The organism is Actinomadura kijaniata NBRC 14229 (assembly GCF_001552175.1).
GTDB classification, from domain to species: Bacteria; Actinomycetota; Actinomycetes; order Streptosporangiales; family Streptosporangiaceae; genus Spirillospora; species Spirillospora kijaniata.
Genome location: NZ_BCQR01000066.1, coordinates 1 through 55745 on the forward strand (window position 1 = coordinate 1; position 55745 = coordinate 55745).

The following is a 55745-nucleotide window of genomic DNA, read 5'->3' on the forward strand; positions in this document are numbered from 1 at the left end:
CGGCGCTGCCGCACCCCTCCCCGCCGCCGGGCTCGCGCGCGGTGACGCTGCGCGACGGCACGCGCGTGCTGGTGCGGCCGGTCGCGCGCGGCGACGCCGAGGCGGTGCGGGCGATGCACGAGCGCTGCTCGCTGGACAGCCGGCGGATGCGGTACTTCAGCCCCAAGCCGTCCCTGTCGCGGCGGTCGTTCGAGCTGTTCTGCGACCCGGCGCACGGGCTGACGCTCGTCGCCGAGGGCCCCGACGGGTCGGTGCTGGCGCTGGCGCACCTGATCCACGTGCTGGACCCGGGCGTGGCGGAGCTGGCGTTCCTGGTGGAGGACGCCTGGCAGGGCCGCGGGCTCGGCCGGGCGCTGGCCGGGCTGCTGCTGGGGCTCGGCCGGGAACGCGGCCTGGTCGAGCTGCGGGCGACCGCGCTCGGCGAGAACGTCCGGATGCGGCGGCTGCTGGCCTCGCTGGGCGGCCGGACCCGCCGCACCGGGGAGCCCGGCGTGGTGGAGGTGCGGATGCGGCTGGACGGCCGCTTCGCCGCGCCGGGCGCCGTGGACCCCGGCCCCGGGGGCGCGCTGGCAGGATAGGGGCCCGTGAGCGGCATCTACGACGATCCCTGGGCCTACGAACTGGCGTGCGCGTTCCGCGACGTGACCACCGAGGTGGACGTGCTGCTGGACTGGTGCGGGCGGCACCGGCCGGGCGGCGCGCCGCCCCGCACCGTGCTGGAGCTGGCGGCCGGGCCCGCCGAGCACGCCCGCGAGTTCGCCCGGCGCGGGCTGCGGGCGACCGCGCTCGACCTGCACCCGGCCATGTGCGCGCACGCCGACCGGGTCGCGCGGACGGCGGGGCTGGAGATCGAGGTCGTGCAGGAGGACATGACGGCGTTCGCGCTGGGCCGCCGGTTCGACCTGGTGGTGACCATGCTGGACTCCACCTCGCACCTGATGACGCTGGAGGCGTTCACCGCGCACCTGGACCGCGTCGCCGAGCACCTGGCCGACGACGGCCTGTACGTGCTGGAGATGTCGCACCCCCGCGACCGGCTCGGCGACGACCCGAGCGTGTCCACCGCCTGGACGGTGGAGCGCGACGGCGTCCGCGCCACGGTCCGCTGGGGCGAGCCGGCCGACCGGCTGGACCCGGTCACCCAGATCGCCGACGACCACGTGACCATGGTGATCGAGGAGGCCGGGACGACCCGGGTGATCCGCGACATGGTGCCCTACCGGTTCTGGTCGGCGACCGAGCTGGAGGCGGCGGTCCGGCTGTCGGGCGCGCTGGAGCCGGTGGCGCGCCACGGCGACTTCGCCGACGTGGACCTGCGCGACCCGAAGGCGTGGCGGATGATCACCGTGTTCCGGCGCGCGGGCCGGTGACGGGCCGGTGACCGCGCCCCGTTCCGGCCCGCGCCGTTGACATCAATTCCGAAATTCCGTAATTTCGGAGGCATGAGGATTCCGCGTGCCCTGTCCCGGTTCGGAACGCCGTCGGTGCTGGTCGGCATCGCGGTGACGCTCACCCAGCCGCTGCACGGCGTCGGGGGGCTCGGCGCGGCCGGGTTCGCGCTCATCCTGGCCGGCCTGGTGCTGGCCTTCCTGCCGACCCGGCCCGCCGGGCGCGCCCCGGTCCCGCTGCGCTCCCCCGTCGAGGGGCGGTGGGTCCCGGTCAACAGCCCGGCCGACAAGGTCCCCAGCCACGGCACCCACGAGCTCGGCCAGACCTACGCGATCGACCTGGTGCACGCGCCCGACCCGGACGCGGAGTGGAGGCCGGTGCGGTCCGGCGTGGTCGGGGCGCGGGCGGAGGCGTTCCCGGCGTTCGGGCGGCCCGTCCACGCGCCCGCCGACGGCGTGGTGGTCGCGGTCTCGGGGTGGCAGCGCGACCACCGGGCCCGCAACACCTGGCCCGGACTGCTCTACCTGCTGGTCGAGGGCATGGTCTTCCGGTCGCCGCTGTCGCTGGCGACGCTGTCGGCGGGCCGGTTCGTGATCGGCAACCACGTCACCCTCGACCTGGGCGACGGCGTGCACGCGGTCCTCGCGCACCTGCGGCGCGGCTCGGTCCGGGTCCGCAGGGGGCAGCGGGTGGCGGCGGGCGAGGTGCTGGGCGAGGTCGGCAACTCCGGCAACTCCTCCGAGCCGCACCTGCACTTCCACCTGATGGACCGGGCCCGGCCGATGCTCGCGCAGGGGCTGCCGTTCGCCTTCGAGTACCTCGACGACGACGGCGCGCGCCACACGGGCGTGCCGGGCGGGCGCAGGCCGTTCACCGCGCCCGCCGCGGACACCGCCCGGCGGGACGCGGCTCAGGAGGCCGGGGCCCAGCCCGGCATCGGGTAGGCGGCCAGCAGGTCGCGGACCTCGCCCGCGACGCGCGCGAGCACGGTCTCGTCCCGCTTGGCGGCGGCCCGCACGACCTCGTCGATCCACGCCGCCACGCGCGGCATGTGCTCCTCGGTCAGCCCCCGCGTGGTGATCGCGGCGGTGCCCAGCCGCAGACCCGAGGGGTCGAAGGGCTTGCGCGGGTCGAACGGGACGGTGTTGTAGTTCAGCTCGATCCCGGCCCGGTCCAGGGCCTGCGCGGCGGGCTTGCCCGGCACGTCCCGGCCGGTCAGGTCGATGAGGATCAGGTGGTTGTCGGTGCCGCCGGAGACCAGGTCGAAGCCCCGCTCCACCAGCGCCTCCGCCAGCGCCCGGGCGTTGGCCACGATCTGCGCGGCGTAGGCGCGGAAGTCGGGCCGCGCGGCCTCCTTCAGCGCCACCGCGATCGCGGCGGTGGTGTGGTCGTGGGGGCCGCCCTGCAGGCCGGGGAAGACGGCCTTGTCGATCCGGGCGGCGTGCTCGGCCGTCGACATGAGCATCGCGCCGCGCGGGCCGCGCAGCGTCTTGTGCGTGGTCGTGGAGATCACCTCGGCGTGGCCGACCGGCGACGGGTGCGCGCCGCCGGCGACCAGCCCCGCGATGTGGGCGATGTCGGCGGCCAGCACCGCCCCGGCCTCCCGGGCGATCTCGGCGAACGCCGGGAAGTCGATCGTGCGCGGGATCGCGGTGCCGCCGCACCAGATCAGCTTGGGCCGCTCCCTCAGCGCCAGGTCGCGGACCTCGTCCATGTCGACGCGGCCGGTGTCGGCCCGCACCCCGTACCGCACCGGCGTGAACCACTTCCCGGTCGCCGACACCGACCAGCCGTGCGTCAGGTGGCCGCCCATCGGCAGCGACAGGCCCATGACCTTGTCGCCGGGCTCCAGGAACGCCATGTAGACCGCGAGGTTGGCGGGCGAGCCGGAGTAGGGCTGGACGTTGGCGTGCTCGACGCCGAACACGGACCTGGCGCGCTCGATCGCCAGCAGCTCGATCGGGTCGACGTTCTGCTGGCCCTCGTAGTAGCGGCGGCCCGCGTAGCCCTCGGAGTACTTGTTGGTCAGGACGGAGCCGGTGGCCTCCAGCACCGCCGGGGACACGTAGTTCTCCGACGCGATCAGCCTGATCTTGTCGTGCTGGCGCTGCGCCTCGGCCTCGATCAGCCCCGCCAGGTCGGGGTCCTCGGCCAGCAGGTGGGGAAGGGACGGCTGGTGCATGACTGCCTCCGCGCTGGGTCACGCCGGAGGCGCGTGGCGGGCACCCCCGGCTGAGGGGCCCGTACACCCAGGCGCGCGGTGTCCGGACATGGTTCGCTCCCCGGTGGTGTCTCCACCTTGACCGCGCCAGTCGCGTCCGGCAAGCATAGCGGGCCCCCGCGGCGCGGGGACGCCGACGGCCCGGTTCCCTCCCCCGTGCGGGGGCGGGACCGGGCCGTCGTGGGGCCGGGCGGGCTCAGCGACCCGCGGCCTCCATGGCGCGCTTGACGGCGGCGCGCTTCTCGCGGAGCTTGGCGAGCGCCTCCTCCAGGATCGCCTCGCCGTCGGCGTCGCTGCGGCGCTCCTTGACGTACGCCAGGTGCGTCTTGTAGGGCTCGGTCTTCGGCGGGGCCGGGGGGTTGTCCTTGTCCTGCCCGGCCGGGAACCCGCATCGCGGGCAGTCCCACGTGTCGGGGACCGCGACGTCGGTCGCGAAGCTCGGACGGGTCTCGTGCCGGTTGGCACAGTAGAAGGTCACCCAGACCCGGGGGGCCGCGTCGCCGCGCTCGGCCTCTCCCATCGGGCCGGCCCCGACACGGCTGCCCCGAATCGCGTTGCCACTACCCACGGACTACTCCTCGCATCTGTATGCCGCCCGTCCGTCCGCGCCTCCCGAGGGAGAGGCGCGGACGGGCGCGGCGATCGTACGTGTTCTTCGGCCGCTCGGCCGACGTCCTGGCCCGCCCCGTCAGCTCTTGAACAGCAGTCCGAGCGTGATGATCGAGGCGAACCAGATCACGCCGGTTCCCACCGTCAGCCGGTCGAGGTTGCGCTCGACCACCGACGATCCGCCCAGGGAGGACGAGATGCCGCCGCCGAACATGTCGGACAGCCCGCCGCCCTTGCCCTTGTGCATCAGGACGAGGACCACCATCAGCAGGCTCGTGATGATGAGCACGATGGACGTTGCGATGATCACAGTTCAGCGCCTTTTCTGGCCACCCCCGCTGGCGCGGGGTTTCTCATATGCAAGGACGGAGGATCGAGCCGGACGGTTTACCCGTCAGCTACGAAGGGTACGACGAACTCTTCGCTGGTTCGGCAGGAACCCCCGGGACACGCCCGAATTGATCAGATCTGATCAGACCGGGAGGTCCCGGTACCGGCAGATCTTGACGAATTCACCCGCGTCGAGGCTGGCACCACCGACCAACGCGCCGTCCACGTCGGCCTGGGCCATGATCCCGGCGACGTTGCTCCCCTTGACCGACCCGCCGTACAGGATACGCACATGGTCGGCGGTCTCGGCGTCGTAGAGCTCGCCGACACGGCCGCGGATCGCGGCGCAGACCTCCTGGGCGTCCTGCGGGGTGGCGACCTCGCCGGTGCCGATCGCCCACACCGGCTCGTAGGCGATCACGAGGGTGCGGACCCGGTCGGCGGGGATCTTCTCCAGCGCGCCATCGACCTGCTTGAGGCAGTACCCGACGTGCTCGCCCGCCTGCCGGACCTCCAGGCCCTCGCCGACGCAGACGATCGGGGTGATCTCGTTGGCGATGGCGGCCCGGGCCTTGGCGTTGACCAGGGCGTCGTCCTCGTGGTGGTACTGGCGGCGCTCGGAGTGGCCGACGGTGACGTAGGCGCAGCCGAGCTTGGCCAGCATGGCGCCGGAGATCTCGCCGGTGTAGGCGCCCGAGGCGTGCGGGGAGACGTCCTGCGCGCCGTACCGGATGCGCAGCTTGTCGGCGTCCACCAGGGTCTGCACCGAGCGGATGTCGGTGAACGGCGGCAGCACCGCGATGTCGACGGCGTCGTGGTCGGTGTCCTTCAGGGCGAACGCCAGCTTCTGCACCAGCGCGATCGCCTCGAAGTGGTTGTTGTTCATCTTCCAGTTGCCGGCCATCAGCGGCTTACGGGAAGGGGTCTTGGGTGCCATGGGGGTCAGTCCTCCAGAGCCTGCAGGCCGGGCAGCGTCTTGCCCTCGAGGTACTCGAGGCTGGCGCCGCCGCCGGTGGAGATGTGGGAGAAGGCGTCCTCGTCGAAGCCGAGCTGGCGGACGGCCGCGGCCGAGTCGCCGCCGCCGACCACGGTGAACGCGCCGGAGTCGATCAGGCCCTGCGCGACCGCGCGGGTGCCGTGCGCGTAGGGCTCCATCTCGAACACGCCCATCGGGCCGTTCCAGAAGACCGTCCGGGCGTCGGCGAGGCGGGAGGCGAACAGCTTGCCCGACTCGGGGCCGATGTCCAGGCCGAGGCGGTCGGCGGGGATGGCGTCGGCGGGCACCGCCTCGTGGTCGGCGTCGGCGGCGAACGCGGTGGCGGCGACGACGTCGACCGGGAGCACGAACTCCACACCGCGGTCCTCGGCGCGGCGCAGGTACTCGCGGACGGTGTCGAGCTGGTCCTCCTCCAGGAGGCTCCTGCCGACCTCGTGGCCCTGGGCCTTGAGGAAGGTGAAGACCATGCCGCCGCCGACCAGGATGCGGTCGGCCTTGCCGAGCAGGTTGTCGATCACGCCGAGCTTGTCGGAGACCTTGGAGCCGCCCAGCACGACGGCGTAGGGGCGCTCGACGTCCTCGGTGAGCCTGCGCAGCACCGCGAGCTCGGCGGCGATCAGGTCGCCGGCGGCGTGCGGGAGGCGCCGCGGGACGTCGTAGACGCTGGCGTGCTTGCGGTGCACCGCGCCGAACCCGTCGCCGACGTACAGCTCGGCGAGGGCGGCGAGCCGGTCGGCGAACGCGCCGCGCTCGGCGTCGTCCTTGCTGGTCTCGCCCGCCTCGAAGCGCAGGTTCTCCAGCAGGGCGACCTGGCCGTCGGCCAGCCCCTCGGCGGCGGCCCTCGCGGAGTCGCCGACCACGTCGGAGGCGAAGGCGACGTCGGCGCCCAGCAGCTCGCCCAGGCGCGCGGCGACCGGGGCCAGCGAGAGCTCCGGTCTCACCTCGCCCTTGGGGCGGCCGAGGTGGGCGCAGACGATGACGCGGGCGCCCCGGTCCAGCAGCTTCTTGATCGTGGGGACGCTGGCCCGGATCCGGCCGTCGTCGGTGATCCGGCCGTCCTGCAGCGGAACGTTCAGGTCGGTGCGGACGAGCACCCGCTTGCCGCTGACGTCCAGGTCGTCGATGGTGCGCATCGAACGCGAGGTCCTTCCGTGAAAAGACGGGTGGAGACACGACCGCCGTGCCCGCGGCGTCCACGGGCACGGCGGGTCAGCGGCTCAGAGGCCGGCGCCGACGAGCTTGACCAGGTCGGCCAGGCGGTTGGAGTAGCCCCACTCGTTGTCGTACCAGCCGACGACCTTGACCTGGTTGCCGATGACCTTGGTCAGGCCGGAGTCGAAGATGCAGGAGGCCGGGTCGGTGACGATGTCGGAGGACACGATCGGGTCCTCGGTGTAGGTCAGGATGCCCTTCAGCTCGCCCTCGGCGGCGGCCTTCATGGCGGCGTTGACCTCCTCGACGGTGGTCTCGCGGCCGACCTCGACGGTCAGGTCGGTGGCCGAGCCGGTCGGGATCGGCACGCGCAGCGCGTAGCCGTCGAGCTTGCCCTTCAGCTCCGGGATGACCAGGCCGATGGCCTTGGCGGCGCCGGTGGAGGTCGGGACGATGTTCAGGGCGGCGGCGCGGGCGCGGCGCAGGTCCTTGTGCGGCGCGTCCTGGAGGTTCTGGTCCTGGGTGTAGGCGTGGATCGTGGTCATCAGGCCCTTCTCGATGCCGAAGGTGTCCCGCAGGACCTTCGCCATCGGGGCCAGGCAGTTGGTGGTGCAGGAGGCGTTGGAGATCACCGTGTGCGCGGCGGCGTCGTACTCGTCGTGGTTGACGCCCATGACGACGGTGACGTCCTCGTTCTTGGCGGGCGCCGAGATGATGACCTTCTTGGCGCCGTTGTCGGCGTGCACCTTGGCCTTGGTCGCGTCGGTGAAGAAGCCGGTGGACTCCACGACGACGTCGACGCCCAGGTCGCCCCACCTGAGGTTGGCCGGGTCGCGCTCGGCGAACGCCTTGATCGCGGTGCCGCCGACGATGATCTCGTCTTCGGTGGCCTTCACCTCTTCGGGGAAGCGGCCCAGGATGGAGTCGTACTTGAGCAGGTGCGCGAGGGTGGCGTTGTCGGTCAGGTCGTTGACCGCCACCACCTCGATGTCGGCTCCGCTCGCCTTGACCGCGCGGAAGAAGTTACGGCCGATCCGGCCGAACCCGTTGATGCCTACTCGGATGGTCACGGAACGGCTCTCCTCGTACGTCGTCTCGCCCGGTGCGCACCGGGCCCGCTAACTACCGTGGATCAGGGGTCTCCCCCGCCTCCGACCCTATCGAATGCGCAGGCCGCGTCCCCACACCGGTGGCCGTGACGCGGCGGGTGAGTCGCCCTCCCCCGGCCGGGGGACCCCACCTGCGCCGATGGGGGTCTAGACCACGTCGTCTAGACCATTGGCCCGCCGTCCCTGAAAACGCGGGTCGCACCATCCTGCTTTTCCAACAAACCACCCTTTCCGCAACACAACGGCCTGGTCGGCGGAACGTTCGGCGGACTTCCGGAAAACTTTTCGTCACACCGCCCGACACCGGCCGTTTCCGGCTGCCGTGGCAACCTCCGGGGGCGTCCGGGGGTCTCCTGCCACGGGTACGAACGATCTTGGTATGCCCTCCGGTGCGGCGCTCTCGCCGCCGCCCTGGCCGTCGTCGGCGCGACGACGCTGATCGTCCCGGAAGGCGCCGTCTTCCCGGCGCTGCCGGTGGCCGCGTCCCCGCACGCGCGCGTCGCGCCGGTCGTCCCCGGGTGCCTGGGCTACAACGGCCTGGACCGCCACAATCCGCCCGCCCAGGTCCGCGCGGGCCGGTTCGCCGTCCCGGCGCCGCGCCGGTCACCGTGGCGCGCGGCGGCCGCGCCGACCGGGGGGTGGACTGGGCGCCGGCCCCCGGCGGCGGGCAAGGCGCGGGTCGACTTCGTGCGGGTGCCGCTGCCCGGCGACGGCGCCGAGACGTCGCCCGCGCAGGTGGTGACGGGCTCGCGGACGCCGTCGCGGGGATGGGTCGCCACCGCCCACCGCACCGCCCGCCCCGCGCCGGTGGTCCGGCTGGGCGGGCGGGGCGAACGCGTGCGGATGCTCACGGTGATCGCGCCGTCCCGGGAGCCGAAGGCCGCGCGGGTGCGGACCCGGCCGTCGCCGAACGGCGGCCTGCGCATCGAGACCACCGTCGCCGGGCGGCCCCTGACCGTCGAGGCGTCCCCGGACGGAACGCCGCGCCGCCTCTCCTGAGGCCGCCTCTCCTGAGGCCGCCTCTCCTGAGGCCGCGTCCCGGCGGCCGTCAGGGGGCGAGCATGTCGGCGGTGAGGTTGGCCTCGGTGCCGGGGATGCCCTGGTCCTGGGCGCGCTTGTCGGCCATGGCCAGCAGACGCCTTATACGGCCCGCGATGGCGTCCTTGGTCAGCGGCGGGTCGGCGAGCTGGCCGAGCTCCTCCAGCGACGCCTGCTTGTGCTCCAGCCGCAGCCGGCCGGCGCTGACCAGGTGCTCGGGGGCCTCGTCGCCGAGGATCTCCAGGGCGCGGGCCACGCGGGCCCCGGCGGCGACGGCCGCGCGCGCCGAGCGGCGCAGGTTGGCGTCGTCGAAGTTGGCCAGCCGGTTGGCGGTGGCGCGGACCTCGCGGCGCATCCGCCGCTCCTCCCACGCCAGCACGCTGTCGTGCGCGCCGAGGCGGGTCAGCAGGGCGCTGATGGCGTCGCCGTCGCGGACCACGACCCGGTCCACGCCGCGCACCTCCCGCGCCTTGGCGTGGATCTTCAGGCGGCGGGCCGCGCCGACCAGGGCCAGGGCCGCCTCCGGTCCGGGGCAGGTGACCTCCAGCGACATGGAGCGGCCCGGCTCGGTCAGCGAGCCGTGCGCCAGGAACGCCCCGCGCCAGGCCGACTCGGCGTCGCAGGCCGCCCCCGCGACCACGTGCCGGGGCAGGCCGCGCACCGGGCGCCCGTTGTTGTCGATCAGCCCGGTCTGCCGGGCCAGCGACTCGCCGTCGCGGTAGACGCGCACGACGTAGCGGTTGCCCTTGCGGAGTCCGCTGGGCGCGAGCACGACCACCTCGGAGGTGTGCCCGAACACCTCGGCGATGTCCTTGCGCAGCCGCCGCGCCGCCACCCCGGTGTCGATCTCCGCCTCGATCACGATCCGGCCGCTGATCAGGTGCAGACCGCCCGCGAACCGCAGCAGCGTGGAGACCTCGGCCTTGCGGCAGCACGGCTTCATCACCGTGAGCCTGCTCAGCTCGTCCTTCACCACACCGGTCATCGCCATATACGAACCCTCCCCCTATCGAACTCCCAGCAGTCTGGCCGATCCCGGCCGCGCTGGGCGTCAGTCAGCGAATATCTGTACGAAGGCTTGGGCCAGCAGGGCGGGATCATGACGCGGCGAGCCGTCCGGGGCGGCCACGTCGGCCAGCACCAGCCGGCCGCCCAGCATCTGCGCCGCCTTGTCGAGCGCGACCGGGTCGTCCACCACGCCGCGGTCGGCGACGACCACGTCGACGCGCAGGTCGGGGGCGTGAGCCTGGAGCACCTCCAGATGGGTCTGCGGGGAGAAGTCGTCGGTCTCCCCCGGCTGCGGCACCAGGTTCAGCGCCACGATCCGCCGGGCCTTCGTGGCGGTCAGCGCGCGGGCGAGCGCGGGGACCTTCAGGTGCGGCAGCACGCTGGTGAACCACGACCCGGGCCCGAACACCACCCAGTCGGCGTCCTCGACGGCGGCCAGGGCCTCGGGGCAGGCGGGAGGGTCGGCGGGCACCAGCGAGATCCCCAGCACGCTGCCGGGCGTCTTGGCGCACGCCACCTGCCCCTTCACCTGGGTGACCGCGTCGGGCCGGGACGGGTCGGCGCCGCGCACCTGCGCGACGATGTCCAGCGGCACCGCCGCCATCGGCAGCACCCGGCCGTGCGCGCCCAGCAGCCGCCCGACCCAGTCGAGCCCGGCCACGGTGGAGCCGGGGGCCTGCCCGTCCAGCAGCTCCCACAGCGCAACGATCAGCAGGTTGCCGACGGCGTGGTCGTGCAGCTCGCCCTGGCTGCGGAAGCGGTGCTGGACCACGTCGCGCCAGGTCTGGCCCCACTCGTCGTCGCCGCACAGGGCGGCCAGCGCCATCCGCAGGTCGCCAGGCGGCAGCACGCCCAGCTCGCGGCGGAGCCGGCCGCTGGAGCCGCCGTCGTCGGCGACGGTGACCACGGCGGTCAGCCGGTCGGTGACGTGGCGCAGCGCCGACAGCGAGGCGTACAGGCCGTGGCCCCCGCCGAGCGCGACGACCTTCGGTCCGGGGGGGTTCACCGGGGTACCGCTCTCCTCGTAGGTGTGTCCGGGTCGTGGGTGGGCCCGGGACGGGCGTGTCCGGGCGACGCGCTCACTCGCGGCCGAGGTCGCGGTGGGCGACCTGGACCTCGATGCCCTCGTCCCGCAGGCGGGCGCCGAACTGCTCCGCCATGGCCACACTACGGTGTTTGCCGCCGGTACATCCCACGGCGAGCGTCACGTAGTGCTTGCCCTCGCGCTCGTAGCCGTCGGCGAGCAGACGCAGCACCTCGGTGTAGGCGTCCAGGAACTCCTTGGCGCCGCGCTGGCCCAGCACGTAGTCGCGCACGTCGGTGTCGCGGCCGGTCTTGGGCCGCAGCTCGGGCACCCAGTGCGGGTTGGGCAGGAACCGGCAGTCCACGACCAGGTCGGCGTCCACCGGCAGGCCGTACTTGTAGCCGAACGACACCACGGTGGCGCGCAGGCTGGACTCGCCGGTGTCGTGGCCGAAGAACCCGATGATCTTGGCGCGGAGCTCGTGCACGTTGAGCCCGCTGGTGTCGAGCACCAGGTCGGCCTCGGCGCGGACCTCGCGGACCAGCTCGCGTTCCCGGGCGATGCCGTCGACCAGGCGGCCGTCGCCCTGCAGCGGGTGCGGGCGGCGCACGCTCTCGAAGCGGCGCACCAGGTCGGCGTCGCCGGCCTCCAGGAACACCACGCGCGGGTGGACGCCGCGGGCCTCCAGCTCGCCGATGGAGGTGTGCAGGTCCTCGGTGAACGCGCGGCTGCGCACGTCCACCACGACCGCGATGCGCGGCACCGCGTCCTTGACCCGGCCGCCCAGGTCGGCCATGGTCGCCAGCAGGCCCGGCGGGAGGTTGTCGACCACGAACCAGTCGAGGTCCTCCAGGGCCTTGGCGGCCGTGCTGCGGCCCGCCCCGGACATGCCGGTGACGATCACGATGTCCGGGATCTTCGTCTCGGTGGTCACTGCTTCTTCTCTCCCCCGTGCGGCGTGCTGTCCCCGGAGCGGGTCGCCCCGGGCCCGGTCTCCCCGTGCAGGGCCCTGACGATCTCCTCGGCGCTACGCGGGCCGATGCCCGGCACCTCGGCGATCTGTTGCGCTGTCGCCTCTTTCAAGCGCTTGACCGACCCGAAATGTTTCAGCAGGGCGGTGCGGCGCGCGGGCCCCAGCCCCGGGATCTCGTCGAGCTCACTGACGATCATGGCCTTGGAGCGGCGCTGCCGGTGGAAGGCGATGGCGAACCGGTGCGCCTCGTCGCGGACCCGCTGCACCAGGTACATGCCCTCGGAGTTGCGCGGCAGGATCACCGGGTCGTCGTCGCCGGGCAGCCACAGCTCCTCCAGCCGCTTGGCGATGCCGCACACGGCGATGTCGTCGATGCCGAGCTCGTCCAGGGCCCGCTGGGCGGCGGCGACCTGCGGCGGGCCGCCGTCCACGATCACCAGGTTCGGCGGGTAGGCGAACTTGCGGGGCTTGCCGGTCTCGGGGTCGAGGGGCTGGTGCCCGCCGGGCGCGCCGTCCTCCTCCGCGTCGCCGAGGGCCAGCTCGCCGAGCTTCTCGCTCTCGGCCAGGTACCGCCGGAACCGCCGGGTGATCACCTCGTGGATGGAGCGGACGTCGTCCTGCCCCTCCACCGCCTTGATCGAGAAGCGGCGGTACTCGCTCTTGCGGACCAGCCCGTCCTCGAACACGACCATCGACGCCACCACGTTGGTGCCCTGGAGGTTCGACACGTCGTAGCACTCGATGCGCAGCGGGGCCTCGTCCAGCTCCAGCGCCTCCTGGATCTCGCGCAGGGCCTGGCTGCGGGTGGTCAGGTCGCCGGCGCGGCGGGTCTTGTGCTGCCGCAGCGTCTCCCGGGCGTTGCGCTCGACGGTCTCCAGCAGGGCCTTCTTGTCGCCGCGCTGCGGGACGCGCAGGCGCACGGGGCCGCCGCGCTGCTCGGTGAGCAGGTCCGTCATCGCCTCCACGTCCGGTGGCAGGGCCGGGACCAGCACCTCGCGGGGGACCGCGTCGCTCTCGCCGTAGATCTGGAGCAGGAACTGCTCGACCAGGTCGGCGGTGTCGACGTTCTCGACCTTGTCCACGACCCAGCCGCGCTGGCCCCGGATGCGCCCGCCGCGCACGTAGAACACCTGGACGGCGGCCTCCAGCTCGTCCTCCGCGAACGCGATCATGTCGCAGTCGGTGTTGTCGCCGAGCACGACGGCCTGCTTCTCCAGGGCGGACTGGAGGGCGCGGACGTCGTCGCGCAGGCGCGCGGCCCGCTCGTACTCCTGGGCGGCGGCGGCCTCGCGCATGTCGGCTTCGAGGCGCTTGATGAACCGGCCGGTGGTGCCGGCCATGAAGTCGCAGAAGTCCTCGGCCAGCAGCCGGTGCTCGTCGGGCGTGACCCGGCCCACGCACGGCGCCGAGCACTTGTCGATGTAGCCCAGCAGGCAGGGCCGGTCCAGCTGGCGCTGGTGCCGGAACACCCCGGCGCTGCAGGTGCGGACCGGGAACACGCGCAGCAGCAGGTCCACCGTCTCCCTGATCGCCCAGGCGTGGGAGTAGGGGCCGAAGTAGCGGACACCCTTCCGCTTGGCGCCGCGCATGACCTGCACCCTCGGGAACTCCTCGTTCAGGGTGACGGCCAGGTAGGGGTAGGACTTGTCGTCGCGGTACTTGACGTTGAACCGGGGGTCGAACTCCTTGATCCAGGAGTACTCCAGCTGGAGCGCCTCGACCTCGGTGCCGACGACGGTCCAGTCGACGCGGGCGGCCGTCCGCACCATCGTCTGGGTGCGCGGGTGCAGCCCGGCGAAGTCGGCGAAGTAGGAGTTCAGCCGGGAGCGCAGGTTCTTGGCCTTGCCCACGTAGACGACCCGGCCGTGCTCGTCGCGGAAGCGGTACACGCCCGGGGACTCGGGGATGGATCCCGGTGCGGGTCGATAGGTCGCCGGATCTGCCACAACGGCAAGCGTAGTGGGCGCCGCCGACAACGCGGGATGGTCCCGCCGCGCCGCACGGGACGGAAGTGACATGAATCTCGTTCAGCGACAGATCATCAGGAAACGGTCATCGGGATAGCACGTCATCCCGAGGAGGTCGTCACCATCGTGTCCGCGTTCTGGTCCTGGACCGTCTTCGCGGCCGTCGTCGCCGCGTCCGTGACCTTCGTGGAGGGGGCCAGACGCCTGCTGGCGGGCCCGCTGTCGGCGCGCTGGCCGCAGATCGGCGGGGTGGCCCGCCGCTGCACCGCGCCGGCGTTCACGTTCGCGGCCGTGGTCAGCGTGAGCGGGGCGCTGCCCTACCGGTTCCTCACCGACTCCTTCGACGGGCCGGTCCGGCACGTGCTGCGGATCGCCGCGATCGGGGCCACCACCTGGCTGGTGCTGCGGATCTCCTACGCCCTCACCGACCCGGCGCTGAACCGGCTGACCCGCGTGGAGGGCGAACGCAACCGGCGCGCCCGCCGGGCCCGCACCCAGATGCTGCTGCTGCGCCGGATCACCGCCGCCGTGATCGTGATCGTGGCGGTGGGCGCGGCGCTGTTCACCTTCCCGGCGGTGCGGGCGCTGGGCGCCGGGATGCTGGCCTCGGCCGGGGTCGCCGGGCTGGTCGTCGGCATCGCCGCCCGCCCGGCGCTGGGCAACCTGTTCGCCGGGCTGCAGATCGCCTTCAGCGACGCGCTGCGGCTGGACGACGTGGTGGTCGTCGAGGGCCAGTGGGGCCGCATCGAGGAGCTGACGCTGTCGTACGTGGTGGTGCAGCTGTGGGACGAGCGGCGGCTGATCCTGCCCGTGTCGTACTTCACCGAGCGGCCGTTCGAGAACTGGACCCGGCACAGCAGCCGCGTGATCGGCGCGGTGGAGGTGTACGTGGACTGGTCGGTGCCGGTCGAGGAGCTGCGCGCCGAGCTGCACGCGTTCCTGCGGGACAACCCGCTGTGGGACCGGCGCGACTGGGTGCTCCAGGTGACCGAGGTGACGCCGAACGGCCTGGTGGGGCTGCGGGCGCTGATGAGCGCGGCGGACTCGGCCAGCGCGTGGGACCTGCGCTGCGACGTCCGCGAGCACCTGGTCGCCCACATCCGCGAGCACTACCCCCACGCGCTGCCCCGGTTCCGCGCCGAGATGTCCGGGTCGGAGGTGTCCGGATCGGAGGTGTCCGGGTCCGAGCGGTCCGCCCCGTTCCACCCGGCCCCGGACCCGGTCCCGAACGGCCGCCGGGGGTAGGCCCGGCGGGGAGGCCGGCGGCGCCGGTCAGCCCAGCCTGATCCGGTCGCCCTCGACGGAGATCTGCTTCTCCTCCAGGGGCTTGTCGGCGGGCCCCTGTGCCACCGAACCGTCAGTGATCTTGAACTTGCTGCCGTGGCACGGGCAGTTGATCGTGCCGCCGGACACGTCCCCGACCGGGCAGCCCCGGTGGGTGCAGGTGGCGCTGAACGCCTTGAACTGCCCCTGGGCGGGCTGGGTCACCACGATCTTCTTGTCCTTGAAGACCTTGCCGCCGCCGACCGGGATGGCGGACGCGGCGCCCAGCCCCTCGCCGCCGCCGCTGCCGTCACCGGCCCCGGAACCGGTCTGGTCGCCGGCCTTGCCGCTGGTCTGGCCCCCGTTCTGGCCGCCCTGGCCGACGTCGTCCCCGGACCCGCCGCACGCCGCCGCCAGGGTCGCGGCGCCGACGATCCCGGCGCCGAGCAGGACCCCGCGCCGGGTCGCGTCCCGCGCCGCCCCCTCCCCCCGGGGTGTCGCGCCGTCCGGTTCCACTGCGGGATCCTGAGCCATGGGTCGTCCTCCACGTGTCGCGTTCCGTTCTCAACGGTTGACACGTACGCCGAACCCGAAAGGTTCAAACTTGAAGGTTCGATTCCGGGGGGTATCGGAGCCGTGACGGTCAGACGACGACGATGCCGTCGCCCCTGACCTGCACGGGGTACTCCAGCAGGCCGCTGCTGGCGGGGCCCTGCGCCACCGAGCCGTCGGTGACCTTGAAGTGGCTGCCGTGGCAGGGGCACTCGATGACGCCGTTGTTCACGCGGTTGCACAGGCAGCCCGAGTGGGTGCAGGTGGCGCTGAACGCCTTGAACTGCCCCTGGGCGGGCTGGGTCACCACCAGTTTGGTGTCGGCGTACACCTTGCCGCCGCCGACCGGGATGTCGGCGGTCTTGGCGATCTCCTTGCCCCTCAGGTCGGCGGCGGGCCGGGCCTTGCGCGGCTGGGACGCGCAGCCCGCCGTCACCGCGGCCGCCCCCAGCGCCCCGGCCCCGCACAGCACGGCGCGGCGGCCGATCCCCCCGGTGGTCACATCGTCGTTCATGGTCCTTCATGATCCTGTATGCCCCCGCGGACCCCGAACCGGGGCGGCCGTTCAGGACGCGGCCTCGGCGGGAGCGGGCGCCTCGACCCGGAGCGCCCGGAGAACCCGCTGGTGGAAGCGGTCCATCGCCATGTCCACGCTGCGGACGAAGCCGGACTCCTCCGTTCCCCGCTTCGCGCCCCTGGGGTCGGCAGGGTCAGCCGGAACGTGACGATCTCCGCCCCCGCCTCCGGGACCGGCGGCCCGGGCTCGGACACCAGGTCGGCCAGCAGCTCGCACGGCCCCGTCCGCTCCCCAGGGCCCAGCGCCTCGACGCGCGGCTCGGGAGGGGCGTCGGTGAGCTGCCACTGCACGCGGGTGAGGGCGCGGGCCCGCGCGGCGGCGGGGACCTCGACGGTGGTCTCGATCTGCCCGGCGCGCAGGTCGGTCTCCACGAGAACGGGACCGGCGGCGCCGGGCAGACGGAATTCCGCGCTCATCCGCCCCTTCTCCGCGAGGGAGGCCACGGTCTGGAGCCGCCGGACCGCCGCGTCGCCGTCCCGGCGCCTGCGCAGCACCGGCGCGATCGTCATGCAGGTCCCCCGCTCAGCCGCAGGGTGCCCGCAGTGGCGGCGTTGCGGACCGGCCCCAAGGCGGGCCCCATGTCCTGGAAGCCCTGGCAGCTCGTTGAGCAGCCACGCATGGGCGGGATCGGCGACGCCGTGGTGGTGGCACAGCATGTGGGCCTCGTGCGCGACCTCGGCCCCGCTCCGTCCCGCTGACCTGCGCGGGTTTCAGGAATCCGACCACGCGCGAGCGGGGCGGCGAGGGCGAGGGGACTGGCCGGGTGCGGCGGTGCGGTGGCGGTGCCGCTCCCCTGATCGCCGCCGTGCCGCCGCGGCCCGGCCAGTCCCGTGCCCCCGCGTCCGCCGGCGGGCGCGCCCGGTCCCCTCCCTCGTCCCCGGTTCCGGCCGGTGCCCCTGGTGGGGGTGAACCGTTCGGACATCCCGGCGGCCCTCCCGCGGACGCGGAGCACGGCGATGCGCGTCATCGCCGTACTCCGGACACGGACGGGGGGCGCCGCCGGTTCAGCCGGTCAGCCGAGGATCTTGGCGAGGAACTGGCCGGTGTGGCTGGCCTCGACCTTCGCCACGTCCTCGGGGGTGCCCTGGGCGACGACGGTGCCGCCGCGCGAGCCGCCCTCGGGGCCCATGTCGACGATCCAGTCGGCGGTCTTGATGACGTCGAGGTTGTGCTCGATGACCAGGACCGTGTTGCCCTTGTCGACCAGGCCGTTCAGCACGCCGAGCAGCCGCCGGATGTCCTCGAAGTGCAGGCCGGTGGTCGGCTCGTCCAGCACGTAGATGGTGCGGCCGGTGGAGCGCTTCTGCAGCTCGGCGGCGAGCTTCACGCGCTGGGCCTCGCCGCCCGACAGGGTCGGGGCGGGCTGGCCGAGGCGGACGTAGCCGAGGCCGACGTCGTTGAGGGTCTTCAGGTGCCGGTGGATCGCGGTGACCGGCTCGAAGAACACGGTGGCCTCCTCGATCGGCATGTCGAGGACCTCGGCGATCGTCTTGCCCTTGTAGTGGACCTCCAGGGTCTCCCGGTTGTAGCGGGCGCCGTGGCACACCTCGCACGGGACGTAGACGTCCGGCAGGAAGTTCATCTCGATCTTGATGGTGCCGTCGCCCGAGCAGTTCTCGCAGCGGCCGCCCTTGATGTTGAACGAGAACCGGCCCGGCTGGTAGCCGCGCACCTTCGCCTCGGTGGTCTGGGCGAACAGCTTGCGGATGTGGTCGAACACGCCGGTGTAGGTCGCCGGGTTGGACCGCGGGGTGCGGCCGATCGGCGACTGGTCGACGTGCACGACCTTGTCGAGCTGGTCGACGCCGGTGACGCGGCGGTGCTTGCCGGGCACGGTGCGGGCACCGTTGAGCTGCTTGGCGAGGGAGTTGTAGAGGATGTCGTTGACCAGGGTGGACTTGCCGGACCCGGACACCCCGGTCACCGCCGTGAACACGCCCAGGGGGAACGCCACGTCGACGTTCCGGAGGTTGTTCTGCTGGGCGCCCTTGACGGCGATCTCGCGGCCCTTCTGGCGCGGGCGGCGCACCTCCGGGACGGGGATCTCGCGGCGGCCCGACAGGTACGCGCCGGTCAGCGAGCGCTCCGACCCCATCAGCTCGTCCACGGTGCCGGACACGACGATCTCGCCGCCGTGCTCGCCGGCGCGGGGGCCGATGTCCACCACCCAGTCGGCGGCGGCGATGGTGTCCTCGTCGTGCTCGACGACGATCAGGGTGTTGCCCATGTCGCGCAGCCGCAGCAGCGTCTCCAGCAGCCGGTGGTTGTCGCGCTGGTGCAGGCCGATCGACGGCTCGTCCAGCACGTACAGCACGCCGACCAGGCCGGAGCCGATCTGGGTGGCCAGGCGGATGCGCTGGGCCTCGCCGCCGGCCAGGGTCGCCGAGGCGCGGTCCAGGGTGAGGTAGTCCAGGCCGACGTCCAGCAGGAAGCCGAGCCGGGCGTTGACCTCCTTGAGGACGCGTTCGGCGATGTGCTTCTCGCGCTCGTCCAGCTCCATCGACAGCAGGAACTTGGCGGCCTCGCCGATCGGCATGGCCGAGACCTCGGCGATCGACCTGCCGCCCATGGTGACGGCGAGGACGTAGGGCTTGAGCCGCGCGCCCTCGCAGGAGGGGCACGGGATCTCCCGCATGTAGCCCTCGAACTTCTCGCGCGTGGAGTCGCTCTCGGACTCGGAGTGCCGCCGCTGGATGAACGGGATCACGCCCTCGAAGGACGTGTAGTAGGAGCGGGTGCGGCCGTAGCGGTTCTTGTAACGGACGTGGACCTGGGTCTCGTGGCCGTTGAGGATCGCCTTGCGGGCCTTGGCGGGCAGCTTCTCCCAGGGGGTGTTCAGGTCGAAGCCCAGGGCGTCGCCGAGCGCCGACAGCAGCCGCAGGAAGTAGTCGCTGACGTGGCCGTTGGACCACGGCTGGATCGCGCCCTCGGCGAGGGTCAGCTCGGGGTCGGGGATGACCAGCTCGGGGTCGACCTCCATGCGGGTGCCGAGGCCGGTGCAGTCGGGGCAGGCGCCGTAGGGCGAGTTGAACGAGAACGAGCGCGGCTCCAGCTCGTCGAACGACAGGTCGTCGTACGGGCAGTAGAGGTGCTCGGAGTACATGCGGGTGCGGTTGGGGTCGTCCTCGGGCAGGTCGACGAAGTCGAGGACGATCGTGCCGCCGGCCAGGCCGAGGGCGGTCTCCACCGAGTCGGCCAGCCGCTGGCGGGCCGTGTCCTTGACCGACAGCCGGTCCACGACCACGGAGATGTCGTGCTTCTCCTGCTTCTTGAGCTTGGGCGGCTCGTCCAGCCGGATCGTCTGGCCGTCGACGATGGCGCGCGAGTAGCCCTTGGACTGCAGCTCGCGGAACAGCTCGAGGTACTCGCCCTTGCGGCCGCGGATCACCGGCGCCAGCACCTGGAACCGGGTGCCCTGCTCCAGCTCCAGGACGCGGTCGACGATCTGCTGCGGGGCCTGGCGGCTGATCGGGCGGCCGCAGATCGGGCAGTGCGGGTGGCCGATGCGCGCGTACAGCAGGCGCAGGTAGTCGTAGACCTCGGTGATGGTGCCGACGGTCGACCGGGGGTTCTTGGAGGTGGACTTCTGGTCGATCGACACCGCCGGGGACAGGCCCTCGATGAAGTCGACGTCGGGCTTGTCCATCTGCCCGAGGAACTGGCGGGCGTAGGCCGACAGCGACTCGACGTAGCGGCGCTGGCCCTCGGCGAAGATCGTGTCGAACGCCAGACTCGACTTGCCGGACCCCGACAGCCCGGTGAACACGATCATGGCGTCCCGCGGCAGGTCGAGCGAGACGTCCTTCAGGTTGTGCTCGCGTGCTCCACGCACGATGAGTCGGTCATGCACGGCGTCTATCCGGTTCCTCTTCTGGGCGCGGTGGGAGACCGTCGGTCTCAGGCTAACGAGGGGGTGCGACAGACTCCCCCGGGTTCATAACGACGGCGGAGGCCGCCGCATTTCTGCGGGCGCCACACGCGCCTCACCAGAGGCGGCGGCTCACCCCGAAACCGTACACGTGTTCGAAGATCTGCCGCCACCGGAACGCGCGGCCACGGCTCAACCGCGCGCGGTGAACGCCTCCCGCGTCATGACCCAGACCAGGCCACGCCCGGTTTCGCGGGGGGTCTTCACGGGCCGGTCCACGACCCGGTCGAGCCGGTAGCCGAGTTTCCGGGACACGCCCGCGCTGGCGGTGTTGGCCTCGTCACAGCGGATCTCGGTCCGTTCGACGCCGGGCAGCCCGAACGCCTCGGCGGTGAGCGCCCCGGCGGCGGCCGTCGCCAGCCCGCGCCGGGTGTGGTCGGTGCGGACCCAGTAGCCGATCTCCCGCGTCCCGGGCTCGCCCCGGTCCGCCAGCGCGGCGGCGCCGAGCATCGTCCCGTCGGGCCCGAACATGCCGTAGTCGCACTGGGAGCCCTGCTCCCACTCCCGGACGCTGTGCCGCAGGAACTCCACCTGGCCCGCGAGGGTGGGGGGTTCGGCCGCCCAGTCCATCCACGCGTGCAGGTGCGGGAACGACTCGGTCACGGCCTCGTGCACGGCCTCGGCGTCGGCCTCGGTCATCCGCCGCAGCACCACCGGCGGCGCCGTCCGCGGCAGAACGATCCGTTCGGGAGGGCGCGCGGTTTCGGGGTGGTCTGTTTCCATACGCGATCCTGACCGCTCCCGGCGGGGCCGGGCAAACGAATATCAGCGCGGCCGCAGCCCGTCGAAGACCAGCGCCAGGGTGCGGCGGCGCAGGTCGGCGTCCCACTCCCCCGCCAGGGCCCCCTGGCAGGCGGCCGACAGCAGGGCCATGACCTCGTCGGGACGGGCGTCCGGACGCACCGCACCGGCCCGTTGCGCCCGGTCCAGCAGGGCGGCGACGGCGTCGGCGAACCCGTCCAGGGAGGCTCCGGCGTCGATCGGCGTGCCCTGGCCGGCCAGCAGGGCGGCGACGGAACGGGTGGAGGCGGCGCGCTCGACCAGGCGGTCGAAGAGGACGAAGAGGGCGGTCGCCGGGTCGCCGTCCGCCAGCAGCGCCCCGGCCTCCCCGGCCAGCCGCTCGCGCAGCCGCTTCATGATCGCGACAAGGAGGTCGCGCTTGGTCGGGAAGTGCCGGAAGACCGTGCCGACGGCGACCCCGGCGCGGGCGGCGACGTCCTCGGTGGAGACGGCGGCCCCGCGTTCGGCGAACGCCTCCTCGGCGGCGGCCAGGATGCGGGCGCGGTTGCGCAGCGCGTCGGCGCGCGGTGGCCGGGTCCGGTCGCCGGGCATGCGGGCTCCCTCCGGAGGGGAAGATGAGTGGTGACTCACTTTACCTTCCCGAAAGGCTCTCCCCATGTCCGAGCGACCCGGCCCCCAGGAGATCTTCGAACGGTTCCGGCGCAACGTCCTCGACGGCGGGATCGGCCTCACCGGGGACATGCTCGCCGAGGACGCGGTGGTCGAGACGCCCTTCGCCGCCGAGGGCTCCCCACGCCGGACGGAGGGACGCGCGGCGTTCCTGGCCCTGGCGGAGGCGGGGCGGGAGGCCCTGCCGGTCGTGCTCACCGGTTTCCGGGACGTGGTCACGCACCGCACCGCCGACCCGGAGGTGCTGGTCGCCGAGTACACCCTGGCCGGCCGGCTCGCCGGGCCCGGCCGGGAGTCCGGCCCGGAGCTGTCGGCCGGGTTCGTCGTGGTGCTGCGGGTCCGCGACGGCCGGGTCGTCCACTGGCGCGAGTACCAGGACACGGCCGCCCTCCAGCGGGTCCTCGCCGGGATCTGACCGGCTTACCCCTCGTCGTCCAGCGCGTAGGACAGGTAGCGGTCGGCCGAGCGCTGGACCGCCGCCTTGCCGTCGGTGTAGACGACGCGCTTCCACCAGGCCCCGTAGACGCGGGTGAACGCGTACGGCTCCAGCAGGCGGAGGGCGCGGCGGACGGTGCGGGGGCGTTCGGGGATGAAGTTGGGATAGGAGTACATGAAACTGACCCAGTCGCGGTCCTGGACGACCTGGAGGATGTCGCCGGAGAACAGCGCTCCCCCGCCCTCCTCGCCGTCGCGCCAGTGCAGGACCTGGCCGCCGTCGAAGTGGACGCCCGCGTTGATCAGGGTGAGGCCGTCGAGGATCTCCAGGGTGTCGCCGTCCCAGAAGCGCACCGCGTCGTCGGGGCGGGCGACCCAGCGGCGGTCGGCCTCGTGGAGGTGGACCGGGGCGTCGAACGCGCGCGCCCACTCGATCATCGAGCCGTAGTAGTGCGGGTGGCTGATCGCGATCGCGTCCACCCCGCCCAGCTCGCGCACCCGCCGGACCAGGTCGTCGTCGATGTGGGTGATCATGTCCCAGAGGACGTTCCCGGCGGGGGTGCGCACCAGCAGGGCGCGCTGGCCGATGGCGGTGGGCGGGTCCGCGCCGACGCCGACCACGTTCGGGCCCTCCTCGGCGATCCTCCCCCGGTGGCCGGCGGCGCGCAGCTCCTCCAGGGTGGTCCAGCGCTGGCCGTCCCAGCCGACGTACTGCCGCTCGTCCTCGCAGATCGGGCAGTCGGGGCGCGGCGCGGCGTACTGGACCCCGCAGGTGACGCAGATCGGGTGGCTCACGAGGGGAACGTTACCCCGGCGCTTCCCGGCTCCTGGTGCGGAGGGCCGCCGTGGGCCAGGATGGAGCCTCCTGCGGGCGCGGAGGTGAACGACATGGCGGAGACCGGCATGGACGACTGGCGCAAGGTCCTCGAACACCTTGAGGCGGGAGTCGAACGGATCCTGGCCACCCTCGCGGGGCTCACCGACGCGCGGCTGCGCGAGCCGTCGGCGCTGCCGGGGTGGACGCGCGGGCACGTGGTCACCCATGTCGCGCGCAACGCCGACTCGCTGTGGAACCTGCTGGAGTGGGCGCGGACCGGCCGGGAGATCCCGCAGTACCCGAGCCTCGCGGCCCGCAACGCCGCGCTGGAGGCCGGGGCCGGGCGGGGCGTGGCCGAGCAGGCCGCCGACCTGCGGGAGTCGGCGGCGCGGTTCGTCGAGCAGGCGCGCGCGCTGCCGGAGGAGGCGGCGCGGGCGCGGGTGCGGGCGATGGCGGGGTGGGAGCATCCCGCCTGGTACGCGGTCTACCGCCGGTGGCACGAGGTGGAGGCGCACCACGTGGACCTGGCGGCGGGGTACGGGCCGGCGGACTGGCCGGACGCCTACGTGCGGTGGGCGCTGCGGGAGACCCTGGACGGGCTGGCGGGGCTGCCGCCCGGAGACCAGGGGTCGCTGGCGGGCTACCGGCTGGTGTCGACCGACTCCGGGGACGGGGCCGCGCTCGGCGACGGGCCGGAGGCGACCGGGTCGTCACGGGCGCTGCTGGCATGGCTGAGCGGCCGCTCGCGCGGCGCGGGCGTGGTGGTACGCGGCGAGGGGACCCCACCGATACCACCACCGTGGCCCCCACCCGCCCGGTTCTAGTCGTGTTTCAAAGCCCTGACCTACGGCGCTCGCCCTGGGGCTCGCACCTCACCAGGTCTTGGCGAGCGCGGCATCGCTTCGCGATCTGACCCGCGGGCCCTCGCCTCCGGCGTCGGACCCGCAGGTCAGGTAACGCGCTCGCGTGCGTGGCTGAGGCCCACCTTTGAAACAAGCCCTGGGCCGTGTTCCAAACGCCCTGGTCTGCGGCGCTCGCCCGACGCTCGTGTCTCACCGGGGCTTGGCGAGCGCGGCGTCGCTCCGCGGGTCAGGTGGCGCACGTGCGTGGCCGGGGCGGGGGTCTCAGGCGGGGTCGGTCTCGTCCAGGAGGCGGCGCAGGTCCGCCGGGGACCGCACGGTGATCACGTTGCGGGTGACCGCGACGCTGCGGAACGGCTCGCTGGCCAGCAGCTGCGCGACCTTGCGGCGGCCCATGCCCGACCAGCGGCCCAGGTCCTGCTGGCACAGCGGGACCTGGATCACCACGCCGCCGCCGGGCAGGTCGGTGCCGAGCCGGTCGGCCAGCCGCAGCAGCCGCGCCGCCAGCCGGCGGGCCGGGTCGTCGGGGAAGTGGCCGGTCTGCAGGTCGTCGGCGGCGCGCAGCCGGTCGGCCAGCACCTCGGCGACCGTCCACACCGACCCGGCGCAGGAGTCCAGCACCGCGCGGAACCGGTCGGCGGGCATGCCCAGCGCCTCCACGGCGGTCAGCGCCTCGGCGTTGGCGTAGCGGACGCCGCCGTCGGCGGCCTCCAGCTCCCCCAGCACGTCGCCCGGCCCCAGCACGTCCAGGATGACGACCTCCCCGGCGCGGTCGACCCAGATCTTCACGGCGCCCGCGAACAGCACGCACACCTGGGAGGAGCGGGTGTGCTCGCGCATCAGGAACGTGCCGGGCCGGACCAGCGAGTACGACCCGGCCTCGCGCAGCGCCCCGCGGGCCCGTTCGGGCAGCCGCTCCCAGAACGTGCTGGCCATCTCTCCTCCTGCCCGGGACGCCGAGGAGGCGGTCGTGTCCGCCTCCTCCAGTGAAGGCGGCGCGGTCGCCGTCGACCATGGAGCACGACACATCCCGCTCGGGCGGCCCCTGTGAGCCGTGTCACCGCCGGGGCCGCGTCACCGCCGGGGATCGCCGGCCGACTCCAGCCACTGGTCGATCGCCCTGATGTGGCGGACGCAGTCGGCGGCCTCGGCGTGCTCGCCGCGCGCCAGGTGGGAGGCGCGCAGGCGGTTCAGGGCCAGGCGCTGACCCCGATGGTCGCCCATGTCGCGGCGGATGTCGATCTCGTGCCGGGAGTGCCGGACGGCCTCGTCGTGGCGGCCCAGGCGCTGGCAGGCGCGGGCCATGCTGGACAGGGCGTTGGCCTGCTCGTAGGTGTCGCCGAGCTCGGTGGTCTGCTCCAGGGCGCGGCGGCCGGTGGCGAGGGCGGCCTCGGGGTCGTCCAGGTCCAGGTGGATGGCGGCCAGGTGGACCAGGGCGGTGCCCGCGCCGTACCGGTCGCCGACCTCGTCCAGCAGCCGCAGCGCCTCGTGCTCCCACTCCAGGGCCTCGACGGGGCGGCCGCTGCGGCGCAGCACGGTGGCGAAGGTGTCGGTGCCGATGCCCTTGCCGTAGCTGTCGTTGATCTCCTCGCGCAGGCGCAGCGCCTGGCGGGCGGCGCGTTCGGCCTCCTCGTGCAGGCCGAGGCGCAGGTAGGTGCGGGCCAGGCTGCCCAGCGTCCCGGCCAGCCGGCCGCGCGCGCCGAGGCGGTGCCACAGGTCCAGGGCCTCCAGGCCGAGCACGAACGCCTCCTGGTGGCGTTCCAGGCGGCGCATGACCATCGACAGGTGCTCCAGGTCGTGGGCCTCGCCGTGCTGGTCGCCGATCTCGCGGCGGATCTCCAGGGCGCGCACCAGGTGCTCGTGGGCCTCGCGGTAGCGGCCCAGCCGCCAGTGCACGATGCCGATCTGGGCGAGGGTCTCGGCCTCCTTGTGCCGGTCGCCGATCTCGCGGTGCAGCCGCAGCGCCTGCCCGCAGTAGGTGAACGCCTCGGCGAACCGGGCCGCGTCGCACATCAGCCGTCCCAGCGTGGTCAGCGTGCCCGCCTCGCCGCCGCGCCCGCCCAGCTCCTGGTAGATGCGCAGGGCCTGCCGGGCGTCGTGCAGGGCCAGGTCGCGCAGGCCCAGGTTGGCGTTGATGCGGGCCAGCTCGGTCATCGCCTGGGCGGTGCCGGGCCGGTCGCCCTCGCCCTGCCGGATGAACAGGGCCTCCAGGCCGTGGCGGGCGGCGTCGTGGAGCGTCCCGCGGCGGCGGTGCACCTGCGCCAGCGTCAGCAGGGACTCGGCGACGCCGGGCGCGTCGTCGGCCTGGCGGCGCAGGGTGAGGGCCTGGTCGGCGTGGTGCTGGGCGGCCGGGTAGTCGGCCAGGCTCAGGTAGGCGCGGGCCAGGGTCTCGTGGCCGCGGGCGATCCCGGCGACGTCGCCCAGCTCGCGGTGGGCCTCCAGCGACAGGCGGGCGTGCTCGATGGCGGTGACGTACCGGCTGAGCGCCACGTGCACGTCGGCGAGGGTGGCCAGGGCGACCGCCTCGCCGAACCGGTCGGGCGGGTCCACCGAGCGGAAGCCCCGGCGGGCCTCCTCGGCGTACCCGATGGCCTGCACGTTGCCGCCGAGCCCGGCGTAGGAGACCGCCAGGTTGTGCAGCATGACGGCGGCGGCCTGCCAGTCGCCCTCGGCGCGGGCGGCGCGCAGCCCGGCCAGGTGGATCCCGATGTTGTCCTCGGTGTAGCGGCGGAACTCCTGGAAGTCGAACAGCGCGTCGGCCAGCTCCCAGCAGGTGCGGTGCAGGCCGAGGCGCCCGGCCTGGTGGGCGGCGGCGACCAGGTTGCGGCGCTCGGTCTCGAACCACTCCAGCGCGGCGTGGCGCCCCTGGGCGGCGCGGTCGGCGGCGGTCCCGGCGTCGGCGTCGTCGAGGGTGGGGCGGCGGTGGCGGGCCAGCGCGCGGCGGGCGCGGCGGGCCTCGGCCAGGTAGTGGGCCAGCAGCCGGCGCTGGGCGGCCAGGCGGTCGTTGTCGGCGTCCTGGATGAGGCCGCGTTCGCGGGCGAAGTCGCGCAGCAGGTCGTGCATCCGGTAGCGGCCCGGCGAGACGTCCTGGACCAGGAACGCCTGCCGCAGGTCCTCCAGGCACTCGCGGGCCCCGGCGGCGTCGCGGCCGGTGAGCGCCGCCAGCGCGGCGGCGGTGAAGTCGGGGCCGGTGGCCAGCCCCAGCGCGCGGAACGCCGCCCGCCGGTCGGGGCGCAGCCCCCGGTAGGCGACCTCGAACGTCGGGCTGAGCGCGGTGTGCAGGGCGGGCGTGGCGGTGGCGGGCGTCCCGCCCTCGGGCAGCGCCGCGGCGGTGAGCGGGACCGTGAGGGGGGTGCCGTTGAGGGCGGGGTCGGCCGGCGCGGTGCGGTCCGGTGACCTGCCGAACGGCACGGGCGCGAACGGCACCGTGTACGACGTCGCCGCGTACGACGTCGCCGGGGGGATGTCGCTGGTCTCCAACTCCCGGACGGTGTCGCCGATGGGCGCGGCGGGGTCCTCGGCGAGCTTGCCCGCCATCACCGCCAGCGCCAGCGGCAGGAAGCCGCACTCCTTGGCCAGGCGCTCGACGGCCTTGCGTTCCCGGCGGACGCGGGGGTCGCCGGGCCCGAGGACGGCGGCGACCAGGGCGACGGCCTCGTCCAGCGCCATCTCGGCCAGCTCCAGGACGCGGATGTCGGCGTCGTCCAGCGGGATGGGCAGCCGCCGCTGGGTGGTGACGATCGCCAGGCCCGCGTTCAGCGCCGCCAGCAGCGGCCGCACCTGCGCGGCGTCGGCGACGTCGTCCAGGATCAGCAGCATCCGCCGGTCGGCCAGCAGCGACCGGCACTGGGCGGCCAGTTCCGCCTCGGTGCGCGGGAGCTGGTCGCCGGGCACGCCCACGCCGCGCAGCACCTGGCCCATCGCCTCGGCGGGGGCGACCGGGCCGCGGGTGCCGCGCAGGTCGGCGAAGACCACCCCGCCGGGGAACCGGTCGGCGGCCCGGTGCGCCCAGTGCAGCGCCAGCGTGGTCTTGCCGACGCCCGCCATGCCCTGGATGACCACGGCGCGGGGCATCTCGGTCTGGACGACGAGCAGGTCGAGCTTGTTGAGGCTGACGTTCCGGCCGGTGAAGAACGGCTTGTCGGCGGGCAGCCGCACCACCGCCGGGGTCGTGGCGGGCGTCCCGGCGGGCTCCAGCCGCACCGGTGACCGGGCCGCCAGCCCGGCGCGGGGGACGCGGTCGGGGACGGCCGGGTCGGGGCGGCCGGCGGCGGGCCACTCGTCGCCCCAGGGGCTGGCGGCCAGCCGCAGCGCCTCGGGGTCCAGGATCGTCAGCGGCCGGGTGCGCCCGTCGAGGATGCCGCGCGCCCGCCAGCGGCGGAACCAGCGCACCAGCGTCTCGCGGGAGATGCCCGCCCAGTTCGCCAGGTCGGCCTGGCTGAGCCGCAGCGGGATCTCGACGCCGTGGGCGGCGGCGTCCCCGAACCGGTGTGCCAGCTCCAGCAGGTGGTAGGCCAGGCGCTGCTGGTGCTCGGCGACGCGGACGGCGTGCCGCCGTCCGCCGAGGGTGCCGCTCTCGGCGACGGTGTGCATCATCGCCTCGGCGACCTGCGGGTTGGCGGCCAGCAGGCTGCCGAACTGGCGGCGGTCGATGCGCAGCACCGCCACGTGGTCCAGCGACCGCACCGACGCGCGCTGCGGGTGCCCCCACGGGGCGAGCGCGCCGACCAGGTCGCCCGGCCCGAACAGGTCGATGATCGACTCGTCGCCCTCGCTGGAGTCGACGAACTCCTTGGCCAGCGCGTTGCCGACGGTGCGGGTGCCCGCCCGGAACACCACGCACACGCCGGACGCGGCCACGCCCTGGTGGCACAGGAACCCGCCGGGCGGCACGTCGGTGCGGCGTCCCATCGCGCGCAGCGCCTGCCGGTCGGCGGGGGTGAGGCGTTCCCAGAAGCTTCCGGGCCGTACGTCGTGGTCGATCACTCCTCACCATCCGGGGGGGTCGTCCGGTGCCGTCGGAGCCATGGTGAGACATCCCGGCCGGGTTGTCCGCCAGAAAGTACCCAGATGCTCTGCGTCGGACGACCCATTCGGAGGTCCGCCCCGCGCGGCGGAGACGGCCGATGGGGAAAGATGGTGCCGTCCACGAGTGGAGGTCGACATGAGCTACACGGGACACGTCGAGGTCGGCGGCCGGCCCGACGTGCGGGAGCTGCCGGGCCTGACCGTCACGAAGGTGGCGGTCGGCCCCTACGACAACAACGCCTACATCCTGCGCTGCACGGCCACCGGCGAACGCCTGCTGATCGACGCCGCCAACGAGGCGTCCCGGCTGCTGGAGCTGGTCGGCGACGGGCCCCTGGCCCGGGTCGTTACCACGCACCGGCACCAGGACCACTGGATGGCGCTGGCGGAGGTGGTGCAGGCGACCGGCGCGCCCGTGGCGGCGCACCCGCACGACGCCGAGGCGCTGCCGGTGCCGGTGGCCGAGCCGGTGGAGCACGGCGACACCGTCCGGGTGGGGCGGGCGGCGCTGGAGGTGATCCATCTGCGCGGCCACACACCCGGGTCGATCGCGCTGCTGTACGAGGCGGGCGGCGAGCTGGCCGACCGCCCGCACCTGTTCACCGGGGACAGCCTGTTCCCCGGCGGGGTGGGCAACACCTGGGGTGATCCGACGCTGTTCAAGCAGCTGCTGTCGGACGTCGAGGAACGGATCTTCGACCGGCTGCCGGACGCGACCTGGTTCTATCCGGGGCACGGCGCGGACTCCACGCTGGGCCGCGAACGTCCCGGCCTGCCCGAGTGGCGCGCCCGGGGCTGGTAGGGCTCACCGCCGGGCGCGGGCCGGGACGAGCGGCACCGCCAGCAGCGGGGTCAGCGCCGCGAACGCCCACACCGCCTCCCAGGGAGCGACCTCCAGCAGCGCCGGGACGACCAGCGGGGTGACGAACGCGGCGCCGAACAGCGTGGTGCCCGCCAGCCCGAGCGCGCTGCCGGCCCGGCCCGCGCCCGCCATGACGGCGGCCTCGGTGTAGAGGACGCCGTGCCAGGCGTTGGCCAGCAGCCCGCCGAGGGCCAGCGCGGCGACGGTCAGCGCGACGGGCGCGGAGGTGAGCACGGCCGCGCCCGCCATCGCGACCGCGGTCGCCAGCGCGATGATCCGCACCAGCACTCGCCGGTCCCGGCCCCGGTCGCTGAGCAGCCCGGTCCCGATGCGCGCCGCGCCCCCGCCCACCTGGGCGACGATGACGGCGAGACCGGCCAGCAGCGTTCCCTGGCCGCGCGCGTCGTGCAGGAAGATCCCGGTGAAGGTCAGCACGGCGAACTGCGGGACGGTCAGCAGCCCTCCGGCCAGGGCGAGCCGCCACACGTCCGGGCGGCGCAGCGGCGAGGGCCCGGCCGCGGGACGGGCGCCGGGCGCGGCCCCGCCGTCGTGCTCGTGCAGCCACCGCCAGGTCGCCGCGACGCTGAGCAGGCACAGCAGGGCGAGCGCCAGGTAGGCGGCGCGGAAGCCGTACGTGCCGGCCAGCCAGGGCACCAGCGCGACGCCGACGGCTCCCCCGGCGGGGATCGCGGCCTGGCGGACGCTCATCGCCAGCCCGCGCTCACCGTCGGCGAACCAGGTCATCACCGCGCGCCCGGAGGCGCTGTTGACGCTGGCCCCCAGGGCTCCGAGGGCGAACACGCAGCCGGCCAGCATCGCCGTCCCCACCCCGTCGCCGGGCGCGGCCACCGCCGCCATCAGCGCCAGCAGCGCCCCGGTCGCGGTCAGCCCGGTGATCAGCGTCCGGCGGTCCCCGAGCCGGTCGGTGAGCATCCCCCACAGCAGGTCGCAGGTCGCCACGCCCAGGCTGAGGCAGCCCAGGACCAGCCCGAGCCCGGCGGTGGACAGCCGGTAGTCGGCGCGCATGACGACGCCGGCGACCGGCAGCCCGGAGAACATCGCCGAGAAGCTGGCCTGCGCGCCCACCCCCACCGCCAGTACCACCCACCGATGCCGCGACGCGCTCCGCGCCTCCCCTGCGACGAGCGTGGCCATGCGCCCTCCCGAAAGTAACCGTCTCAGATGGTTACGAAAGATGGCAGCCGCCGAAGTAACCTGTCAACTCGGTTACCATCGAGGGGTGGACTTCACCTTCGTCAGCGGCAACCTCGGCCTGGACCTCGCCGGAACGGTCGGCCACCGCCGCAACGAGCGGGTCGAGATGCTGGCCTCACCGCAGGACCTGGGCCGGTGGGTCGTCGCCGCGGGCCTGCTCGACACGCCGCCCGCCGTGACCGGGGACGACCTGCGCCACGCCGTGGCGCTCCGCGAGGCGATCTACCGCCTGGCCACGGCCGCGCGGCGCGGGGAGCCCCTCCCCGGCCCCGACCGCGAACGGCTCAACACGGCCGCCGCTCCCCCACCGGCCGGCGTGACGCTCACCGCCGACGGCCTGGAACGGACCGGCGACCTGCCGGCGGCGATGTCCAGCGCCGCGCGGGCCGCGATCGAGCTGCTCGGCGGCCCCGGGCGGGACCTGATCCGCGAGTGCGAGGCGGCCCCGTGCACGAGGCTGTACGTGGACGCCTCACACCGCCGCACCCGCCGCTGGTGCGACATGCGAGGCTGCGGAAACCGCGCCAAGGCCGCCGCGTTCCGCGCCCGCCACCAGCAGTGACCCCACCTGAACGGAACCGAAGCACGCACCGGGAAGCCGACGGCGCATACCTCGTTCACGCGACCGGGACGAGGTCGGCGCTCGACTCCCTACCTTCCCGCAGATGGAGCCGAGTCACACGGCAGGAGGCTGACGGCAAACGCGGCAACGAGCGAGACCTGAGCCCTCGTTCACGCCGTTCGGAGGGGTCCGGCACTCGACTCCCTGCGTTTCCGCAGATGGGACCGGGTCACACAGCAGGAGGCCGACAGCAAGCGCGGCAATAGACGAGATCCGGGCCCTCCTCCACGTGGCCCGGACGGGGTCCGGCATGCGGCTTCCTGCGCTTCCGCAGGTGGGGCTGAGTCACATGGCAGGGGGCTGACGGCAAGGGTGGCAGCAGGCGAGACTCGGGCCCTCTTTCGCGCGGTGCGGGCGGGCCTGGTGCGTGGAGCTTCGGGTTCTCGCGGATGGGGACAGGGGCGCGTCGCGGAGGCGGCGGGCGGTGTGATGGAGCCGGGGTGGCCGGAGATCGTCGGCGATGCCGGTCGGCGGGCGGGGCGGCGGCGTGGTCCGCGCGTTCTCGTGAACGGGGACAGGGCTCGCGCCGCGGGGCCGGTGTCCGTGTGGGGCGGCCGCGGTCATCGCGCTTCGGTGGGCGGAGGTCGCCGACCGGATCCGTGACCGCGGCCGCCTTGGGCGACGGTGTGCCGTATGCCCCGGCGGGGCGGGGCATACGGCGGCGGCGTTCGTTGGTAGCTGCGGCGGTTGGGTTCGGGGACGTGGGGGGATCACGCTCCGGTCGCGGTGACCGGAACGCTGGTTCCGGGCGCGGGTCCCGGCGTCGGTGCGCCGGATCGGCCCGGACGGCGGTTACCGTGGGGTCAACCGAAGATGCTGACGCCGCCGGGGCCGATGAGCAGGCCGACGACGATCAGGATGATGCCCCACAGCAGGTCGCGGCGCGCCACGAGGACGTAGACGCCCGCGATGACCAGTACGACGGCGATGATCCACAAGAGAGTAGCCATGTGCCGGTGGTCCCCCCAGAGAAAGAAGACAAACTACTCATGCGGGGATGGGCAGGAAACATCTCGGTCACGGATCCGCCAAGAACGGAACGGAGTCGCACGGATGTTCGTTGTCTCCGTCACACCGCGTCCGGTCAGCCGCATCCGCTCAGACCGCAATCGGGGCCGACACCAGGGAGATGCCATCCGCAGAGCCGACCCGACCGAGACCACCAACGAACTGCGTTACCCCCGGGGAACGCTGGTGCTCGTCGCCGGGCTGCCCGGCGCGGGCAAGAGCACCCTGCTGGACCGGCTGTACGGGCTGCGCGGCGACGAGAAGCTGCCGGTCCCGGCCGGTCCCGCGCTGGTGATCGACTCGCGGCAGGCACGCAACTGGTGGGCGCGGTTCCTGGGGCCGGTGCCGCCGCGCGCCCGCGTCCCGATCGTGCACACCACGCACGTGTGGCGCATCACGCGGGCGGTGCTGGGCGGGCGCAGCGTCGTGGCGCACACGCGCGGGACGTGGCCGCACATCCTGCGCGGCTTCGCCTGGCTGACGCGGCGGCGCGGCACGCAGGTCCACATGGTCCTGCTGGACGTGGACCCCGGGACCGCGCGCGCCGGGCAGTACGCGCGCGGCCGCATCCTCACGCCGGCGACGTTCGCGCGGCACGTGCGGCTGTGGCAGCCGATCATCGCGCGGGCCCGCGCCACCGGGACGCTGCCGCCGGCCGCCGGGGTCACGGTGCTGGACCGCGCCGCCGCCGACCGGCTGAAGGCGATCTGCTTCGACGAGGTCAGCGCAGCGTCCTGAACCAGCGCACCGTCAGGGCCGTGCCGGTCAGGTTCGAGCCGAGGTGGCGGGACTCCTCGTAGACGCGGTCCCCCACGTCGATCACCGGGGCGCGCACGCCGCGGGCGCGGAACGCGGCCGCGAGGCGGTCGGTGTTGCCGGTGACGGCCTGCTCGTCGTCGCTGATCTTGTAGAGGCGGACCGGGACGCGCGGCGTCCAGCCCATGACGGCGGCGGCGTCCTGGCGGAGGGCCTCGGCCAGCCTCCCCCCGGGGGCCCGCAGCATCTCCTGGCCGCGCGGGGTGAGCAGCTCGGTCAGCGTGCCGGGCAGCCCCTGGAACATCTCCGCGCCGGGCGTGTTGCCGTCGAAGTACTTCTCGACGCGGCCGGCGTAGGGCGGGCGGAACACCTCGTCGGGCGTCCGGTAGAGGCCGTGGGTGCGGTTCCAGGAGGTCAGCAGGTAGGAGGCGTACACGACGGCGTACTTGGCGGGGATCCTCCCGCCCACCGTGGCGGGCAGCTGGGTGCCGCCGAAGTCGTAGGCGCCGCTGATCGGCGCGACGGCCCGCACCCGGAACCACGGGTCGGCGCCCTCCTGCAACGCCCGCGCCAGGCCGAGCGCCGCCGAGGCGCCCTGCGAGAAGCCGGTGACCAGGACCTGGCGTTCCAGGGCGCGGCCGGTGCGCGGGGCGAAGTTCCGGGCGGCGCGCAGCATGTCCAGCGAGGCGGTCGTCTCCGACGGCACGTGCATCCACGGGTGGGCGCCGGGCCCCTTGCCGAGCCCGAGGTAGTCGGGCGCGACGGCCGCGAAGCCCGCGCCGCCGTAGGTGACGGCCGCGCCGGGACCCCACACGTCCTTGGTGACGGATGGGGCGTCCTTCTTGTAGCTCATGGTCCCGTGCGTGTAGGAGACGGTCCGCAGGCTGCGGTCGCCGTTGCGCGGCAGGACCAGCAGCCCGCTGGCGGTGGTGGGGCGCTTCCGGGCGTCGACGGTGCGGTAGACCAGCCGGTAGGCGTCCACGCCGTACCGGACGGCCCTGGCGTCGAAACCGTCGGAGGCCAGCCAGGCACGCGCCTGCTTGGCCGACATGCGCTTGACGCGGACGGAGGAGACGATCTCGCCCCGCGTGTCCGCCCGCACCGCGGCGTGCGTCCGGGCGGCGGTGTCCGCGTGCGCGGCGAGCCCGCCGACCGCGCCGGCCGCCAGTCCCGCCGTGAGGACGACCACGAGGCCGCGGCGTGCGCTGAAGTTCATCAGATGCTCCTGAGATGTCCCGAAATCAACGAGCTTCAGCGTGCCGACCGGCCCGTCGAACCGGCATCGCGCGCGGCGGTGATCTCCGGGTTCCCTCTCAGGTAGCGGGCGGGACCGCCGCGGGCGCCGGTTCCACCAGCACGTCCCCCTCCTCCAGCGGGACGGAGCAGGCGTCGCAGACCAGGCGGGGGACGAACGCCCGCCCGCACCCCCGGTGCGTCGCGACGAGGGCGGGGCCGTCGGGGGCGCGGAACCAGCGCTGCCCCCAGTCGATCGCCGTCATCACCACCGGGAAGAACGCGCGTCCCTTGTCGGTCAGCCGGTACTCGTTCCAGGCGGCGCGGTCGGCGCTCGGGCGGCCCGCCAGCACCCCCAGCCCGGTGAACGTGCGCAGCCGGTCGGCGACCATCGCCGGCGGCGCGCCCATGGCCTGCTGGAACTCCCCGAAGCGGCGCGCGCCCAGGAACGCCGCGCCCAGCATCACCACCGACCACCGGTTGCCGATCAACGCCATGGTCTCGGGGAACAGGCCCGCGCCGCCCGCCCCGGCGGCCCCGGAACGGCGGCGGGTCGTCGCGGCGGGCACCGAGCGCCCGTCGCCGCCGCTCGGCCCCAGGCGGCCGTCGACGTCGCGCGGCCGGACGCCCTGGCCGCACTCCGCGCAGGCCAGCAGCGGTTCCATGCGCTCGCCGCAGGCCCGGTGCCGCATCCACGGCAGGGTCTCGTGGTGCCCGGCGACCCACCGGTACTCCCACGCCCAGATCGACACCAGGACCGGCCAGAACTCCCGGCCCCGCCGCGTCAGCCGGTACTCGTACCGGGTGGGCCGCCGCTGGTAGGCGGCGCGCTCCAGCAGGCCGCTGTCGGTGAGCAGCGCCAGTCGGGCCGACAGCACCGAGTCGGAGATGGCCAGGTGCTCGCGCCAGTCCGCGTAGCGCCGCACGCCCTGGTGGGCGTAGCGCAGGATCAGCAGCGTCCACTCGTCGCCCGTCAGGCCCATGGTGACGGCGATGGCGTTCCGCCCTCCGGGGGGCAGCGGGGTCGGCGTCGCCTCGTCCAACCCGCGCTCCCCCTCACAGACCGATCGCCTCCGCGGCGGTGTCGGTGTCGCGCCAGCGCGGCAGGGCCGAGCCGGGCGCCCAGGCGGAGTGGGTGCCGCTGGAGATCCGTTCCGGGAGCCGCAGGCGGGCCACCGGGCCGTCGGTCAGCCGGGCCGCGTCGAACACCAGGCACTCGGAGGCGTCGGTGTTCATGTCCGTCGTCAGTGTAATGAGGTAGCCGTCGTCCTCGGCGGTGGCGCCCGCGCGCGGCGCCATGGCGGTCTCGCTGCCGTAGACGCCCTCGGGGAACGCGTACCGCTCCTGCGCCCCGGTGCGGGTGTCGTGCCGGACGATCCCGTCCATCAGGAACCAGCCCGGCTTCTGGGTGACGGCGTAGGTGTAGCGGTGGGGGCGTCCGCCGTGCCCCGGGTTGATCGTGCCGAACTCGGTGTACCGCTCCGCCAGGTGCTCCTCCCTCACCTGGCCGGTCGCCAGGTTCAGCCGCCACCGGTGCAGGCGGGTCTGCATGCGTTCCAGCGCCAGGAAGCGGAACATGCGCTGGTAGACGCCCTCGCCGCGGGGGTCGGGCGGTTCGGGGCAGCCCTGGAAGAACCCGTCGAGGACGATCTCGTCGCCGTCCTCGTAGGCGTTGGCGAAGTGCAGCACGTAGGTCGGCTCGGCCTCGAACCAGCGGATCCGCGAGGCGTCGCCGCGCCGCGGCATCACGCCGAGGCGGGAGGGCAGGTCGGGGTGGAAGCGGGAGGCGTACCTGCCCCGCTCCAGCAGCTCCGGGTCCCAGAACAGCGGGAAGTCGTTGAAGATCGCGTAGTTCTCGGTGAACGCCATGTCGTGCGGCAGCCGCGCGCCCGGCAGCGGGACGTCGGCGTGGTGGACGAGGCGGTCCCGGTCGTCGACCACGCCGTACCGCAGGTGGGGGGCCTCGGTGGAGTAGCTGAAGAACAGCAGCTCGCCGGTGTGCCCGTCGGTCTTGGTGTGCGCCGAGACGCCCCAGTCGGAGGGGAAGCCGCCGCCCCAGGTCGCCTTGCCGACGGTGTCGAGGGTGAGGGGGTCGAGCCGGTAGAGGTCGCCGCACTGCCAGAAGCTCGACAGGACGTGGCCGTTATGCACGACGACGTCGGTGCTGGAGGCGTCCTTCATGCGGGTGCGCGCGCCCCAGCCGTCCGGCCGCCGCGACAGCGCGGGACGGTCGGCGATGCCCGCCCACAGCGCCTCGCCCGCCTCCTGCTCGGCGAGGAACCCGTCGGTGCGGACGAACCGGTTGCGGTAGAACGCCCTCCCGTCGCGGAACCCGACGACGTGGACCATGCCGTCGCCGTCGAACGGGTGGTACAGGCGGATCGCCGGGTGGACGGGGTTCTCGGTGTTGCGCAGGTAGACCCCGTCGAGGTCGGCGGGGATCTCGCCCTCGACCACCGCCAGGTCGTCGGCGCGCCACTCGGTGGTCTGCGGGCGCCAGGGGCCGGTGCGGTAGGGGTGGTCGTCGTCCCCGGGGAGGGTGGACAGGACCCGTCCCACGACCTCAACGTCCATCGGTGCCCTCCTCGGCGACCAGGCTGACGGTGGTGGTGGCGCTGCCCCCGATGTTGAGGGCGCCGACCCGGCGGGCCCCCTCGATCTGGTACGCCCCGGCGACGCCGGTGACCTGCCGGGCGGCGTCCACGGGCGTCCCGCCGAGCCGGCCCTGGCCGGTGAAAAGCTGGCCGAACGCGTTGCCGACGTGGATCACCTCGACGGCGTCCGGGCCGACGCCCGCCGCGGTCAGGGCGCCGTCCACCACTTCGCGGGTGAGGTCGGCGAACTCCAGGCCGGCCCGCGCCCAGTTGCGGGCGAAGTCGGTCTGGTGGCCGCCCAGGACCCAGATGCCGGTCCGTGCCATCGGCGCCTCCTCGGTAAGGTCCGGTCTGCGATACTACAACTAACAGAGTTACCGGCCGAGGGGGCGGACGTCATGGCCTGCCCATCGCCATGCCTGCGGCGCGGCGGGGCGGGGCGTCGCCGTCCCGTTGGAACGTCTGCGACTCCCCGCGCCGCCCGTCAGCCGACCTTGCCGATGCCCAGGGTGTTCTCGGCGGGGAGCAGGCCGCTGCCGACGGCGGCCGCCCAGACCGGTGCGATCACCTCGGTGAAGCGGTCCGCCCCCGCCTCGCCGAGGGTCTCCCACGGGCCCGCCGCCAGCGCGTCGGTGCGTTCCTCGATCCGCTGCCGCAGGGCGCGGCCCGCCTCGGTGAGCGTCCCGTCCGCCGCCAGGAGGCCGCGGGAGCGGAGGCGGTCCCCGGCCTCCTCCCACTGCCCGGGCGTCCAGCCCCGGCTGTCGAAGACCTGCCTGCGGGCCGCGCCGAACGCGGCGAACGACACCAGCGCCTCGACCGGGTCCAGGCCCTCGGTGAGCAGCGACGCGACATGGCCGTCGCCCCGGTGCTCGCGCAGGATCGTGGCGGCCTGCCACAGCACCAGGTGCGGCTCGTCCGGCCAGGGGAGGTCGGCGTTGGCGGCGGCCAGGGGACGGCCCGCGGTCCCGGCGGACTCGGCCGCGCGGCGGGCCAGCTCGGCGGCCTCCTTGACCTCGGGCGAGGCGAGGGCGTCGCCCAGCAGGGTCCGGTAGGTCGCGTCGATCGCGCGCAGCCGGGCCGCCAGGACGGTGCCGGGGTCGGCGACCCGCCAGGCGGCCGGGACGTGCTCGGCCACCATGGCGGGCGAGAAGCTGTAGAACGCCGCGGCCACCGCGTTCGGTCCGGCCGCGCCCAGCGGGGCGGGGCGCCAGGCGAAGTAGGAGGGCCAGCGGGTGTCGGTCGCGTAGCCGAGGGCGGCGGCCTCCGCCAGCACCTCAGGGGCGTAGTAGAGAACGGCGTGCACGGGCTCGGTCAGGTGCCACAGGTTGCGGACCCGGCTCGGCGGCAGGCTCATGGTCGACTCCTCGTCTGAACTTGTCACTGACAAGATGCCATGCCGGACCGGAACTTGTCAATGACAAGTTCCGGGTCGAGCGGAGCCGGAGTGCCTGGTGCGCCAGGAAGGCCAGGCCCGCGACCAGGTAGCAGTTGGCCACCAGCGTCAGCGGGCCGCGGAAGCCGTACTGGAGGGGGTGGCCGTTGTGCGGGGTCCACCACAGCGGGGCCAGGACGAACAGGACGTAGACGCATCCGGCGGTCCGGCGGTGGCCGTCGCGCAGCAGCAGGAGCAGCGCCGGCATGACCCAGACCCAGTGGTGGGCCCAGGAGATCGGGGAGACCAGCAGGCCGGTCACCCCGGTCACGGTCGCGGCCGCCGGCCAGTCGCCGCGGCGCGCCCACGCCGCCGCCAGGGCCAGTCCGGCGACGGCGAGCACCACCGGCACGACGGCGAACCACTCCCCCACTCGCTCCGGGCTGCCCATGATCCGGCAGATGGCCCCGTAGGGCGACTGGTTGCTGATGTAGGTCCTGCCGACGCGGGAGGTGTCGTAGAAGGTGTGCAGCCAGTACTGGCGGGAGGCGTCCGGTGCGACCGCGTGGGCCAGTGCCGTGCAGCCGAGGAACGCCCCGCCGGCGACCATCGCGGACTTCGTCCTGCGTGTCAGCAGGAGCATCGGGATGAAGATGGCCGGGGTCAGCTTGACGGCCGCCGCGATCCCGATGCCGATCCCCGCCGCCCTCCCCTGGGAGACGCGGTGGACGTCGGCCAGGATGAGCGCGAGAAGGAAGACGTTCACCTGCCCCTGGAACAGGGTGTGGTGGACGGGCGCGAGGAGCAGCCCGGCGGCCACCACGGCGAGGAGCACCCCTCGGGTGGGGCGGTGACCGGCCAGTTTCAGCGCGGTCGCGCAGGCGGACGCGAACGCCGCCACCGTCGACAGCTGCCAGAGCACCCGCGCGGCGGTGAGCGGCAGCTCCGACCAGGGCGCGAAGAGCAGCGCCGCGAACGGCGTGTTGGTGAACCAGAGGCCGGACCACTTCCGCAGGTAGAGCGAGGCGTCGTCGGTCAGGGCCTGGCCGCCCTGCATGTAGATGCGGAAGTCCAGCGAGTCGTACCGGACCGAGAAGACCACCACCGCCGCCAGCTCGACGGCCAGCAGGACCTTGAGGATGTTTTCCGTTCGTTGGTTCACGCCGTCGACGGTGGCGGGGAGGGCGTTCCGAAATCGTCGGGCCGTCGGCCACATTCGCGGGAGCACGCGGTGGCCCGCGGGCGTACGCCCGCGGGCCGATACCGGGCGCCGGGGCCGCTCGTTACGATCGCGGCATGCCCGCCTCCGCCTCCCCCGCCTCCCCCTGGCCCGGCCGCCTGCGCCGGGCCGCCTGGACGCTCCTGTCCTGGTGCGGGGTCACGGCCTGCATGACGGTGATGTTCGCGACGTTGCCGCGCCACGCCGCCGTTGCCGGCATCGGCGCGTACGTCGTGCCCGCGCTGCTGATGGTGCTGCCCGTGCTGCTGTGGCGGAGGCGGCCCGAGGCGCTGGTCCCGCTGATGCTGCTCGGCTGGGTCGCGGTGGTCGCGGTGGAGGTGACGTGGCCGCTGAGCTACCTGAAGGTGGCCGCCGACGACCTGGCCGTGGCGCTGGTCGCCGCCACCCGTTCCCGGCGGGCCGCCGCCGCCCTGGCCGTGCCGACGCTCGGCGCGCACCTCATGGTCGCGGCCCTGTTCGCCCACGGCCCGGCGCTGCTCTCCGCCGTCACCTCCGTCGTGCTGGCGTTCGCGGCGGCCCTGGCGACGGGCCTGTCGGCGCGCCAGCGCCGCGAGCACGCCGCCGCGCTGCACGCGCAGGCCACCTCCCGGGCCGTCACCGCCGAGCGGCTGCGCATCGCCCGCGAGCTGCACGACATGGTCGCCCACAGCATCGGCGTCATCGCGATCCAGGCGGGCGTGGGCGCGCGGGTCATCGACTCCCAGCCCGCCAAGGCCCGTGACGCGCTCACCGCCATCGAGGACACCAGCCGCGAGACCCTGGCGGGGCTGCGGCGGATGCTGGGCGCGCTGCGCCAGGCCGAGCCCGGCGAGACCGCGGCCCCCGCGCCGCTCGACCCCGTCCCCGGGCTGGCCGACCTCGACCGGCTGGCCGCCACCACCGGGAACGCCGGGGTGCGGGTGGAGGTCCGGTGGGAGGGCGACCGGCGGGCGCTGCCCCCGGAGGTGGACGCGGCGGCGTTCCGCATCGTCCAGGAGGCGGTCGCCAACGTGGTGCGGCACGCCCGCGCCGACGAGTGCCGGGTCACCGTCGGCTACCGGGACGGGGACCTGACCATCGAGGTCGTCGACGACGGGCGGGGATCCGGCGGGGGCGAGGGCGGCGGCTTCGGGATCGTCGGGATGCGGGAACGCGCCGGGCTGCTGCACGGCACCCTGGACGCCGGGCCGCGCCCCGGGGGCGGTTTCCGCGTGGCGGCCAGGCTGCCGGTCCCGGCGACGGCGGCGGCCCGATGACGGCGGACCGGGCGGCGGACCAGGCGGCGGACCAGGCGGCGGAGGTCCGGCTCGTGCTGGCCGACGACCAGCCGCTGATCCGCACCGGGCTGCGGACGCTCATCGCCGACCAGCCCGGCCTGACGGTGGTCGGCGAGGCCGGGGACGGGGCCGAGGCGGTCCGGCTGGCCGCCGGGCTGCGGCCCGACCTCGTCGTGATGGACATCCGCATGCCCGGCATGGACGGCATCGCCGCCACCCGCCGGATCGTCGCCGCCGGCACGGCGAAGGTGCTGGTGCTCACCACGTTCGACGACGACGAGTACGTTCACGCGGCGCTGCGCGCGGGGGCGAGCGGGTTCCTGGTCAAGGACATGGCGCTGGAGGACATCCTGGGCGCCGTCCGCGTGGTGGCGGCGGGCGACGCGCTGCTGGCCCCGGCCGTCACCCGCCGCCTGATCGCCGAGTTCGTGTCCCGGTCCGCGCCCGCGCCGCCGCCGCTGGACGGGATCACCGGGCGCGAGCGCGAGGTGCTCGCCCTCGTCGGGCGCGGCCTGTCCAACCACGAGATCGCCGCCGAGCTGACCATCAGCGTGGCGACCGCCAAGGCGCACGTCGCGCGGCTGCTGACCAAGCTGGGCGCGCGCGACCGCGTCCAGCTGGTCATCATCGCCTACGACACCGGCCTGGCCACTCCCCGGTGAGGGCGGCGCGCAGGGCGGCACGGCGGTCCCCTTCCGGGTGCGAAAGGCCAGGTCGCACGGAACTACAGTAAGCGAAGTTATCCGGGCGGCCCCTCGTCCCCTAAGGTCGGGAGAGGGAGACGATCGGCGAGAGGGGCCGCCATGGCACAGCAGGTACGCGGGGTCATCGCACCGGGCAAGGGGGAGCCGGTCCGGATCGAGACGATCACCGTTCCCGATCCGGGGCCGGGCGAGGCGGTGGTGAGGGTCCAGGCCTGCGGGGTCTGCCACACCGACCTGCACTACCGCCAGGGCGGGATCAACGACGAGTTCCCCTTCCTGCTCGGCCACGAGGCCGCCGGCACCGTGGAGAGCGTCGGCGACGGCGTCACCGAGGTCGCCCCCGGCGACTTCGTGATCCTGAACTGGCGGGCGGTGTGCGGCCAGTGCCGGGCGTGCCGGCGCGGTCGCCCCTGGTACTGCTTCGACACCCACAACGCGGCCCAGAGGATGACGCTGGCCGACGGCACCGAGCTGTCCCCGGCGCTGGGGATCGGCGCGTTCGCCGACAAGACCCTGGTGGCCGCCGGGCAGTGCACCAAGGTGGACCCGGCCGCGCGCCCGGAGGTGGCCGGGCTGCTGGGATGCGGGGTGATGGCCGGGCTGGGCGCGGCGATCAACACCGGCGGCGTCGGGCGCGGCGACAGCGTGGCCGTGATCGGCTGCGGCGGGGTCGGCGCGGCGGCGGTGCTGGGCGCCCGCCTGGCCGGAGCGGCGAAGATCATCGCGATCGACCTGGACGAGCGCAAGCTGGCCACCGCCCGGGGGCTGGGCGCCACCCACACCGTCGCCGCCCGCGACACCGACGTCGTCACGGCCGTCCAGGACCTGACCGGCGGGTTCGGCGCCGACGTGGTCATCGACGCGGTGGGGCTGCCGCAGACCTACCAGCAGGCGTTCTACGCCCGGGACCTGGCCGGGACCGTGGTGCTGGTCGGCGTCCCCACCCCCGACATGACCCTGGAGCTTCCCCTGCTGGACGTCTTCGGGCGCGGCGGGGCGCTGAAGTCGTCCTGGTACGGCGACTGCCTGCCCTCGCGGGACTTCCCGATGCTGATCGACCTGTATCTCCAGGGCCGCCTGGAGCTGGACGCCTTCGTCTCCGAGACCATCGCCCTCGACCAGGTGGAAGAGGCCTTCACCAAGATGCACCACGGCGACGTGCTGCGCTCGGTGGTGGTGCTGTGATGGCCCGGTCCGGCGGGGTCCGCGTCGACCACCTGGTCACCTCCGGCACCTTCTCCCTGGACGGCGGCACCTGGGAGGTCGACAACAACGTCTGGATCGTCGGCGACGACGCCGAGTGCGTGGTGATCGACGCCGCCCACGACGCCGACGCCATCGCCGCCGCCGTCGGCGACCGGACCCTGCTGGCGATCGTCTCCACCCACGGGCACGACGACCACATCGACGCCGCCCCGGCCCTGTCGGCCCGCACCGGCGCCCCGGTGCTGCTGCACCCGTCGGATCTGATGCTGTGGAAGCGGAGACACCCCGAGACCTCCCCGCAGGGGGAGCTGACCGACGGCCAGGTCATCACCGTGGCCGGAACCGGCCTGACGGTGCTGCACACCCCCGGCCACTCCCCCGGCGCGGTGTGCCTGCACGCCCCCGCGCTGGGCACGGTGTTCTCCGGCGACACCCTGTTCCAGGGCGGGCCCGGCGCGACCGGACGGTCGTTCTCCGACTTCCCCACCATCATCGACTCCATCCGGCGACGGCTGCTGACCCTGCCGCCCGACACGGTGGTGCGCACCGGTCACGGCGATTCCACCACCATCGGCGCCGAAGCACCCCACCTCGACGAATGGATCGCCCGGGGCCACTGACGGCGCCCCGGGGTCACCGACGGCTCACCGCGTCGGGACCGTCCACCGGAGCCGGATGCGGCATAGTGTCCTTCGGTGCTTCCGGTGACGGGGAGGTGGGATGCGGCCCAAGGGACCGCAGGCCGCTGTCGTGACGGCATGTCTGGCCATCGCGGGCTGCGGCACCGCGTCGGGGGCGCCCACCGCGAACGTCCCCCCGCCGACCGCCCCGCCCGCGCCCGCCGCCTCGACGGCCGCGCCGCTCCAGGACGCCCCCCGGGCGGCGCCGCCGGAGGCGACGCGGAGCAACCGCCCGCTCAGGATCCTCGGCAAGCGCGCCTCCTGGCGCATCACGACGTACTACACGGCGGTGCAGTCGTTCCACGGCGGACGGCTCACCGAAGTGCGCGGCTGTCCCCGGCTGCACTGCAAATGGGGGAAGACGCCCCTCGGGAAGTATCCGGCGGACTTCCTCAAAGTGATCAAGATGGAGGGCAGCGGGCGGATCACCGAGGGCCCCACCAGGGGCCGCTACCTCAACTGGTCCTCCTCCGTCGGCTGGTGGCTGGACTCCAGCACCCGCGACTCGCGCGCCAGGCCGCTGCGCGCCTGGTCGTCGGCGGCGGCCGACCGGGACGTGCTGGCGCGCGGACAGCGCTTCGCCGTCGCCGACTGCGGCAGGACCGCCGGGGGCAGGCCCCTCCCGGCGAAGGTGTGCGACCGGTTCCGCTCGGCCACCTGGACGGTCACCGACGTGTTCCGGCCGGGCTGGGGCGGCGAGCACCACGCCGACGTGTACATCGGCGAGGAGACGGGGCCGGGCTTCGCGCGTTCGCCGTACTACACGACGCTCAAGGGAGCGACGATCGGCGCGCCGTGACCCGCCCCCGATGAGCGAGGTCAGTGCTCGGCGGCGGGCTCGACGGCGGGCCCGGCGGGCTTGACCGTGGGCTCGGTGGCGGGCTCGGTGGCGGGCTCGGGAACGCCGGTCTCGGCGCGGCGTGGACCGGCCAGCCGTGTCGGGCGGGTGCGGCCCCGCAGGGTGACCTCCTCGCCCAGCCACCAGTGGGCCGCCTCCTCCGCCCCGGCGGCCTCCACCACCGAGCCCGCCGCCAGCACCCGGCCCTCGGTGGACTTGGCCAGGTCGGTCAGGCGGGCGGCCTCGTTGACCGGGTCGCCGATGACGGTGTACTCGAAGCGCTCCTCGGCACCGATGTGCCCGGCGACGGCCTCGCCCGCCGAGACGCCCACGGCGGCGCGCAGGCCGGGGACCTCGGCGCGCAGCCGTTCGGCCAGCACCCGCCCGGCGGCCAGGGCGCGGGCGGCCGAGCCGTCCAGCTCCAGCGGCGCGCCGAAGATCGCCAGTGCGGCGTCGCCCTCGAACTTGTTGATCCATCCGCCGTGCGCGCCGACGACGTCGACGACCACGGCGAAGAACTCGTTGAGCAGCTGCACGACCTCGGTGGGCGGGCGGTCGGCGGCCAGCCGGGTCGAGCCGACGATGTCCACGAACAGCACCGCCACCTCGCGCAGCTCGCCGCCCAGGTCCACGCCCTGCTCCAGGGAGACGCGGGCGGCGTCCGGGCCGACCTGGCGGTCGAACAGGTCCGCCAGCCGGTCGCGTTCGCGCAGCCCGGCGGCCATGTGGTTGAACCCGGCCTGCAACAGCCCGATCTCGCTGGCGTCGTAGACCGGCACCCGCACGTCCAGGTCGCCGCGTTCCACGCGGGCCAGGCCGAGCCGTACCGACTCCACCGGGTCGGCGATGGCGCGGGCCGCGCCGTAGGTGACGCCGAACCCGACGACCAGGGAGGTGCCGCCGAGCGCCAGCACCGCCCCGACGAACGCGTTCAGCGACACGTCGGCGAACAGGAACGAGCCGACCGCCAGCGCCATCAGCCCCAGGATCGGCACGGCGGTGCCCAGCGCCCAGGCCAGCACCGACCGGGCGACCACGCCGGGCAGGCCTGTGCGCTGCGGCATGCGGTCGGCCAGTGTGGTGGTCAGGGCGCGGCGCAGCAGGCGTTCGGTGAGCAGGTACACGATCGCGCAGGTGGTCAGGCCGCCCAGCAGGCTCGTCAGGCCGAGGCGGACGGCCTGCAGGGTCGAGAACGGGGCGTTGACCGCCACCCAGCCGACCGTTCCGATGCCCCACAGGCTGAGGTGGACCCCCATCAGCCGCAGCGGCCCGTACAGCAGCAGGGAGCGTTCGCGGCGGTCGGGCTCCTCGTGCCGTTCCACCAGGCGGCGCACCCGGCGGAAGAAGCGCTCGCCCAGCAGCAGGCCGACCGGGACGGCCGCGACCACGTAGGCCATGAAGATCCACAGGTTGAGTTCGGCGAGCCAGGGGGAGACCGGGCCGTCGGGGTTGGGCAGCAGCACGCTGAACAGCAGCACCACCAGCGCGCCGCCCAGGTTGGCCAGGCCGGTGGCGACGGTGACCAGGACCCGGGCGCGGCGGGCGATCTGGGCACGGGTGTCGTCCGGACCGCCGTCGATCAGCCGCCACAGCAGGCGGAAGGGGTGCCGCCAACGCCGCGCGGCAGCCTTCGCCTCGTCGAGTCGCATGAGGCTGGAGACTAGCCGGTCACACCCGGTGTTCCGTACATCACATCCGATTTCCACCCGGAGTAATGGAAGGGTCACACCTGGGCCGAAACCGGTGAGTCCCCTCGCTCAAGGGCGGATCGGGTCCAGCAGCCGGTGCGGGGTGCGCAGGGCGAGGGAGACCGGGTCGTCGCGGCGGTCGCCGTCCAGGGCGGGGCCGGGGTGGATCTCCAGGTCGGTGGGCACCGGGACCTCCTCGCAGGAGGAGCACCTGCCGCCGACGCCGACCAGGCCGCCGCATCCGACGTGGCGGAACAGGCGGCAGGCCCCGGCGCCCGAGAAGTTGCGCGCGCCCCAGTCCGACAGGGCGTGCACGGCGGGCCACAGCTCCAGGCCGGTGTCGGTGAGGACGTACTCGCCGTCGCGCTTGTCCAGCACCCCGGCCTCGACCAGGGCCCCCAGCCGGGCGGTCAGCACCGCGCGGGGGATGTCCAGGTGCGCCTGGAAGTGGCCGAAGCGGCGGACCCCGTAGAACGCGTCCCTGATGATCAGCAGGGTCCAGCGCTCCCCCACGACCTCCAGCGCCCGCGCCAGGGAGCAGACCTGCCGCGTGTAGTCCTTGCCGAGTGCCATGGGCCAAGACTACCCGCGAGGTGGTTCATTCACCGAACCGAACCGTGTTAGGGTCGCCGTCGTTCTGGTTCATTCAACGAACTGAGGAGACCGGATGACGGCCACGGCGTCCCCCGACGCCCGCTCGGACGCTCCGCGGAGGGCGCGGCACGCCCGCGCCGCGCTGGTGCTGTCCAGCGCCGCGACGCTGCTGTCGGTGATGAACTACACCGCCCCCATCGCGACGCTGTCGCTCACCTCGGCGGAGCTGCGGGCGGGACCGACCGCCCAGATCTGGATCATGAGCTCGGTCAGCCTGGGCATGGCGGCGGTGATGCTGGCGGTCGGCGGGCTGGCCGACGACCACGGCCGCCGCCGGGTGTTCGGGCTCGGCGCCGCCCTCATGGCGGCGGCCAGCGTGGTGTGCGCGGTCGCGCCGAACGCGACGGTGTTCGTGGCGGGCCGTCTGGTGCAGGGCGTCGCCGGGGCCGCGTTGCAGGTCACCGGCCTGGGCATGCTGGCGGTGGCGTTCCCGGCCGGGCCCGGACGCGTCCGCGCCACCGGCCTGTGGGGCTCGATGCTCGGGCTCGCCATCGCGCTCGGCCCGATCGCGGCGGCCGGGATCGCCGTCGTCGACTGGCGGGGGTGGTACTGGGTCTGCGCCGTGGTGGCGGTGCCGCTGGGGCTGGCGGGGCGGTGGCTGCTGCCCGAGTCCCGCGCGGCCGTGCGGCGCGGCGCCGACCCGGTCGGCCTGGTCACGCTGACCGGCGGCGTCGCCGCGCTGCTCGCGGCCGTGACGCTGGGCCGCGACGGGTGGGGCCGTCCCCCGGTCCTGGCGCTGCTGGCCTCCGCCGCGCTGCTGCTGGCGGCGTTCGCGGTGGCCGAGGCCCGGCACCGCGCGCCGCTGCTGGACCTGCGCCTGCTGGCCCACCGGCCGCTCCTGCTGTCGGTCACGGGCGCGCTGGTCTACGGGTTCGCCATCATCGGGATCATGAGCTACCTGGCGACGGCGCTGGACGTGGCGATGGGCATGACGCCGCTGGTCGCCGCGCTGGTGCTGGCGGTCTGGTCGGGCACCTCCTGGCTGGCCGCCCTCCAGGCCCGGCGGCTGCCCGCGCGGCTGTCCGCCGGGCACCTGCTGGCCGGGGCGCTGCTGCTCAGCGCGGCCGGCGAGCTGGCGCTGCTGGGGCTCGCCCCCGACGTGCACTGGTGGCGGCTGGTCCCCGGCCTGCTCGTCTGCGGGATCGGCAGCGGCCTCGGCAACGCCATGCTGGCGCGCGCCGCCGTGGACAGCGTTCCGCCGGAACGGGCCAGCATGGGCTCGGGCGCCAACAACACCGCCCGCTACATCGGCGCGGCGCTGGGCGTGACCGCCGTGGTCGCCATCGTCACGACCACGGGCGGGGGCGGCCGTCCGACCGCCGAGGCCCTCACCCACGGGACCAACGTCGCCCTCGCGGTGTCGGCGGCGCTGGCCCTGCTCGGCGCGGTCCTGGCGGTGCTGCTGCACCGCCCGGTCAGGCGAGCCTCTCGATGAACTCGGCGAGCTGGGTCAGGTTGCGGCACTCGTGCATCGGGACGAGCTCGCCGTAACGGGAGGCCGCCGAGTCGCCGGTGTCCCACTGGGAGCGCGGCTCGGGGTTCAGCCAGTACGCGTGCCGGGCCCGGTCCACCAGGCGGCGCAGGACCGGCAGGGACAGGTCGCCGTAGTTGGACCGGGCGTCGCCGAGGATCAGCAGCGACGTCCTCGACGTGACCGCGTCGGCGTACTTCTCCTCGAAGACCTTGATGGCGTGGCCGTAGTTGGAGCGGCCGGTGATCCAGACCAGGTCGGCCTCGCGCGCCATCCGGGTCATCGCGTCGGCCACGTCCACGCCGGGCGCGAAGTACTTGGTGATCTCGTCGGTGGCGTCGATGAACGCGAACGCCCGCACCTTGCTGAACTGCTCCCGCAGCGCGAACGTCAGCAGCAGCGTGAAGTGGGCGAACGCCGACACCGAGTCGCTGGCGTCGCACAGGATCACCAGCTCGGGGCGGTGCGGGCGGCGGGGCCGGTGCCGGGTGGTCAGCGGCACTCCCCCACTGGCCAGCGAGGCGCGGACGGTGCGGCGGAAGTCCAGGCGGCCCCGGTTCCCGGCGCGCTGCCTCTGGACCAGGCGGGTCGCCAGGCGGCGGGCGAGGGGGTGGACCTCGCGGCGCAGGGCGGCCAGCTCGGCGCGGCCGGCCCGGTTGAAGTCGAGCCTCTCCAGCGGCGGGCGCACCGACAGGCGGGCGGTGCGCTCCACGCCGGTGTCCTCGGCGATGCGGCGGCGGACCTCGGTGGCGACCAGGTCCTCGAAGCGGGAGATGCGGGCGCGCAGGTTCTGGCGGGCGACGCGCTCGGCCATGCCGCCGCGTTCCCGCCCGTTGAGGACGGCGGTCAGCAGGCTCGCCATCAGCGTCTCGGGCGACAGGGCGCGCAGCACCCCGGAGGAGAACCACGACTCCTGGCCCGGGGTCTGGCCGTACTCGGCGACGGCGGTGCGGGCGAACTGGGTGAGGCCCGCGTCGTCGCCGCCCAGCAGGAGGTCGAACAGTTCGCGGCGGCGTTCCTGGACGCGGGGGTCCAGCGGCGCGGGCACGGGCCTGCCGTCGTCGCCGGTCGTCCGGGCCGGGCGCTCGGGGTCGGCGGCGGCCCCGGCCCCCAGCGCGGGCGGGAACCACAGGTCGAACAGGACGTCGAACTGGGGCCGGTGCTGGGGGCGTTTGACCAGGGTGGCGGCGTAGGCGGCGCGCAGCGACTCGCGGTCCAGCAGGTCGATCGCCCGCATCGCGCGCACCGCGTCCAGGCCCTCGGCGACCGACACCGGCAGCCCGGCCTCGCGCAGCGCGGCCACGAACGCGGCGTGCCGGTCGACGAGCGAGGCCACGGTCAGCCCTTCGCCTTCTGGGAGGTGAGGCCGAGTTCCCGGGCGGCGCGCTCGTGGTCGGAGACGTGCTTGAGGACCACACCCAGGGTGCGGGCCACGGCGGCCTCGTCCAGCTCGTCCAGGCCGAGGGCGAGCAGCGTGCGCGCCCAGTCGACGGTCTCGGCGATCGACGGGGCCTTCTTGATCTCCAGGGAGCGCAGGGTGCCGACGGCGCGGACCAGCTGCTCGGCGAGCTCGGCCTCCAGGCCGGGGACCTGGGCCAGCACGATGTCGCGTTCCCGGTCGGGGGCCGGGTAGTCCAGGTGCAGGTACAGGCAGCGGCGCTTGAGGGCCTCCGACAGCTCGCGGGCGGCGTTGGAGGTGATCAGCACGAACGGGCGGCGGACCGCGCGGACCGTGCCGAGCTCGGGGATGGTGACCTGGAAGTCCGACAGCACCTCCAGCAGCAGGCCCTCCACCTCGACGTCGGCCTTGTCCGCCTCGTCGATCAGCAGCACCGTCGGGTCGGCGCGGCGGATCGCGGCCAGCAGCGGGCGTTCCAGCAGGAACTCCTCGGCGAAGATGTCGTCGTGGGTCTCCTGCCAGGAGCGGTCGCCGCCCGCCGCCTGGATGGCGAGCAGCTGCTTCTTGTAGTTGAACTCGTACAGCGCGCGGGCCTCGTCCAGGCCCTCGTAGCACTGCAGGCGGATCAGCTCGGAACCGGTGGCGGCGGCGACGGCCTTGGCCAGCTCGGTCTTGCCGACCCCGGCCGGGCCCTCCACCAGCAGCGGCTTGCCGAGCGCCTGCGCCAGGAACACGGTGGTGGCGATCGCGTCGTCGGTGAGGTAGCCGACCTCGCCCAGCCGGGCCGCGACCTCGGCGGGCGAGCCGAAACGGCTCGGGTCGGTGGGGGTTCCCCCGGTGGTGGCTTCCCCGGTGGTGGCTTCCCCGGTGGTGGCTTCCGCTGTCATGCCTTCGCCTTCGTGTAGGTCTGGTTCGTTCCGGCGAACACCAGCTTGCCGCCGCCGGTGAGGGACACCCCCCAGTAGGAGGCGGTCTTGGGGTCGCCGCCCTGCCAGGAGAAGCGGAACCGGTCGCCGCCCTCGGGGATCGCCAGCCCCTTCCAGAGGGTCTGCCTGTCCTTCACCCACACCCCCGTGCCGTCGGCCTTGAACTCGAAGTAGTCCTCGGCCGTGCCGACCCACCGACCCACCAGCGGCTCGACCTCGGCCGGTCTCACCTTCGGCAGCGGGGCCAGCGGGGGCTGCGCGGCGGTCCCGGCCGGGGCGGGCTCCTTCTCCCCGCCGCAGGCGGTCAGGGCGAGCGCGGCGGCCAGTGCCGTGCCCGCGAGGGCCAGGGGCCGGCGAACCCGCGCCGGACGAATCCGCACCGTCACGTGCACCTCCGGAAAGGGGAGAAGCGGGAGTTTACCGACCGGTACCGTATCCGACCCCGACGCGCCCCCGGGGCCGTCGTTCCCGGGGTGGAGGCCCGATCTACTCCCGGCGAGGGACGACACCGGCGTCTCCCCCGGCTTATAACCGGTTCATGAGTACTCCACTGCCCCGCGAGGACCTCGTCGCGGCGATGGCCGCCCGCCGCGAGCTGGGTCCCGACTACGACGACGCGTTCGTCGAGAGTCTCGTCGACCGGATCGAGGAGACCCTCCGCACGCGCATGGCGGTCCAGCAGCGGGAGGACCACCGCGTCGCCCGCACGGTGGACCGGCAGGCCAAGAGCGAACGGGGCTCGGCGCTCGCGCTCGCCATCGTCTCGCTGGTGGCGGCCGTCCCGCTGTCGGGCATCGGGGCGGGCACCGAGGGCCTGGCGGGCCTGCTGACCGTGTGGATCGGCATCGTGCTGGTGAACATGGCGTTCGCGGTCCGGTCCCGGATCCGCTGACCCGGGGCCGGACCGCCTCCCGGCACCGACCGCGTCCGCCGCTACTTGCCGGGCTCGGGGTCGCGGGGCAGGCCGAGCAGCCGCTCGCCGATGATGTTGAGCTGCACCTCGGTGGTGCCGCCGTAGATCGTCATCGCGCGGCTGAACAGCATGGCGCGCGCCACGATGCCGCTCTCGGCCAGCGGGACCTCGGTCGCGGCGGCCGCGCCCTGCGCCGCCCAGCAGTAGTCGGCGACGTCCTGGTTGAACTGCACGCCCAGCAGCTTGCGCACCGACGCCTCGGCGCCGGGCTCGACGCCGTTGATCTGCTTGAGGGTGGTGCGCAGGCCCAGCAGGTCGATGGACTGGCCCTGGGCGACCAGCTTGCCGACGTCGACGGCGGCGACCGGGTCGAGCTCCCGGTCCTTGAGGAAGGCGAGCAGCTCGGGCACGCCCATGCCGAGGCCGCCGCCGGTGGACAGCGACACGCGCTCGTTGGACAGGGTGTTGCGGGCGACCTGCCAGCCCTTGTCGACCTCCCCGACCACGCAGTCGTCGGGGACGAACACACCGTCCAGGAACACCTCGTTGAACAGGGCCTCGCCGGTGAGCTCGCGGAGCGGGCGGACGTCCACGCCCTCCGCCTTCATGTCCACCAGGAAGTAGGTGATGCCCTCGTGCTTGGGCGCCGAGGGGTCGGTGCGGGCGATGCAGAAACCCCACTGGGCGTGCTGCGCGACCGAGGTCCAGATCTTCTGGCCGGTCAGCCGCCAGCCGCCCTCGACGCGTTCGGCCCTCATCGACAGCGACGCCAGGTCCGAGCCCGCGCCGGGCTCGGAGAACAGCTGGCACCAGACCATCTCGCCGCGCAGCGTCGGGCGCAGGAAGCGCTCCTTCTGCTCCTCGGTGCCGTAGCGGACCAGCGACGGCACCAGCCACGCGCCGATGACCAGGTTGGGCGCCTTGACCCTGGCGGCCCTCAGCTCCTGCTGGATGAGGATCTGCTCGACCGGTCCGGCGCCGCGCCCCCAGGGCTCGGGGAAGTGCGGGACGGTCCAGCCCTCGTCGCCCATCCGGCGGTTGCGTTCGGTCCGGTCCTCGATCGCGGCGAGTTCGGCGACCTCGGCGCGGATGCGCTCGCGCAGCGGCCCGGTGTCCTCGTCGAGTTCGAGTTCGACCTCGCGGCGGCCCCCGGCCAGGGCCAGTTCGGCGACCTTGGCGGCCCACTCCTTGGCGGGGCCGAGCAGGGCGCGCAGCGTCAGGGCGCGGCGCAGGTAGACGTGGGCGTCGTGCTCCCAGGTGAAGCCGATGCCGCCGAGGATCTGGATGGCGTCGCGGGCGGTCTGCACGCCCGCGTCGGCCGCGACGACGGCCGCCACGGCGGCGGCGAACCCGGCCTGCTCGGTGCCCTCGTCCAGGGCGCGGGCGGCGTCCCAGGCGGCGGCGCGGGCCTGTTCGAGCTGGATCAGCATCCGGGCGGCCTTGTGCTTGACGCCCTGGAACTGGCCGATCGGGCGACCGAACTGCTCGCGGACCTTGGCGTACTCGGCGGCGGTGGTGACCAGCCAGCCCGCCGCGCCCGCGGCCTCGGCGCCGAACAGCGCGGCGGCCAGGTCGCGGACCCGGCCGGTGGTGAGGCCGTCCAGGACGCGGTCGGCGGTGACGGCCACGTCGCGGGCCTCGACCCGGGCGACGCGGCGGACCTTGTCCAGGCTCTCCACGGGGGTGACGGTGACGGCCGCGGCGTCCACGGCGACCCACTCGGTGGTCCCGTCGACCTCCACCGGCAGCACCAGGACGTCGGCCAGGCCCGCGCCCAGCACCGGGTCGGCGGTGCCGGTGACGGTCAGGCCGTCCTGGTCGCGGACGCCGGTCAGGGCCCCGGCCAGGGCGACCGCGCCGGTCAGCGAGCCGTCGGCGAGCTTCGGCAGCAGCTCGGCGCGGGCCTTGGCGTTGCTGGAGGCGTTGACCGCCGTGCTGGCCAGCACGGTCGGCAGGAACGGGCCGGGCGCGGCGGCGCGGCCCAGTTCCTCCAGCACCACGGCCAGCTCCAGCAGGCCGTAGCCCTGGCCGCCGTGCTCCTCGGGCAGGTGCAGGCCCAGCAGGCCCTGCTCGGCGAGCCCGCCCCAGAACGCGGGGCGGGTCTCGGCGTCGGCCTCCAGCGCGGCCCGTACGACCGTCGCGGGGACGTTGCGCTCGGCGAAGCCGCGTACCGACTCGGCGAGGGCCTCATGCTCTTCGGTCAACCCGATGGCCATGCGTCACCTTCCTCAGACCGCTGTGATGCAGATTCTAGAACAGCATTCTGGTCCCGTGCGGAAGGCGACCCTATCCCTTACGAGCGGCGCGTCTCCACCTCGGGGGCGATGTCGCCGCGGACCTCGTCCCCGGTCTTGTCCCCGGCCTTGTCCAAGGTCTCGTCCGCGCCCTCGTCCGCGCCCTTGTCCGCGACCCCGGCGGCCTGCGCCTTCTTCTTCTGCGGGACGGTGAGGCTGGCCACGGTGACGGCGACGAGGGTGCCGACGATCACCGACAGGGACAGCCAGATCGGGATGTCGGGGGCCCAGTGCACGCCGTACTCGTGCAGCGCGTGGAAGACCAGCTTCACGCCGATGAAGCCGAGGATGAACGCCAGGCCCTTGTTGAGGTAGACCAGCCGGGTGGCCAGGCTGTCCAGCAGGAAGTACAGCTGCACCAGGCCCATCAGGGCGAAGGCGTTGGCGGTGAACACCAGGTAGGGCTCGGTGGTCAGGCCGAAGATCGCGGGGATGGAGTCCACCGCGAACAGCACGTCGGTGGAGCCGATGGCGACCATGACGATCAGCAGCGGGGTCGCCAGGCGCTTGCCGTCGACCCGGGTGAACATCCGGTTGCCGTCGTAGGAGTCGGTGGTGGGGATGACCTTCTTGGCCCACCGCAGCAGGGCGTTCTCCTTGAACTCCTCGTCCTCGTCCCCGTCCTTGGCCAGGCCCCAGGCGGTCCAGATCAGGAACGCGCCGAACAGGAAGAACACCCAGGTGAACGCGCCGAGCGCCGCCGCGCCGACCGCGATGAAGACACCGCGCAGCACCAGCGCGATCACGATGCCCGCCATCAGCACCGTGTGCTGGGAGTGCTTGGGCACCGCGAACCGCGCCAGGATCACCATGAAGACGAACAGGTTGTCGACACTGAGACTCTTCTCGGTGACGAACCCGCCGAAGTACTGGGCGGCGTACTCGCCCCCGGAGAACGCCCAGACGCCCAGGCCGAACGCGATGGCCAGGCCGATGTAGACGGCCGACCAGAACGCGGCCCGGCGGGTGGTGAACTCCCGGGTGTCGTTGCGGTGGATCACGAACAGGTCGGTGGCGATGATCACGAGAATCGCCAGGATCGTCAGGCCCCAGACCACGGGCGAGACATGCAAAACGCACCTCCGACGGCACAGGTCAACGTCGGAGGTCTCTCCCGCCCTTCAGAAAGCGGGCCGACGGCCCCGGGCCGGTATGGACCGACCGTATTGACGAGACCGACGCGCAGGGATACTCCCCTCCACTGCCTACTTCAACGCGGCGCCCCCCGGATCGGTTCCGCGATCCCGAAGGATTTTTAGTTGATCTTGAACAAGGGCGTCCCGGCGAGCGTCTAAGGGCCGAACGCGCCCCGTCCGGGGGCCCGGCGGTCAGCCGCGCAGCTCCCGGTACAGGTCGGCGAGCTGGGTGACCGCGTCGGCCTCGGTGGGCAGGGCGGCGGCGCGCCGGGCGGCGGCGGCGCCGAGCCGGGCGGCCAGGGCCGGGTCGTCCAGGACGCGGGCGACGGCGCGTTCCAGGGCCCGCGGGTCGTTGGGAGGCACCAGCAGGGCCGCCTCGCTCTCGGGGCCGTGCAGCAGGGCCGCGTCGCCGGAGCGGTCGGCGGTGTCGGCGCCGACCATGACGGGGATGCCGCCGACGCGGGTGGCGACCAGGGGGCGCCCGGCGCGCAGGATCTCCTGCACGATGAGCGGCTGCCCCTCCCACACGCTGGAGACCACGGCCACGTCGGCGGCCGCCAGCAGCGCGGGGACGTCGCGGCGGCGGCCCAGCAGCCGCACCGGCAGGTCCTCGGCCTCGATCCGGGCCCGCAGCGTCTCCTCCAGCGGGCCGTCGCCCACGACCGCCACCAGCGGGCGCGGGGCGCGTCCGGCCCAGCCGCGCGCGGCGTCCAGCAGCGTGGGGTAACCCTTCTGGTCGGCCAGGCGGCCCACCGTCACGATCAGCGGCCGCTCCCCCGCGCCCAGCTCGGCGCGCAGGTCGGCGCGGGCGGCCGGGCCCGGCTGGGAACGCGGCACGGGCGCGGGCACCAGCGCGTACCCGACCCGGCGGGCCCCGAGGGCGCGCATGCGTTCCTCCAGGTCCGGGGAGACGCCCAGCACGCAGGTCGCGCCGCGCGCGACGACGCGCTCCAGCGCCCCGTGGATCGCGGCGGTCCGCCCGCCGGCGATG

General features: G+C 74.0%; 52 protein-coding genes and 1 riboswitch. Of the genes, 17 read left to right on the plus strand and 35 right to left on the minus strand.

The genetic code is table 11. The annotated features are described in order from the left end of the window. The 3 genes from AKI01S_RS21265 to AKI01S_RS21275 form a co-directional block, all read left to right on the plus strand. Nucleotides 1-578: GNAT family N-acetyltransferase (locus AKI01S_RS21265; protein WP_157419989.1), on the plus strand; the 578-nt coding region annotated here is incomplete at its 5' end. A 6-nt stretch (nucleotides 579-584) separates the two neighbouring features. Further along, on the plus strand, nucleotides 585-1370 hold the full coding sequence (locus tag AKI01S_RS21270; RefSeq protein WP_067820595.1) for a class I SAM-dependent methyltransferase: 786 nt from the start codon (nucleotides 585-587) through the stop codon (nucleotides 1368-1370). A 72-nt stretch (nucleotides 1371-1442) separates the two neighbouring features. Further along, nucleotides 1443-2333, plus strand: a complete 891-nt coding sequence (locus tag AKI01S_RS21275; protein WP_067820598.1) for a M23 family metallopeptidase — start codon at nucleotides 1443-1445, stop codon at nucleotides 2331-2333. Here AKI01S_RS21275 and glyA read toward each other — a convergent pair. The 6 genes from glyA to gap all read right to left on the minus strand — a co-directional run bounded on the left by glyA (nucleotide 2300) and on the right by gap (nucleotide 7768). Beyond that, complete coding sequence (glyA, locus tag AKI01S_RS21280; protein WP_067820601.1) at nucleotides 2300-3571, minus strand: serine hydroxymethyltransferase; 1272 nt, start codon at nucleotides 3569-3571, stop codon at nucleotides 2300-2302. The genes AKI01S_RS21275 and glyA overlap by 34 nt on opposite strands. Nucleotides 3572-3629: 58 nt before the next feature. Beyond that, nucleotides 3630-3715: riboswitch (ZMP/ZTP riboswitch) on the minus strand. Between the two features lie 91 nt (nucleotides 3716-3806). After that, complete coding sequence (locus AKI01S_RS21285) at nucleotides 3807-4178, minus strand: RNA polymerase-binding protein RbpA (protein ID WP_083999976.1); 372 nt, start codon at nucleotides 4176-4178, stop codon at nucleotides 3807-3809. Between the two features lie 120 nt (nucleotides 4179-4298). Continuing rightward, nucleotides 4299-4529, minus strand: coding sequence for a preprotein translocase subunit SecG (gene secG, locus AKI01S_RS21290; RefSeq protein WP_067820607.1), 231 nt, complete (start codon nucleotides 4527-4529; stop codon nucleotides 4299-4301). 162 nt (nucleotides 4530-4691) lie between these two features. After that, complete coding sequence (gene tpiA, locus AKI01S_RS21295) at nucleotides 4692-5486, minus strand: triose-phosphate isomerase (protein ID WP_067820610.1); 795 nt, start codon at nucleotides 5484-5486, stop codon at nucleotides 4692-4694. Between the two features lie 5 nt (nucleotides 5487-5491). Next, entirely contained in the window at nucleotides 5492-6679 is a 1188-nt protein-coding gene (locus AKI01S_RS21300) for a phosphoglycerate kinase (RefSeq protein ID WP_067820613.1), read from the minus strand. 84 nt (nucleotides 6680-6763) lie between these two features. Further along, nucleotides 6764-7768: a type I glyceraldehyde-3-phosphate dehydrogenase gene (gene gap / locus AKI01S_RS21305; protein WP_067820616.1), complete on the minus strand. Its 1005-nt coding sequence runs from the start codon at nucleotides 7766-7768 to the stop codon at nucleotides 6764-6766. A gap of 513 nt (nucleotides 7769-8281) precedes the next feature. On the opposite strand from gap, the gene AKI01S_RS21310 reads away from it, so the two are divergent. Further along, nucleotides 8282-8806, plus strand: a complete 525-nt coding sequence (locus AKI01S_RS21310) for a hypothetical protein (protein WP_067820619.1) — start codon at nucleotides 8282-8284, stop codon at nucleotides 8804-8806. A gap of 49 nt (nucleotides 8807-8855) precedes the next feature. Here AKI01S_RS21310 and whiA read toward each other — a convergent pair whose 3' ends face one another. The 4 genes from whiA to uvrC form a co-directional block, all read right to left on the minus strand. Next, on the minus strand, nucleotides 8856-9836 hold the full coding sequence (gene whiA, locus AKI01S_RS21315; RefSeq protein WP_067820622.1) for a DNA-binding protein WhiA: 981 nt from the start codon (nucleotides 9834-9836) through the stop codon (nucleotides 8856-8858). Nucleotides 9837-9896: 60 nt separating this feature from the next. Beyond that, nucleotides 9897-10859 (minus strand): gluconeogenesis factor YvcK family protein, encoded by a 963-nt coding sequence (locus AKI01S_RS21320; protein ID WP_067820625.1) that lies wholly within the window; start codon nucleotides 10857-10859, stop codon nucleotides 9897-9899. Nucleotides 10860-10932: 73 nt separating this feature from the next. Next, nucleotides 10933-11811: an RNase adapter RapZ gene (rapZ, locus tag AKI01S_RS21325; RefSeq protein ID WP_083999978.1), complete on the minus strand. Its 879-nt coding sequence runs from the start codon at nucleotides 11809-11811 to the stop codon at nucleotides 10933-10935. Next, nucleotides 11808-13796: an excinuclease ABC subunit UvrC gene (uvrC, locus tag AKI01S_RS21330; RefSeq protein ID WP_083999980.1), complete on the minus strand. Its 1989-nt coding sequence runs from the start codon at nucleotides 13794-13796 to the stop codon at nucleotides 11808-11810. The genes rapZ and uvrC overlap by 4 nt, the downstream gene beginning before the upstream one ends. A gap of 147 nt (nucleotides 13797-13943) precedes the next feature. On the opposite strand from uvrC, the gene AKI01S_RS21335 reads away from it, so the two are divergent. Next, a complete protein-coding gene (locus AKI01S_RS21335; RefSeq protein ID WP_067820631.1) occupies nucleotides 13944-15062 on the plus strand; it encodes a mechanosensitive ion channel family protein in 1119 nt (372 codons plus the stop codon). Nucleotides 15063-15089: 27 nt separating this feature from the next. Here AKI01S_RS21335 and AKI01S_RS21340 read toward each other — a convergent pair whose 3' ends face one another. The 6 genes from AKI01S_RS21340 to AKI01S_RS21365 all read right to left on the minus strand — a co-directional run bounded on the left by AKI01S_RS21340 (nucleotide 15090) and on the right by AKI01S_RS21365 (nucleotide 21469). Then, on the minus strand, nucleotides 15090-15614 hold the full coding sequence (locus AKI01S_RS21340) for a Rieske (2Fe-2S) protein (protein WP_083999982.1): 525 nt from the start codon (nucleotides 15612-15614) through the stop codon (nucleotides 15090-15092). 109 nt (nucleotides 15615-15723) lie between these two features. After that, nucleotides 15724-16146, minus strand: a complete 423-nt coding sequence (locus AKI01S_RS21345) for a Rieske (2Fe-2S) protein (RefSeq protein WP_067820637.1) — start codon at nucleotides 16144-16146, stop codon at nucleotides 15724-15726. Continuing rightward, a complete protein-coding gene (locus AKI01S_RS21350) occupies nucleotides 16143-16718 on the minus strand; it encodes a hypothetical protein (protein ID WP_067820640.1) in 576 nt (191 codons plus the stop codon). The genes AKI01S_RS21345 and AKI01S_RS21350 overlap by 4 nt, the downstream gene beginning before the upstream one ends. A 503-nt stretch (nucleotides 16719-17221) precedes the next feature. Next, nucleotides 17222-20059 (minus strand): excinuclease ABC subunit UvrA, encoded by a 2838-nt coding sequence (gene uvrA / locus AKI01S_RS21355; RefSeq protein WP_067820642.1) that lies wholly within the window; start codon nucleotides 20057-20059, stop codon nucleotides 17222-17224. 210 nt (nucleotides 20060-20269) lie between these two features. Then, nucleotides 20270-20860: a GNAT family N-acetyltransferase gene (locus tag AKI01S_RS21360; protein WP_218009761.1), complete on the minus strand. Its 591-nt coding sequence runs from the start codon at nucleotides 20858-20860 to the stop codon at nucleotides 20270-20272. Nucleotides 20861-20902: 42 nt separating this feature from the next. Then, the gene (locus AKI01S_RS21365) at nucleotides 20903-21469 is read right to left on the minus strand and encodes a TetR/AcrR family transcriptional regulator (RefSeq protein ID WP_067820645.1); all 567 of its coding nucleotides are present in this window, start codon (nucleotides 21467-21469) and stop codon (nucleotides 20903-20905) included. Nucleotides 21470-21533: 64 nt separating this feature from the next. On the opposite strand from AKI01S_RS21365, the gene AKI01S_RS21370 reads away from it, so the two are divergent. Continuing rightward, nucleotides 21534-21962 (plus strand): nuclear transport factor 2 family protein, encoded by a 429-nt coding sequence (locus AKI01S_RS21370; protein WP_067820648.1) that lies wholly within the window; start codon nucleotides 21534-21536, stop codon nucleotides 21960-21962. A gap of 5 nt (nucleotides 21963-21967) precedes the next feature. Here AKI01S_RS21370 and AKI01S_RS21375 read toward each other — a convergent pair whose 3' ends face one another. Beyond that, nucleotides 21968-22777: an MBL fold metallo-hydrolase gene (locus AKI01S_RS21375; RefSeq protein WP_067820651.1), complete on the minus strand. Its 810-nt coding sequence runs from the start codon at nucleotides 22775-22777 to the stop codon at nucleotides 21968-21970. Nucleotides 22778-22870: 93 nt separating this feature from the next. Between AKI01S_RS21375 and AKI01S_RS52880 the strand changes: the two genes are divergently transcribed. Continuing rightward, the gene (locus tag AKI01S_RS52880) at nucleotides 22871-23623 is read left to right on the plus strand and encodes a maleylpyruvate isomerase family mycothiol-dependent enzyme (RefSeq protein WP_218009762.1); all 753 of its coding nucleotides are present in this window, start codon (nucleotides 22871-22873) and stop codon (nucleotides 23621-23623) included. 300 nt (nucleotides 23624-23923) lie between these two features. Here AKI01S_RS52880 and AKI01S_RS21385 read toward each other — a convergent pair whose 3' ends face one another. After that, complete coding sequence (locus tag AKI01S_RS21385; RefSeq protein ID WP_067820653.1) at nucleotides 23924-24595, minus strand: Crp/Fnr family transcriptional regulator; 672 nt, start codon at nucleotides 24593-24595, stop codon at nucleotides 23924-23926. 138 nt (nucleotides 24596-24733) lie between these two features. Beyond that, nucleotides 24734-28645: a tetratricopeptide repeat protein gene (locus AKI01S_RS54305; protein ID WP_067820656.1), complete on the minus strand. Its 3912-nt coding sequence runs from the start codon at nucleotides 28643-28645 to the stop codon at nucleotides 24734-24736. A gap of 178 nt (nucleotides 28646-28823) precedes the next feature. Here AKI01S_RS54305 and AKI01S_RS21395 point away from each other — a divergent pair, with 178 nt between their 5' ends. Next, the gene (locus tag AKI01S_RS21395; RefSeq protein WP_067820722.1) at nucleotides 28824-29489 is read left to right on the plus strand and encodes an MBL fold metallo-hydrolase; all 666 of its coding nucleotides are present in this window, start codon (nucleotides 28824-28826) and stop codon (nucleotides 29487-29489) included. A gap of 3 nt (nucleotides 29490-29492) precedes the next feature. Here AKI01S_RS21395 and AKI01S_RS21400 read toward each other — a convergent pair whose 3' ends face one another. After that, nucleotides 29493-30704, minus strand: coding sequence for an MFS transporter (locus AKI01S_RS21400; RefSeq protein ID WP_067820659.1), 1212 nt, complete (start codon nucleotides 30702-30704; stop codon nucleotides 29493-29495). A gap of 85 nt (nucleotides 30705-30789) precedes the next feature. On the opposite strand from AKI01S_RS21400, the gene AKI01S_RS21405 reads away from it, so the two are divergent. After that, the gene (locus tag AKI01S_RS21405; RefSeq protein ID WP_067820663.1) at nucleotides 30790-31326 is read left to right on the plus strand and encodes a CGNR zinc finger domain-containing protein; all 537 of its coding nucleotides are present in this window, start codon (nucleotides 30790-30792) and stop codon (nucleotides 31324-31326) included. A gap of 863 nt (nucleotides 31327-32189) precedes the next feature. Here the strand turns inward: AKI01S_RS21405 and AKI01S_RS51765 are convergent. After that, on the minus strand, nucleotides 32190-32336 hold the full coding sequence (locus AKI01S_RS51765; protein ID WP_169813990.1) for a GPGG-motif small membrane protein: 147 nt from the start codon (nucleotides 32334-32336) through the stop codon (nucleotides 32190-32192). Nucleotides 32337-32439: 103 nt separating this feature from the next. Between AKI01S_RS51765 and AKI01S_RS21410 the strand changes: the two genes are divergently transcribed. Next, nucleotides 32440-33132 (plus strand): ATP-binding protein, encoded by a 693-nt coding sequence (locus tag AKI01S_RS21410; protein ID WP_245681718.1) that lies wholly within the window; start codon nucleotides 32440-32442, stop codon nucleotides 33130-33132. Here AKI01S_RS21410 and AKI01S_RS21415 read toward each other — a convergent pair. The 6 genes from AKI01S_RS21415 to AKI01S_RS21440 form a co-directional block, all read right to left on the minus strand. Further along, nucleotides 33116-34366, minus strand: coding sequence for an alpha/beta hydrolase family protein (locus AKI01S_RS21415; protein ID WP_083999986.1), 1251 nt, complete (start codon nucleotides 34364-34366; stop codon nucleotides 33116-33118). The two genes, AKI01S_RS21410 and AKI01S_RS21415, sit on opposite strands and share 17 nt — an antisense overlap. 97 nt (nucleotides 34367-34463) lie before the next feature. Beyond that, nucleotides 34464-35426, minus strand: a complete 963-nt coding sequence (locus AKI01S_RS21420) for a winged helix-turn-helix transcriptional regulator (RefSeq protein ID WP_067820666.1) — start codon at nucleotides 35424-35426, stop codon at nucleotides 34464-34466. A gap of 13 nt (nucleotides 35427-35439) precedes the next feature. Next, nucleotides 35440-36957: a carotenoid oxygenase family protein gene (locus tag AKI01S_RS21425; RefSeq protein WP_067820669.1), complete on the minus strand. Its 1518-nt coding sequence runs from the start codon at nucleotides 36955-36957 to the stop codon at nucleotides 35440-35442. Then, complete coding sequence (locus AKI01S_RS52515; protein ID WP_067820672.1) at nucleotides 36947-37303, minus strand: beta-ketoacyl-[acyl-carrier-protein] synthase family protein; 357 nt, start codon at nucleotides 37301-37303, stop codon at nucleotides 36947-36949. The genes AKI01S_RS21425 and AKI01S_RS52515 overlap by 11 nt, the downstream gene beginning before the upstream one ends. A gap of 158 nt (nucleotides 37304-37461) precedes the next feature. Then, the gene (locus AKI01S_RS21435; RefSeq protein ID WP_067820675.1) at nucleotides 37462-38331 is read right to left on the minus strand and encodes an SCO6745 family protein; all 870 of its coding nucleotides are present in this window, start codon (nucleotides 38329-38331) and stop codon (nucleotides 37462-37464) included. Beyond that, the gene (locus AKI01S_RS21440; RefSeq protein ID WP_067820678.1) at nucleotides 38252-39511 is read right to left on the minus strand and encodes a glycosyltransferase 87 family protein; all 1260 of its coding nucleotides are present in this window, start codon (nucleotides 39509-39511) and stop codon (nucleotides 38252-38254) included. Before AKI01S_RS21440 ends, AKI01S_RS21435 begins: the two co-directional genes overlap by 80 nt. Nucleotides 39512-39645: 134 nt before the next feature. On the opposite strand from AKI01S_RS21440, the gene AKI01S_RS21445 reads away from it, so the two are divergent. The 5 genes from AKI01S_RS21445 (at nucleotide 39646) to AKI01S_RS21465 (ending at nucleotide 44234) form a co-directional block, all read left to right on the plus strand. Beyond that, entirely contained in the window at nucleotides 39646-40824 is a 1179-nt protein-coding gene (locus tag AKI01S_RS21445; RefSeq protein WP_067820682.1) for a sensor histidine kinase, read from the plus strand. Beyond that, nucleotides 40821-41507 carry a response regulator gene (locus AKI01S_RS21450; protein ID WP_067820684.1) on the plus strand — a complete coding sequence of 229 codons (687 nt, stop codon included), beginning with the start codon at nucleotides 40821-40823 and terminating at the stop codon, nucleotides 41505-41507. The genes AKI01S_RS21445 and AKI01S_RS21450 overlap by 4 nt, the downstream gene beginning before the upstream one ends. Before the next feature lie 141 nt (nucleotides 41508-41648). After that, entirely contained in the window at nucleotides 41649-42734 is a 1086-nt protein-coding gene (locus tag AKI01S_RS21455; protein ID WP_067820687.1) for an S-(hydroxymethyl)mycothiol dehydrogenase, read from the plus strand. Further along, nucleotides 42734-43375: an MBL fold metallo-hydrolase gene (locus AKI01S_RS21460; RefSeq protein ID WP_067820692.1), complete on the plus strand. Its 642-nt coding sequence runs from the start codon at nucleotides 42734-42736 to the stop codon at nucleotides 43373-43375. Before AKI01S_RS21455 ends, AKI01S_RS21460 begins: the two co-directional genes overlap by 1 nt. Before the next feature lie 100 nt (nucleotides 43376-43475). Continuing rightward, complete coding sequence (locus tag AKI01S_RS21465) at nucleotides 43476-44234, plus strand: hypothetical protein (RefSeq protein WP_067820695.1); 759 nt, start codon at nucleotides 43476-43478, stop codon at nucleotides 44232-44234. Nucleotides 44235-44254: 20 nt separating this feature from the next. Here AKI01S_RS21465 and AKI01S_RS21470 read toward each other — a convergent pair whose 3' ends face one another. Both AKI01S_RS21470 and AKI01S_RS21475 read right to left on the minus strand, forming a co-directional pair. Beyond that, nucleotides 44255-45922 (minus strand): adenylate/guanylate cyclase domain-containing protein, encoded by a 1668-nt coding sequence (locus AKI01S_RS21470; RefSeq protein WP_083999989.1) that lies wholly within the window; start codon nucleotides 45920-45922, stop codon nucleotides 44255-44257. A 108-nt stretch (nucleotides 45923-46030) separates the two neighbouring features. After that, entirely contained in the window at nucleotides 46031-46534 is a 504-nt protein-coding gene (locus AKI01S_RS21475; RefSeq protein ID WP_067820697.1) for a winged helix-turn-helix transcriptional regulator, read from the minus strand. A 94-nt stretch (nucleotides 46535-46628) separates the two neighbouring features. Between AKI01S_RS21475 and AKI01S_RS21480 the strand changes: the two genes are divergently transcribed. After that, the gene (locus AKI01S_RS21480) at nucleotides 46629-48050 is read left to right on the plus strand and encodes an MFS transporter (RefSeq protein WP_067820700.1); all 1422 of its coding nucleotides are present in this window, start codon (nucleotides 46629-46631) and stop codon (nucleotides 48048-48050) included. On the opposite strand, the gene AKI01S_RS21485 is transcribed toward AKI01S_RS21480, so the two are convergent. From AKI01S_RS21485 to AKI01S_RS21495, 3 genes are read right to left on the minus strand one after another with little or no spacing between them, the layout of a single operon-like run. Then, on the minus strand, nucleotides 48031-49422 hold the full coding sequence (locus tag AKI01S_RS21485) for a vWA domain-containing protein (protein ID WP_067820703.1): 1392 nt from the start codon (nucleotides 49420-49422) through the stop codon (nucleotides 48031-48033). The two genes, AKI01S_RS21480 and AKI01S_RS21485, sit on opposite strands and share 20 nt — an antisense overlap. A gap of 2 nt (nucleotides 49423-49424) precedes the next feature. After that, nucleotides 49425-50372, minus strand: coding sequence for an AAA family ATPase (locus AKI01S_RS21490; protein ID WP_083999990.1), 948 nt, complete (start codon nucleotides 50370-50372; stop codon nucleotides 49425-49427). Beyond that, nucleotides 50369-50791: a hypothetical protein gene (locus AKI01S_RS21495; RefSeq protein ID WP_245681719.1), complete on the minus strand. Its 423-nt coding sequence runs from the start codon at nucleotides 50789-50791 to the stop codon at nucleotides 50369-50371. Before AKI01S_RS21495 ends, AKI01S_RS21490 begins: the two co-directional genes overlap by 4 nt. 158 nt (nucleotides 50792-50949) lie before the next feature. Between AKI01S_RS21495 and AKI01S_RS21500 the strand changes: the two genes are divergently transcribed. Then, the gene (locus tag AKI01S_RS21500) at nucleotides 50950-51303 is read left to right on the plus strand and encodes a hypothetical protein (protein WP_067820707.1); all 354 of its coding nucleotides are present in this window, start codon (nucleotides 50950-50952) and stop codon (nucleotides 51301-51303) included. A gap of 41 nt (nucleotides 51304-51344) precedes the next feature. Here the strand turns inward: AKI01S_RS21500 and AKI01S_RS21505 are convergent, their stop codons facing one another. The 3 genes from AKI01S_RS21505 to AKI01S_RS21515 all read right to left on the minus strand — a co-directional run. Further along, complete coding sequence (locus AKI01S_RS21505) at nucleotides 51345-53540, minus strand: acyl-CoA dehydrogenase family protein (protein WP_067820710.1); 2196 nt, start codon at nucleotides 53538-53540, stop codon at nucleotides 51345-51347. A gap of 77 nt (nucleotides 53541-53617) precedes the next feature. Next, the gene (locus AKI01S_RS21510) at nucleotides 53618-54691 is read right to left on the minus strand and encodes a TerC family protein (RefSeq protein WP_083999994.1); all 1074 of its coding nucleotides are present in this window, start codon (nucleotides 54689-54691) and stop codon (nucleotides 53618-53620) included. 255 nt (nucleotides 54692-54946) lie between these two features. Next, nucleotides 54947-55745: glycosyltransferase (locus AKI01S_RS21515; RefSeq protein ID WP_157419993.1), on the minus strand; the 799-nt coding region annotated here is incomplete at its 5' end.

Excerpts from the sequence above, each read along its gene's own strand:
- AKI01S_RS21275 (WP_067820598.1), top strand. The coding sequence starts at position 1,443 with ATGAGGATTCCGCGTGCCCTGTCCCGGTTCGGAACGCCGTCGGTGCTG.
- glyA (WP_067820601.1), bottom strand. The coding sequence starts at position 3,571 with ATGCACCAGCCGTCCCTTCCCCACCTGCTGGCCGAGGACCCCGACCTG.
- tpiA (WP_067820610.1), bottom strand. The coding sequence starts at position 5,486 with ATGGCACCCAAGACCCCTTCCCGTAAGCCGCTGATGGCCGGCAACTGG.
- AKI01S_RS21300 (WP_067820613.1), bottom strand. The coding sequence starts at position 6,679 with ATGCGCACCATCGACGACCTGGACGTCAGCGGCAAGCGGGTGCTCGTC.
- whiA (WP_067820622.1), bottom strand. The coding sequence starts at position 9,836 with ATGGCGATGACCGGTGTGGTGAAGGACGAGCTGAGCAGGCTCACGGTG.
- AKI01S_RS21340 (WP_083999982.1), bottom strand. The coding sequence starts at position 15,614 with ATGGCTCAGGATCCCGCAGTGGAACCGGACGGCGCGACACCCCGGGGG.
- AKI01S_RS21345 (WP_067820637.1), bottom strand. The coding sequence starts at position 16,146 with ATGAACGACGATGTGACCACCGGGGGGATCGGCCGCCGCGCCGTGCTG.
- AKI01S_RS21350 (WP_067820640.1), bottom strand. The coding sequence starts at position 16,718 with ATGACGATCGCGCCGGTGCTGCGCAGGCGCCGGGACGGCGACGCGGCG.
- AKI01S_RS21360 (WP_218009761.1), bottom strand. The coding sequence starts at position 20,860 with ATGGAAACAGACCACCCCGAAACCGCGCGCCCTCCCGAACGGATCGTT.
- AKI01S_RS21365 (WP_067820645.1), bottom strand. The coding sequence starts at position 21,469 with ATGCCCGGCGACCGGACCCGGCCACCGCGCGCCGACGCGCTGCGCAAC.
- AKI01S_RS21370 (WP_067820648.1), top strand. The coding sequence starts at position 21,534 with ATGTCCGAGCGACCCGGCCCCCAGGAGATCTTCGAACGGTTCCGGCGC.
- AKI01S_RS52880 (WP_218009762.1), top strand. The coding sequence starts at position 22,871 with ATGGCGGAGACCGGCATGGACGACTGGCGCAAGGTCCTCGAACACCTT.
- AKI01S_RS21385 (WP_067820653.1), bottom strand. The coding sequence starts at position 24,595 with ATGGCCAGCACGTTCTGGGAGCGGCTGCCCGAACGGGCCCGCGGGGCG.
- AKI01S_RS21395 (WP_067820722.1), top strand. The coding sequence starts at position 28,824 with ATGAGCTACACGGGACACGTCGAGGTCGGCGGCCGGCCCGACGTGCGG.
- AKI01S_RS21400 (WP_067820659.1), bottom strand. The coding sequence starts at position 30,704 with ATGGCCACGCTCGTCGCAGGGGAGGCGCGGAGCGCGTCGCGGCATCGG.
- AKI01S_RS51765 (WP_169813990.1), bottom strand. The coding sequence starts at position 32,336 with ATGGCTACTCTCTTGTGGATCATCGCCGTCGTACTGGTCATCGCGGGC.
- AKI01S_RS21410 (WP_245681718.1), top strand. The coding sequence starts at position 32,440 with ATGTTCGTTGTCTCCGTCACACCGCGTCCGGTCAGCCGCATCCGCTCA.
- AKI01S_RS21415 (WP_083999986.1), bottom strand. The coding sequence starts at position 34,366 with ATGAACTTCAGCGCACGCCGCGGCCTCGTGGTCGTCCTCACGGCGGGA.
- AKI01S_RS21425 (WP_067820669.1), bottom strand. The coding sequence starts at position 36,957 with ATGGACGTTGAGGTCGTGGGACGGGTCCTGTCCACCCTCCCCGGGGAC.
- AKI01S_RS52515 (WP_067820672.1), bottom strand. The coding sequence starts at position 37,303 with ATGGCACGGACCGGCATCTGGGTCCTGGGCGGCCACCAGACCGACTTC.
- AKI01S_RS21435 (WP_067820675.1), bottom strand. The coding sequence starts at position 38,331 with ATGAGCCTGCCGCCGAGCCGGGTCCGCAACCTGTGGCACCTGACCGAG.
- AKI01S_RS21445 (WP_067820682.1), top strand. The coding sequence starts at position 39,646 with ATGCCCGCCTCCGCCTCCCCCGCCTCCCCCTGGCCCGGCCGCCTGCGC.
- AKI01S_RS21450 (WP_067820684.1), top strand. The coding sequence starts at position 40,821 with ATGACGGCGGACCGGGCGGCGGACCAGGCGGCGGACCAGGCGGCGGAG.
- AKI01S_RS21455 (WP_067820687.1), top strand. The coding sequence starts at position 41,649 with ATGGCACAGCAGGTACGCGGGGTCATCGCACCGGGCAAGGGGGAGCCG.
- AKI01S_RS21460 (WP_067820692.1), top strand. The coding sequence starts at position 42,734 with ATGGCCCGGTCCGGCGGGGTCCGCGTCGACCACCTGGTCACCTCCGGC.
- AKI01S_RS21465 (WP_067820695.1), top strand. The coding sequence starts at position 43,476 with ATGCGGCCCAAGGGACCGCAGGCCGCTGTCGTGACGGCATGTCTGGCC.
- AKI01S_RS21470 (WP_083999989.1), bottom strand. The coding sequence starts at position 45,922 with ATGCGACTCGACGAGGCGAAGGCTGCCGCGCGGCGTTGGCGGCACCCC.
- AKI01S_RS21475 (WP_067820697.1), bottom strand. The coding sequence starts at position 46,534 with ATGGCACTCGGCAAGGACTACACGCGGCAGGTCTGCTCCCTGGCGCGG.
- AKI01S_RS21480 (WP_067820700.1), top strand. The coding sequence starts at position 46,629 with ATGACGGCCACGGCGTCCCCCGACGCCCGCTCGGACGCTCCGCGGAGG.
- AKI01S_RS21490 (WP_083999990.1), bottom strand. The coding sequence starts at position 50,372 with ATGACAGCGGAAGCCACCACCGGGGAAGCCACCACCGGGGAAGCCACC.
- AKI01S_RS21500 (WP_067820707.1), top strand. The coding sequence starts at position 50,950 with ATGAGTACTCCACTGCCCCGCGAGGACCTCGTCGCGGCGATGGCCGCC.
- AKI01S_RS21505 (WP_067820710.1), bottom strand. The coding sequence starts at position 53,540 with ATGGCCATCGGGTTGACCGAAGAGCATGAGGCCCTCGCCGAGTCGGTA.